This is a genomic window from Mycobacterium persicum (assembly GCF_002086675.1).
GTDB classification, from domain to species: domain Bacteria; phylum Actinomycetota; class Actinomycetes; order Mycobacteriales; family Mycobacteriaceae; genus Mycobacterium; species Mycobacterium persicum.
This window is the reverse complement of record NZ_MVIF01000001.1, coordinates 115343-173013: the sequence shown is the minus strand read 5'-3', so window position 1 is coordinate 173013 and position 57671 is coordinate 115343. Positions and strand designations below refer to the sequence as shown.

Sequence of the window (57671 nt, the reverse complement as noted above, 5' to 3'; positions counted from 1 at the left end):
TCGGCCCGGACAGCGATATCGCCGACAAACCCGACCACCCCGTCGTGCAGGTGGCCTATCCCGACGCGGCCGCCTACGCGGGGTGGGCGGGGCGGCGGCTGCCGAGCGAGGCCGAATGGGAGTACGCGGCGCGTGGGGGAACCACGACCACCTATGCCTGGGGCGACGAGGCCAAGCCCGGCGGGCAGTTGATGGCCAATACCTGGCAGGGCACGTTCCCCTACCGCAACGACGGCGCACTGGGCTGGGTTGGGACCTCGCCGGTGGGCACCTTCCCGCCCAACGGCTTCGGTCTGATCGACATGATCGGCAACGTCTGGGAATGGACCGCAACCGAGTTCTCCGCGCACCACCGCACCGATCAGCCTCCGACGGCGTGCTGCGCGCCTGTCGGGCCGGCCGACCCCACCATCAGCCAGGCGCTCAAGGGCGGCTCCCATTTGTGTGCGCCGGAGTATTGCCACCGGTACCGGCCGGCGGCCCGGTCGCCGCAATCGCAAGACACCGCGACCACCCACATCGGCTTCCGTTGTGTGGCCGAACGCGGATCAGGCTAAGGAAATTCGCGGGTCTGTGGCCCGGCGCGTTGCCGCCTGATCGCCGGTGCGGCTCACTAGCATCTGCCGCGTGTTCACCACAAAGAGCCGCTCGCGATGACCCATCAGGCTCCGCCGGCCCCGGCACCGGCGGGTCCGGTCGCGGGCAAGCCGCGCGGCACGCGCCTCGTGATCGGCTTGGCCGTTGTTCTCGGCATCATCGTCGTTTACGCCTTATCGCTATTCGGTGTGCATTTGCTCGCCACGTCGGCGCCCCCGCTGCCCGAACCGGACCTGGGCACCACCGAAGACACCGTCGTACAGGTGCGGCTCGAGAAGCTGGAGACGGTGGCCAACCGCCTGACGGTGAATGTGCTTGTCATCCCAGAAGATTCGAAGTTCGACAAACGCCTCGACGTGTTGACCCAAGACCTTGCCGTGCGGCTGTACCCAGAGAACGATCTGGGCGACCTGCAGTACCCGGTGGGCAAGACACCGGCGCAGGTCAGCACCGCGATCGAGGCCGAAGGCGATCCCGCCAACTGGCCGTTTGACTCCTACACCACGGGAGTCATCTCTGCCGACGTGATCGTCGGAACCGGCGAGAGCCGGGTGAAAGAACCCGCCCGGGTCGAGGTGATCGGGTCATTGGACGGCTGGGACGTCAGCGTGCAGCGCGTCGGGGAATCCAGCCAGACCACCAGTCGCCCCGACAACGTCATCATCACCTTGCATCGGGCCAAGGGCTCGCTGATCTTCGACCTGGGCATCATTCTGGTCCTCATCAGCCTGCCGACGTTGGGGCTGTGGGTGTCCATCCCGATGGCGTTGGGCAGGAAGAAGTTCTTGCCGCCGTTCGTGTCGTGGTTTGCCGCCATGCTGTTCGCCGTGGTCCCGTTGCGCAATATCCTGCCCGGCAACCCCCCGCCCGGCTCCTGGATCGACCAGGCAGTCACGCTATGGGTGCTGATCGCATTGATTGTGGCGATGAGCCTGTTCATCTTCGCCTACCGCCGGCAATCGGACTGATCTAGAAACGTCACCGGCGGGAACGCCGGTTGCTACCATCTGACTCCGTGTTCGGGGGCAGGTATATGTCGGCGGTCTCTTCGGCGGTGACCGCAGATGACCGATAACCACGCGCCGGCGGCGCCGGAGCCGGGTCCGCCCGGCGGATCGGCGGCGTCTCCGCCCGGCGGATCGGCGGCGTCTCCGCTGGCCCGCCCGCACATGTCGCGGCGGAAACATCTGGTGCTCGACGTGTCGATCATCGTCGGTGTCGCTGTTGTCTACGTCCTCTCGCTGGTCGGCTATCACTGGCTGGCCAGCACGCCGGGGCCGTTGCCCAAGCCGGATGTGGGCACCACCGAGGACACGGTGGTGTTGGTGCGATTCGAGCAGCTACACACCGTGGCGAATCGCCTCGATGTGAAAGTTCTTGTGATGCCGGATGATTCGATGGTCGACAAGCGGCTCGACGTGCTGACCACCGACACCTCGGTGCGCCTTTATCCGACCAACGACCTGGGTGACCTGCAGTATCCGGTGGGGAAATCGCCGGCGCAGGTCGCCACCACCATCGAGGCGCACGGCGATCCCGGTAACTGGCCTTTCGACACCTACACCACCGACACCATCCAGGCCGATGTGCTGGTCGGGGCCGGCGACACTCGCCAGTACAAGCCGGCCCGCGTCGAGGTGACCGGATCGCTGGAGGGCTGGGACATCAGCGCCCAGCGCGTCGGGGACGCGAGTCAGACCTCGGATCGCCCGGACAACGTGATCATCACGCTGAAGAGGGCCAAGGGTCCGCTGGTCTTCGACCTGGGAATCTGCCTGGTCCTCGTCACGCTGCCGACGCTGGCCCTATTCGTGGCGATCCAGATGGTCACCGGCCGGCGAAAATTCCTGCCACCGTTCTCCACGTGGTATGCGGCAATGCTGTTCGCCGTGGTGCCGCTGCGCAATATCCTTCCCGGCTCGCCGCCGGCGGGGTCGTGGATCGACCAAGCCGTGGTGATCTGGGTGCTGATAGCGCTCGCCACGGCCATGGTGGTCTACGTCATTGCGTGGTACCGGGAATCGGAGTAGCAGCGGGGCCGGACGTGGCGACCTCGGTGCCCGGGAATCCGGTTAGCCCGCGGTGATCACAGCGCATCGCTGAAGGCCGCGCAGCGCGTCACCGCCCGAAAACCGGTTCCGCAAACCGGTCCTGAAAACCGGTATGGCCAAACCGATCTGAATCCCGGAACAATCTCGATTTACGTGATCGATAATTTTTGGTATTCCGCGTACGTCCCCGCATTTCGAAGCTAATCTGTCCGAGGCTGATCTGGGCGAGGTCTATCCAACTGAGACAGACGGAGGCGACGATTACCTATGGCTGGTGAACCTTCTCTGACCGAACTCCTGCAGGAAATCGCCAACCAGCACCCCGACCGCGACGCATACACTTTTATCGACTACGAGACCGACCCGAACGGCGTTTCCGAAACCCTTACCTGGGGACAAGTTCATCAACAAGCACAGGTTCTTGCCAAAGAGCTCTTGATATGCGGCTCGAGCGGTGATCGGGCCGCCATCCTGGCCCCCCAAGGACTTGAATACATTGTTGCTTTCTGGGGTGCACTCCACGCCGGATACATAGCGGTTCCGTTGCCGCTGCCGCAGTTCGGCGTCTACGAGGAGCGGGTTTCTTCGGCGCTGCGAGATTGCGCTCCTTCGGTAATTCTCACGACCAGCGGCGCCGCTGCAGATGCCGTGAAATACGCGGGTGGTTGCAACGACGGTTCCGCCGCTTCAGTCATCGAGATCGATTCGCTGGACACCGAAGCTCTATGCCAGACGGACCCCAGGCATTGCCCACCTTCCCAGCCCGCGTATCTCCAATACACGTCGGGATCGACCGGGAGGCCAACCGGGGTCATGATCTCGCATCCGAACGTGGTGGCCAATTTTCAGCAGTGGACGCGCGACTTGGCTCGTGGCCACCGCGGTGAGATCACTGCGGTCTCGTGGCTGCCGTTCTACCACGACCTGGGTTTGATGATGGGCATTTGCCAGCCGATGCTGTCCGGAGGACACGCTGTGCTCATGAGTCCGGTGTCGTTCGTACAACGGCCGGCTCGTTGGATGCAATTGGCAGCGACCAGTGGGACCGTGTTCACGTCGGCGCCGAACTTTGCCTTTGAATTGGCGGCACGAAAAACCGCCGACGAGGACATGGCCGGGCTGGACCTTGGCGGCTTGCTGATTCTCTGCAGCGGTGGAGAGCGGGTACAGCCGGCAACCTTGGAGCGCTTCACGAGGCGGTTTGCGCCATTCAATCTGCCCGACACGGTGATACGACCAACCTATGGGCTCGCCGAGACAGTGGTGTACGTGTCGACCCGAACACCGGCTCAGCCGCCGGACATCGTTCGTTTCGACTCGGAGGAACTGTCCGCCGGTCGGGCTGAGCGGTGCCGGGATGGCGGTGCGGCGCTAGTCGGTTACGGGTTGGCGCAATCACCACTGGTGCGGATCGTCGACCCCGAGACGCGGACCGAGTGTCCGGCGGGAAGGACCGGCGAAATTTGGGTGCATGGCGACAACGTCGCCATGGGGTACTGGCGCAATCCTGACAAGACGGAGCAAACATTCCGCGCCCGCCTGGTTAATCCGTCAACCGGCACGCCGGTCGGACCGTGGCTGCGAACCGGCGATTTAGGGGTCATTTCCGACGACGAGTTGTTCATCATCGGCCGAATCAAGGATCTGCTGATCGTGGACGGGTCCAATCACTATCCGGACGACATCGAGGCGACCATTCATGAAATAACCCGGGGGCGAGCTGCGGCGGTGTCTGTTCCGAATGACGGGACAGAACAGCTGGTCGCCATTGCCGAGGTCAAGACAACCGGCAAGTGCGATGAAGAGCAACAGGAAAAGCTCCGATCGCTGAAGGGTGAGGTCACCTCGGCGATTTCGCACTCGCATGGCCTGCGCATCGCGGACCTCGTTTTTGTGACGCTTGGTTCGATTCCTACCACGACCAGCGGCAAGGTTCGACGTTCGGCCTGCGCCGAGCGATACCAGCGGGATGAATTGGAGCGTGTCGAGGTCACGCCGTGACGGCGGGCCTTCCTGGCGATGTGGAACTTCGAAAGTGGCTGATCGATTACCTGGTAACCAACGTTGACTGCAACGCGGATGGGATCGACCCAGACCTGTCGCTGAAGGACTTAGGGCTGGGCTCTCGGGATGTCATCGATATGTCAGGCGAGCTGGCCAAGCTGCTCGGTCGGCCGGTGTCGCCGGTGGACTGTTGGCAGCACCCGACGATCAACGCTCTGGTCGCCTTTCTCACCACCACGGGGCCGGAATCTGTTGACCAGGGTCATCCGGCCAGTCGTTGGGTGGACGAACCGATCGCGGTCATCGGCCTGGGCTGCCGGTTTCCGGGGGGGATATCTGGGCCCGAAGCATTGTGGGAGTTTCTGTGGAAAGGTCGCTGTTCCATAGCTGAGGTTCCGGCTGATCGCTGGTTGCCGTTCGATGACGGTTCGCCCGCGGTAGCGCAAACCCTCGCCCGGACGACTCGATGGGGCTCGTTCCTGGGCGACATCGACGCGTTTGATGCCGAGTTCTTCGAGATCTCGCCGAGCGAAGCCGCCAAGATGGATCCTCAGCAACGACTGCTCCTGGAGGTGGCCTGGGAAGCCTTGGAGCACGCTGGGATTCCCGCGACTTCATTGCGCCGCTCGCAGACCGCAGTGTTCGCCGGCGCTTGTGTCAGCGAATATGGGCACCTGGCAGCCACCGATTTGCCCGGGGTTGATGCGTGGAATAACACCGGCGGTGCGCTGAGCATCATCGCCAATCGGTTGTCGTATTTCCTTGATCTGCACGGCCCCTCCGTTGCGGTGGATACCGCATGTTCGTCGTCGTTGGTGGCGATCCATCTGGCATGCCAAAGCCTGCGGATGGGCGACTCGGACCTGGCCATTGCCGCGGGGGTCAATCTGCTGTTGTCGCCGGCGATTTTCCACGGCTTCGATCAAGCCGGTGTGTTGTCGCCAACCGGTCGCTGTCATGCGTTTTCCGCGGATGCCGACGGCTTTGTGCGTGGCGAGGGCGCTGGCGTGGTGGTGCTCAAACGGCTCAATGACGCGCTGCGTGCCGGGGACCGGGTGCTCGCGGTGGTGCGCGGTTCGGCAGTCAATCAAGATGGCCGGTCCAACGGGCTGATGGCTCCGAATCCGGCCGCTCAGATGGCGGTGCTGCGGGCCGCTTATGCCAATGCAGACGTGCCGCCACACGAGGTGGACTATGTGGAGGCGCACGGGACCGGGACCTTGTTGGGTGATCCCATCGAGGCGCGTGCCCTGGGCAAGGTGTTGGGTCGCGGGCGCGCGGCGACCTCCCCGCTGTTGATCGGCTCCATCAAGACGAATCTGGGTCATATCGAGGCAGCGGCGGGGATCGCGGGTTTCATCAAGGCGGTGCTGGCGTTGCAGCGGGGCCGGCTGCCGGCGAGCCTGCACTTCGACGCCCCCAACCCCCATATTTCTTTTGACCAGTTGCGGCTGAAAGTCGTTGCAGAACACCAGGAGTGGCCGGCAGTAGGCCGCGCCCGACGGGCGGGAGTGTCGTCGTTTGGATTCGGCGGCACGAATGCACATGTGGTGTTGGAGCAAGCCCCCGAGCACGTTGCGGTGGTGCCTGAGCCGGACCCGGCCGTCGGCACGTTGGTGGTCTCGGGTAGGACGCCGCAGCGGATTGCGGCGGCGGCGGGGGTGTTGGCGGACTGGATGACCGGTGCGGGTTCTGGGGTGGCGTTGGCGGAGGTGGCTCACACACTCGCGCATCACCGAGTTCACCATTCCCGGTTTGCCACGGTGTGTGCCCGGGAACGGGCTCAGGCGGTCGCCGGGCTACGGGCGTTGGCGGCCGGCCGGGCGGAAACCGGGGTAGTCGGCCCGCATGAAGGGGCCTGCCGGACGGGCACGGTGTTCGTGTACTCGGGTCAGGGCTCGCAGTGGGCGGGAATGGGTCGACAGTTGTTGGCCGACGAACCGGTTTTCGCGGCGGCGGTGGCCGAACTCGAGCCGGCATTCGTTGAGCAGGTGGGGTTTTCGCTGCATCAGGTGCTGGCCGAGGCGCAGCCGGTGACCGGTGATGCGCGGGTTCAGCCGGTGATCATGGGACTGCAGCTGGCGCTGACGCAGTTGTGGCGTTCTTACGGGGTCCATCCGGATGCGGTGATCGGTCATTCGATGGGCGAGGTCACCGCGGCGGTGGCGGCCGAGGCGTTGACACCTGCCGAGGGATTGCGGGTGATCGCGGTTCGATCGCGATTGATGGCGCGGCTGGCCGGCCAGGGCGCGGTGGCCCTGATAGAACTCGACGCCGAGGCCACGGCCGCGTTGCTCGACACCCATCCCGGGGTCAGCGCGGCGGGTTTCTTATCGCCGCGGCAAACGGTGATCGCCGGACCCCCAACCGAGGTGGCCGCGGTGATCACCGAGGTGCAGCGGCAAAACCGGTTTGCCCGGCGGGTCAACATGGAGGTCGCCTCGCATACCGCTTTGATGGATCCGATCCTGCCTGAGTTGCGCTCCGCACTAGCCGATTTGGCCCTCAAGACGCCGATGATTCCGTTGCTCTCCACCGTCACCGGTACCGCCAATCCGCCGCTGGATGCCGACTATTGGGTGGCCAATCTCCGGCAACCGGTACTGCTGAGCGGGGCCATCACCGCCGCCGGGCAAGACCATGCGATCTTCATCGAAATCAGCCCGCACCCGATGCTGACGTACGCCGTCACCGAAACGTTGGGATCGCAGATCCACCATCACAGCATCGGCACGCTGAGGCGCGACGGCGACGACACACTCAGCTTCCACACCAACCTCAACGCCGCCAGCACCAGTCACCCGCCACGCCTGCCGCATCCGCCCGGACCGCATCCGGTGCTGCCGGCCAGTCCTTGGCAGCACGAGCGGCACTGGCTTTCCGCCGGGTCGGCCACCGCCGCGGCGGTGGTAGGCCATCCGCTATTGGGGGTCGGTGTTACCGATCCCACCAATGGAATTCGGGTGTGGGAACGCATGCTCACTCCCGATTACCTGTGGCTTGGCGATCACCGTATTGACGGCATGTGTGTTTTGCCCGGCGCGGCGTATATCGAGTTGGCACTAGCGGCGGCGGCCGAAGCGCATGGGACCGACCGCGATATGCCGTGGCAGGTTGTTGAGTTATGCCTGCGCGAGTTGATGCCGATTAGGGAACCTACCGTTGTCGTCACGACATTGAGTGGCACTGCGTCCCGGCCGTGCGTGGAAATCCGTTCCGGAATCCGGGATTCGGGGTGGACGCTGCATGCCAGCGCGGTGTTGGAGCGGGGTGTGCCGCGGGTCGTGGAACCGATCGATGTTGATGACTCATCGGTGACGAAGTTGGATGCCGACAGTCTCTATCGCCGGTTGCGCGGCGCCGCCCAACACCATGGTCCTGCTTTCCAGGGGGTTACCGGGCTCAGCGTATTCGGTTGCGGCGCGGCTCGGGCCGAGGTGCGGTTGCCATCGAGTGCCCGGCAGGGAGCGCGACGGCTACTGGCGCATCCGGTGATGGTCGATGTTGCGTTGCAGACACTTGGCGCGACCAAGCCGGCTACCGACCTTGCCGGTGCGCAGGGCACCGGGTCGGTGGTGCTTCCGGTGCGGTTTCGCGGTGTGCGGGTCTATGGAGATCTCACCGAAGGTGTTGCCGCGCTGGCGGTGCTGAGACCAACGGCGGACCCGGATCGGTACGTAGGCCGAGTGGTGCTCACAGGTAGCCAGGGACAGGTCTTGCTGGTTATCGATGAGATCGAGATGGCGGTGGTGCCGGCAGGGGCCAGCAGCGAGGTGGCCAGTCACACATTCACCTTGGCCTGGGAGCCGATGGCTACGGATAAGCCGGCCGCTGCGGTGGGTGCGGTGTTGCTGGTTGCTGAACATGGTGCGGCTGACGGGTTGCTGGACGCGGTGCGCGCGGGGCTTTCACGACGGACGCCGCACTGTCAGGTGGTGATGGCGGGGGATCGGGCCGAGCTCCAGGACGCGTTGACTCAGAGCGATGTGTGCTGGAACGCGGTGGTACTGGTGTGTCCACCGCGTTCGGTCGATGAGGCCTTGTCTGATTCTGCGCAGTTGGAATTGGCGCAGTCGCGGACGTTGTTCGTTGCCGACATCGTCAAGAGTTTGTCGCAGAGCGGTATTCGCGGCCGACCGAGGCTGTGGATGGTGACCCGCGGGGCTCAGCACGTAGCTGCTGGTGAGCGGGTGACATTGGCGCAGACAACGCTTCGTGGTATGGCGCGGGTGCTGACGTTTGAGCATCCGGAGCTGAATGCCACCGTCGTGGACGTCGATGCCGAAGGTGATATGTCGGCTGGCGCGCTGGTTGATGAGTTGTGCGCCAATTGCGGCCACGATGAGGTGGCTTTGCGCAATGGGCAGCGGTGCGTGAATCGCCTTGTCCGGGTCCCGGTTTCGGCTCCCAACGTCGTGGCTGCCGAGCGGCGTCCGGTGTTGGTCGATCTCGATGGTGGCGGCGCGGTGCGCTTGCAGACCGATCAGCCGGGGCGGTTGGGCGCGTTGGCGGTGCATGCGGTGCGGCGTATGCCGCTGGCAGCGGATGAGGTCGAGGTCCGGGTGGTGGCCGCGGGGCTCAATGGCAGCGACGTCCTCAAGGCGATGGGTTTGTATTCCGCGTTGGACGACACGGTGGGCGACGGCGTGCCGGCGCTTGGCAGCGAATGCGTGGGATATGTGGCCGGCCTCGGCGCTGCGGTGGATTCGCTGCAGCTGGGACAGCGGGTAATCGCGTTGGGGCCTGGTTCGCTTGCTTCGTATCTGACGACGTCGGCCGATTGGGTCGTGCCGGCGCCGCAGGCGCTGTCGGATCATGAGGCGGCCGGCCTGGGTATTGCCTACCTGACGGCGTGGCACGGGTTGTGTGAGGCGGGGCGGCTTACGGCCGGGGACCGGGTGTTGATCCATTCGGCCGCCAGTAGTGTCGGGTTGGCGGCGGTGTCGATCGCCAAGGTCATCGGGGCACGCATTTATGTGACGGCGGACTCGGCGGCCCAGCATGAGGTGTTGGCGCAGTTGGGTGTTGATTATGTTGGCAACTCGGGCAACCCGGAGTTCGTCGAGGAGATAGAGGCGTCCACCGGGGGACAAGGTGTCGACGTCATCTTCAATTCGACTGCCGGAGCAGAGATTCGGCGTAGTGGCATGGAGATCCTTGCTCCCGGTGGGCGATTCGTCGAGCTGAGTAGGCGCGACGGCTACGCCGGTGCGCAGCTGGAGCTGGCTTCGCTGGCCAAGAGTGCGTCTTTCGCAGTGGTCGATCTGGAATTGAATCTGCGGCTGCGACCGCGACGCTACCGTGAGCTGTTGCAAGACATTTTGCAACAAGTGGTGGCCGGCGAGCTGCAGCCGCTCCCGGTCAGCGAGTTCAGCCTCGACCGCGCCGTTGACGCGTTCGAGATGATGGCTTCGGACGCTCACATCGGCACGATCGTGATCTCGATACCGACCGCGGGAAGCATTGTGGCGCTTGCCTGCCCGCCCGCCCAACCGTTGGTCCGGGCCGATGGCGGCTACATCGTGGTGGGCGGCATGGGCGGGCTGGGCTTTGTCGTGGCGCACTGGCTGGTCGCCGAGGGCGCGGGTCTGGTGGTGCTTAACGGGCGTTCGGCGCCCGGCGCCGAGGTTGCGGCGGCGATCGCGGAAATGAACGCTGCGGGACGTCGGGTGCAGGTCATCACCGGCGATATCGCCCAACCTGGTACCGCGGAGCGGTTGGTGGCCGCTGTCGAGGAAGCCGGTCTGCGGCCGGCAGGTGTGTTGCACAGCGCGATGGTGCTGGCCGATGAGATCGTTTCGAACATGTCGGCGTCGGCGGTGGCGCGAGTGTTCGCGCCAAAGGTGGCCGGCCACTGGTGGTTACACAAAGCGACCGCTCACCTCGACCTGGACTGGTGGTTGACATTTTCGTCGGCTGCTTCGCTGTTGGGCTCACCGGGACAGGGGGCCTATGCGGCAGCCAACTCTTGGGTGGATGGGCTGGTGGCCTACCGACGCTCTCAGGGTCTGCCGGCGATCGGAATCAACTGGGGGCCGTGGGCGCGGGTGGGTCGTGGACAATTCCTGGCTGATCAGGGCTTTTCGATGCTCACCCCGGAGCTGGGATTGGCTGCCATGCAACAACTTCTGGTTGCCGACCGTGCCCGCACCGGAGTGTTCAGATTCGACGCCCACCAATGGTTCCGATCTTTCCCGGGCGCCAAAGAGTCCTCGCTGCTGGCTGGTCTGGCCGACCCGCGCGGCCACGAAGCGAGCCTGGGCGACTCGCTACGCCACGCGGACCGGCAGGAGCGTCAACGTCTGTTCGAGGGCTACCTGTGTGATCTGGCTGCCAGCAAACTCGGTGTGACACCGTCTCGGCTGGACCCCCAGTCGGCCCTCGACCGCCTGGGGCTCGACTCGCTGAGCGCGTTGGCGCTGCGCAATCAGATCGACCGCGATTTCGGTATCGCTGTCCCGGCCGTTCAGCTACTGGACGGCGGCAGCATCGCAGCCCTTGCCGAGTGGCTCGCCGACCAGCTTCCCGGCGCGGCTACGGCGCGGCCCGCTCCGACCGTGTCCGCCGATAGCACTGCGGCGCAACCTAACCGGACGCCGGAGACCACCGATACCGACGGCGCACCGTGGATCGACCTGCTGACCCAGGTGCAGCAAGTTTCAGACGACGACGTCGACGAACTGCTTCGTCAGGTCATTGCCGCCAAGGGAGATTGAGGATGACGGATAGGTCCAGCGAGAAGTCGATCGACATCACCACGCTCTCCGCCGAGGAAAAGCGCGCGTTGTTGTCGCGGCTACTGATGGAGAAGGCGCAGGCGTCGGCGTCGGCGCATCCGTTGTCGTACGGGCAGCGGTCGCTGTGGTTTCTTTACCAGCTTGCGCCCGGAAACCCCGCCTATACCCTCAGCTATGCCGGACGGATCAGGGGAGAACTGGATGTGCCGGCGCTGGAGCGCGCCGCACAGGCACTTGTCGAACGGAATGCGGTCCTGCGCACCACGTTCGCCGTGCGCGACGGGCAGCCGGTTCAACTCGTCCACCCACACTGGCCGGCGCGCATTGTCCGCCACGACGTGGATGCTGATGAAGTTGACGAGTGGATACATCGGGAATCCCACCGTGCGTTCGACCTGAAAACCGGGCCGGTTTTCCGCCTGACGTTGCTCCGGCAATCACCACGCGAGCACGTCCTGGTGCTCGCCGTGCATCACATCGCCGCCGACTTCTGGTCCGTGGACGTCATTCTCGACGAGCTCTGCAAACTCTATGCCGCACAACACGGCGCCGACGCACCGGCGATCTGCCCAGAGCATTATGTCGGCTACGCGGATCGGCAGATGCAGATGCTGTCGAATGTCGAGGGGGATCGCCTTTGGCGCTATTGGCGCACACAGCTGGCCGGTGACCTGCCGAAGTTGAGCCTACCCACCGACCGGCCGCGACCCGCGGTTCCGTCGTACCGCAGTGCCGTACGACGTTTCAGCGTTGACGGCCGCCTGGCGTCCGATCTTCGGGAGGTGGCCCGGGGCGCCGGAGCGACGCCGTATATGACGTTTCTGGCCGCATTCGCCACGTTGCTGCACCGGTACACCGGCCAGGACGACCTGCTCATCGGCTCACCATTTGCCTGCCGCGATCGGGTCGGGATGGAGGGGCTGGTCGGCTATGTGGCCAATACCGTCGTGCTGCGCGCCGAGTTGCATGGTGACCCGACGTTCTCGTCGTTGCTGGGACGGGTCAAGCAGATGGTTCTGGGCGCGCTCGCGCACCAGGATTACCCCTTTCCCTTGCTTGTCGAACGGCTACGTCCGTCCCGGGATTTGAGCTATACCCCGATCGTCCAGGTCTCGTTCGCGTGGGAACAGTCCCGCCGATTCCAGCGCGCAGCCAGCGGGGATCTGGGCCCTGAAGCACTTGAACTCGAGACCCTACATGTCGGCCAGGGGGGTGCGGCCTTCGACTTGATGATCCAGGTGGCCGATGCGGACGGGGAGTTCACCTGCGACCTGCATTACAACCGCGACCTTTTCGACGACGCGACGATAGAGCGGCTGGTCGGGCACTTCACGACGCTGCTCAATGGCATCGTCACCCATCCCGCCAGCCGCGTGTCGGAGTTGCCGCTGCTGACCGAGCCGGAGCGCCGCCAACAGGCTGCGTGGAACGACACCCACGTCTGCTATGACGCCCCCGATTGCCTGCACGCGATGGTTGCGCAAACCGCCCGGCGCAGCCCGCACACCGTCGCCGTGTCGTTCGCCGATCAGGAGATGACGTACCGGGAGCTCGACGACCAAGCGAATGCCCTGGCCCATCGGCTGCGCGGCCTGGGAGTAGGCCCCGACGGCATCGTTCCGGTGCTGTTGGACCGCTCAGCAGACCTGGTGGTGGCTTTGCTGGGGGTGCTCAAGGCGGGTGGCGCGTTCATGCCGCTCGACCCGGCGCAACCGGCCAACCGCGTCGCGGCGATGATCGGCAACGTGCCGGACGCGCCGGTGTGCGTCACGCACCGCCGACATCTGCAAAGCCTGTCCGGGTTCACCGGTCATCGCCTCTGCCTCGACCTGCCGACGACTCCGGCGGACGGCGTCGCCGTGGCCGCCGGTACCCACGACAGCGGTCGGGCGGCGAGCCTTGCCTACGTGGTCCACACGTCCGGCTCGACCGGCACGCCCAAGGGAGCGCTCAACACCCACGGCGGAATCCGAAATCGGCTGTTGTGGATGCAGGCCACCTACCAACTCACTCCGGCGGATCGGGTCCTGCACAAGACTCCGATAAGTTTCGACCCCTCGATCTGGGAGATCTTCTGGCCATTGATCGTCGGCGCACGGCTTGTCATCGCCGAACCCGAGGTGCATAAGGACCCAGCTGCCCTGGTTCGCACCATCGTCGAACAGGACGTCACCACAGTGCATTTCGTGCCGTCAATGCTGCGCTCCTTGCTGGCTCAGCCGGGGGTGACCGACTGCGTCGGGTTGCGCCGGGTGTTCTGCAGCGGCGAAGTGCTGCCGGATGACCTTCAGGACCGCTTCCTAGCCACCTTGGACGCCGAGCTTTACAACCTCTACGGTCCCACCGAGGCCGCGATCGATGTCACCCACTACCACTGCAAGCGCGGTGAGCCGCGCTCGCCGGTCCCGATTGGGCGACCGATCGCCAACATTCGCATTCATCTCTTGGACGCTCATCAGCAACCGGTGCCGGTCGGCGTGCCGGGGGAGTTGTGCATCGGCGGGATTGGGGTGGCACGTGGCTATCTCAATCAGCCCGATGCGACAGCAGCCAGTTTCCGCACCGATCCGTTCGCGGAGGTTCCGGGCGGGCTGCTGTATCGGACCGGAGACCGGGCGCGGTACCTGCCGGACGGCAACATCGAGTACTTGGGGCGCCTCGATAACCAGGTGAAGATCAGCGGCGTCCGGATCGAGCCGGGTGAGGTGGAGGCCGCACTGCTTAAGCACCCCGGGGTCAGCGACAGCGTGGTCGTGGCCGACACCGACAGCCGCGGCAACCTGCGGCTGGTCGCCCATATTGTGGCGACCCAGGACGCCGCGCCGAGTGTCGGCGAGCTTCGCCGCTTCCTCCTCGATCAGCTTCCCGCGGCGATGGTGCCGGCGATCTTCTCGGTGGTTGCGTCGCTGCCACATACGTCGAGCGGAAAGGTCGACCGCCGCGCGCTGAAGGCGGCCGGCGATCAGGCGCCGATAACGGGGCCGGAGTTCGTCGCTGCGCGGACGCCTGCTGAGAAGGTCCTCACCGCAATCTGGTGTGACGTGCTCGATCTGGACACCGTTGGCGTGCACGACGATTTCTTCGCCCTCGGCGGCTCCTCGAGCCACAGCCTGGAAGTCGCGGCGAAAGCGAATGCAGCCAACCTACCGCTGCGGCCGGAGTCGCTGTTCGTCTTCGGTACCGTCGCCGAGCTGGCCGCCGAATACGGCAAGGCCGCGCAGGACGCGCCAGACCCCGAAGTGGCTGAGACATCCGAGACATCCGAGACATCCGAGATATCCGAAACTTCCGAGGGCGGCAGCCGGGTCGCCGCAGCCGCCACTGCTCCGCCGGTGCCCGCTACCAGCCGGCAGACGCGTAACACCGTGATGGAAAGCATCGGTGTGTATCTGCCGGCGGGGGTGCTGTCGACCGAGAGCGTCCTGGCAGGCTGCGTCAACGAGATCGGTATTCCGTTGGAACGTCTGACCGGAATCCGCAGCAGGCGAGTGGTCGGACCGGGCGAATTCTCGATCGACCTGGCCCGAAATGCGGTGGCCGACTGTCTGAAACGGTCGAAGTATGCGGCCGACGAGATTGATCTGGTCATCTGCTGCAACATTTCCCGCTGCGACGGACCCGGGCACAAGGTCGTGTTCGAGCCCAGCACCGCGGCGCGGCTGCGGGACCAATGCGGCCTTACCAATGCGATTGCCTTCGACGTCTCCAACGCCTGCGCCGGGATGTTCACCGGTGTCGCCGTCGCCGATGCATTCCTGCGGGCCGGACTGGTCGAGTGCGCCATGGTCGTCAGTGGTGAATACATCAGCCACATCACCGAGACGGCGCAGCAGGAAATCGAGGGACCGATGGATCCGCGACTCGCGTGCTTGACGGTTGGTGACGCCGGTGCCGCGGTGATCCTCGAGCGCGGCACCACTGACCGGGTCGGCTTCCACGACATCGACATGGCCACCCTGAGCCGGTACAGCAGCCTGTGCATGGCCAAGGCAAGCAATGGTCCACATGGCGGCGCGATTATGACCACCGACTCGATCAACATTACCGCCACGGTGGTCAAGCGTTTACTGCCATACACCGCCGCCGTGATGAATCGGCACGGCTGGCGGCCCGAACACTGCGACCACATCGTCATTCACCAGACATCCAAGGCATCGCTCAACGACGCGGTGGTCGCGATGAATGGAATGTTCGGCCCGGGTAGCGCCCAACCGGCCAGCGTCGTCAATAATCTCGGTGAACGGGGAAACACCGCCAGCACCACACATTTCGTGGCCCTCGGCGATCAGATCCGGGCCAATCGGATCAACCCCGGGGACAAAGTGCTGTTCAGTATCAGCGGCACCGGACAGACGATCGGCGCCGCGCTCTACACCTTCGACGACCTGCCGGCCCGAATGCGCAGGGCGCCCGAGGGTCAACACACCCACGGCTTCTCGGCCCGTCGACGACGCCCGGAGCCACCGCCGGGGCCCCGGGTGCGGATCGAAGGGGTCGGCACCGCCGCCGAGCAATCCCGGCCTCGGCGTGCAGTCGAACTCGCGACGCAAGCCGCCAGACAGTGCCTGAGCCGGCGCGGAATGGATCCGGCACAGCTCGAATTGATCGTCTACGCCGGGGTGTACCGGGAGGACTTCATCGCCGAACCGGCCATCGCGGCGTTGGTGGCCGGTGAAATCGGCGCTAATGTCGACATCGATTCGCCCGATGCGCCAACGACTTTCGCCTTCGACGTGCTCAATGGAGCGGTCGGATTCCTCAACGCATGCCAGGTGGGTGTGCAGATGATCGGCGCTGAAAAAGCCGAACACGCGATGGTGGTGGCTGCCGAGATCGAAAACAACGGCGGTGACAGCGGGCACCCGTTGTATGGTCTCGGCGAGACGGGCTCCGCGGTGATCCTGGGCAGGTCCGACGGCGACTCAGGCTTCGGTCGGTTTGTGTTCCATCACCATCCGGAGTACGTCTCCGCATTGGAAACGTACTTGCAGCAAGGAGATGGGCGCAGCTGGCTGCAGATCGACCGCGACCCGAATCTGTCGGCCCGCTACCTGGACTGCATCCCGGCCGCCGTCGAGGAACTGCTCAAGCTCGAAGAGCTTGACTGCTCCCAGATCGCGGCCGTGTTCCCTCCGCACCTGTCCCAGGCGGATCGCGCCGAACTCGCTGTGCGCCTGAACATTCCGGATTCACAATTCATTGACCTGGCGACCGAATCCGATTTGTTCTCCTCATGTCTGCCCTACGAACTGGAACACGCCTGGCGGCATCAGCTGGTCCGTCCGGGCGACATCGGGCTGGTCATCAGCGTCGGCTCCGGCATCGAGGTCGGTTGTGCCACCTACCGCTTCTGATGCCGATGTCGACCGCCGTCACGGGAAGAACGGCAACCCTCGAACGATCCACGCAGTTTCCGGCCGCACCGGCGATGTGCTGGTTCTCGACAATGTTGTTGTGTTGTGCTGCAACATGAAAGGTTGCAATCCGTCATGAGGTTTGCGCTGGTCTCCTATGGAACGCGTGGCGATGTCGAGCCGTGCGCGTCGGTCGCGCTGGAGCTGCTGCGACGGGGCCACAACGTGCGTATTGCAGTGCCGCCCAACTTGCTTGGCTTTGTCGACTCGGTCGGGCTTACCGCGGTCCCCTACGGGCCGGACTCGCGAGAGCAACAGAAGGACGATTTCGCCAAGGACTTCTGGAAGATGATCCGGACTCCGACCACGTTTCTGAACAAGGGCGCCGACTTCATCACCAGGGGTTGGGCCGAGATGAGCGCAACACTGGCAACTCTGGCGCGCGATGCCGATCTCATAATGTCAAGTTGGATGTACCCCGGGATCGCCGCCAATGTTGGCGAGCATTATGGTATTCCCGTTGCCATGCTGAATTTTGTTCCACTGCAAGTCAATAGCCGACTATTGCCGAGCCTTCCGGCTCCGTTGGGCCGCGGCGCGCTTTCGGCAGCCTGGTGGATGTACTGGAAGATGACGAAGGAAGCCGAGGCGGCGCAACGCCGTGAATTGGGTTTGCCAATGGCGACAGCCTCGGCAGCGAGACGAAACGGCGAGCGGGGATCGCTTGAGATCCAAGCTTACGACGAGCTGCTATTTCCCGGGCTGGCGACCGAATGGGCTGGGCGATGGCCCTTTGTTGGCGCGCTAACGATGGAATTGGCAACAGATGTCGACAACGAGGTCGCATCGTGGATTGCCGCCGGCGCGCCGCCGATCTACTTCGGATTCGGTAGTAGGCCGGTGAAATCGATGGCAGACCTGATCGACATGATCAGTGCATCCTGCGAGCAGCTGGGTGAGCGGGCGTTGATTTGCACCGGCGAGAACGATTTCCCCGCGACTCCGGATCGCGACCATGTCAAAGTTGTTCGCGCGGTGAGCCACGCGGCCACTTTTCCCGCGTGCCGCGCGGTTGTCCACCACGGTGGTGCGGGCACCACGTCAGCGGGTTTGCGGGCCGGGGTCCCGACGTTGATCCTGTGGTTCACTTCCGACCAGCCCATGTTTGCGGCCGCGGTCAAGCGGCTCAACGTTGGCACTGGCCGGCGTTTCTCGAGTGTCACGCCGCAATCGCTGGTCGCCGACTTGAGTTCGATTCTCACACCAGAATGCAGCACCCGCGCCCGCGAAATCGCCACCCGGATGAGCAAACCCGCCGACAGTATCGCCGCCACCGCCGACGCATTGGAAAAGGCGGTTCGTCTGAGGGGGCTTGGCTGATGGACATGCCCGCTTCGCCGGGGTGGGTTCGCGACGACGGACCCGGTGGGGTCAGGGAGCCGGTCGTGGTGGGGTGGCGCCCGCTCGCACGAACACGGACCAACCGGGATTGACATCGGAGCAAGGAGTAGTAGATGCCGATAGATAGCGGGTTTCCGGTGCCACCAACCTTGTCAGATATCGTGCGTGGTAGCGCCGAACGCTATTCAGACAAGGTTGCATTCGACTATTGCCGGTATTCCCCCGACGGGGAAGAACATAGCCAGCTAACCTATCGCGAACTCGACATCAAGGCGCGAGCGATCGCGTCGATTTTGCAACAACAGGGAGCGGCGGGCGAACGGGTACTGGTCCTCTGTCCCTCGGGCCTGGATTTTATCGCCGCCTTCTTCGGGTGTATCCACGCCGGGGCCGTCGCTGTACCGGTGCATCCGCCGGTTCGCGACAAGGTAATGGGGCGCGTGGCGTCGATTATCGCGGATGTGCAGGCGCGCTTGGTGCTTACCACCACGGAAGTGCAGGCGAAAGTCAGGGATGTGGTGGACGGCTTGGCCGACGGGAGTTCCCTGCAGTGGTGTGCCGTAGACGCCGTCAACCCGCAATCCGCCGCGGAGTGGATCACACCGGACATCGACCCAAGCGCAATCGCTTTCGTGCAATACACCTCGGGTTCTACCAGCGCACCAAAAGGCGTGATGGTGACCCACCACAACCTACTGTCCAACCTGGAGACCATCCGTAGGGCCACGGGTTGGGTCGACTCGTACATCGCGGTGTCCTGGTTGCCGCCCCATCACGACATGGGCCTTATCAGCATGATTCTCGGCACGATGTGCTTTGGCGGCAGTTGCTTCTTGATGCCGCCCGAAGCTTTCATCGAGCGCCCAATGCGTTGGCTCGAAGCGCTTTCCCGTTATGGCGGCACGATCACCGCTGCACCGAATTTCGCCTATGACCTGTGTGTCGAACGCAGCAGCGAGCCGGAACGTGCGGCGCTCGACCTCTCCAAGTGGTTGTTAGCCGTGTGTGCTGCCGAGCCGGTGCGCGCCGCAACCTTGGACCGGTTCGCCAATGCCTTTGGTCCCAGCGGCTTCCAGCCCGAGGCGTTCAAACCGGCGTACGGTTTGGCGGAGGCGACACTGCTGGCATCCGGTCAGGCCGATTGGATCGTCCCGCTGGTGCGACACCTGGATCCTGTTGCGTTGCGTGAGCACCACGTGGTGGGCGTCTCGCCGGCGCACCCGGCCGCCGTCACGCTCGTAGGCTGCGGCCCCGCGCTGTACGACGTGGAAGTGGTTATCGTCGATCCGGACACCCGACGGTCCTGTGCGGACGGGGAAGTCGGGGAGATCTGGCTCGCCGGCGGCGGCATCGCGCTGGGGTATTGGGGCGAGCCGATCAAGACGGAAGAGACATTCTCGGCGTTCCTCGCCGACACCGGGCGCGGACCTTTCCTGCGTACCGGGGACCTGGGGTTCTTCCTGGACGGCGAGCTGTTCGTCACGGGGCGGCTCAAGGACCTCGTCATCATCCGCGGCCGCAACTACTACGCCGAAGACATCGAGGCCACGGTGCAGGACAGTCATGCGGCGCTGCTGCGCGGGCGGGGTGCGGCGTTCTCGGTAACGCGGTCATCCAATGACGCCGAACAGCTCGTCGTCGTACAGGAGGTGGACCGGGAGCGGATCCGCGAAGCCGACGTCGGCGCGGTTATCGCCGCGATTCGTGCCGCGGTCACCGAGGACCATGAGATACAGGCGCACGCCGTCTTATTGGTGGAGCCGCTGCGGATCCCGACGACCTCGAGCGGAAAGATCCGGCGCAATGCCTGCCGACAACGGTTCCTCGACGGCGGCCTCGAGGTTTTCGCACAGTGGCACGCGCCAGCTCCGCGCGATCCGCAGCCGGCCGTATCGCCAACCGAGCCGACTCCACTGCACGCCGGGCGCGCCGAGATCGCAGAGTGGTTCGTGTCCAGGCTTTCGCTGGAGCTGGGCCTGTCACGGGCAGAGATCGACACATCGTTGCCGCTGTCGCACTACGGTCTTGACTCCATCCGTGCCATCCGGCTGACCGCAGCAATGGAAACCTGGCTCGGACGTGAGCTCTCGCCCACGCTTACCCAGGAGTACCCGACGATCGACCTGCTGTCCGGACATTTGGCCGAGCCTGCCGCCGCGGTGGAGACAGTCGGTGGCTCCGCAAGCCCGGCCGAACCGGTCGCCTCCATCGGTGTCGGCTGCCGGCCGGACCCCGCCGTCGGGTCGTCGGAGGCCACCGATGTCGCCGGCTCAGGGTGGATGGACCTGCTTGACCGGATGCCGAAGATCTCCGACGAGGACGTCGACGAACTGCTGCGTCAGGTGATGGCCGCCAACGACAATCGGGACGAACCGGCCTGATTAGCAGCTATAGCGGCGGCGCTGGCCGCGGTTGCCGCAAACGACGACGCGACACCCGAAACCACATCGGAGGGAATGAGACAAGCACGCATGCGCAGGACTGGGTCAACGTATGACGCCATCGTCGTCGGCTCCGGAGCAGCTGGCTCGTGGGCTGTCAAAGAGCTGACGGAAGGCGGCCTGAGGGTGGTTCTGCTCGAGGCCGGCCGGAATCTGGATATCGCGCGCGACTTTCCCGCCGGCGCGGAGGCGAAATTTAGTGGGATTGCGCCACGCGTCAAGTCGGCGATCAACGGCCAATATGTTCAGGCGCGATCCCCAGCTTTTTCCGAGACGACAAAGCAGTTCTATGTCAACGACCGGGAGAACCCGTATACAACGACATCAGGAAACACGTTCCTCTGGTTCAGGGGCCGACAACTCGGTGGCCGCCTGCACACGTGGTATCGACATGCGCCGCGGATGTCGAATTACGAATTCAAAGCCGGAAGTGTCCGCGGAGACGGCGTCGACTGGCCATTGTCATACGAAGATCTGGCACCGTACTACGATATCGTCGAACGGACGCTCGGCGTCCACGGAGAAGCCGCAGGAATTCCGAATTGCCCCGATGGCCAGTTCATCGGTCCCGCGAAAACAACAACGATCGAAGAAACGTTTCTGACCCGAGTCGAGAAGCGTCTCCCGGGCCTCCGCGCGACGTACGCCAGGAAGGTCAAATACGACAACAAGCGGATTCCGCTTCCCGTCAGAGTCGCGCTGGCGACCGGCCGCCTCGACATACGGACGGACGCCGTCGCGAGCCGGTTGCTCATCGATGCGCAGACGGGAAAGGCGACCGGCGTCGAATACAGCGAGCGATTGACGGGGAATCCGCAGGTGGTTTACGGCAAAGTCGTCGTCCTCTGCGCGTCAGCGATCGAAAGCGTGCGGATCCTTCTGAACTCGGCTTGTGCCAAGCATCCGGCCGGTGTCGGCGGATCGTCGGGCTATCTCGGTCGCTATCTGTGCGACCACGTGGTGTATACGCTTGTCGGCAAAGTGCACAAAAGCGATGTCGAGCCAGGTACGAACGAGGATGGCTTCGATTTCGGAAACGTTGGGCTATACATCCCGAGCTTCTGCGAAAAGGAATCAAAAAACTTTCCCGGCGGCTACGGTATCCAGATGTCGATCGGCCGCGGGAGATCGTGGTGGGCCATGACCGCGTTCGGCGAAATGCGGCCTCGGTACCAAAATCATGTGTCGCTCGACCCGACCGTCAAAGACGCGTGGGGGATTCCAGTAGCTCAAATCTCGTGTAGCTATTCTCGGCCTGAGTTCAATATGATTTCCCATATGAGACAGCGGCTCCCAGAAATTGCGGCCGCGGGCGGTCTGCGGGTCGACAAGATCTTTAATAGCCTGCTTCGCCCCAGTTTCCTCTACCGCCCTGGACTGGCTATTCATGAGACCGGTGGCGCGCGCATGGGCGACAAGCCAGAAAATTCGGTGTTGAATTCGTATTGCCAGTGCTGGGACGCGGACAATGTATTCGTGACCGACGGCGCCTGCTTTGTCCACTCCGGATTCCAGAATCCCACACTCACCATAATGGCTCTCACGGTTCGAGCGTGTCGGTTCATCGTTCGCGACTATGCGAAGTATGTGAACTGAATGGAATACGGAAAGGTTGCCGGGATCGATAAACCCGTCTCCCGAATCGTCTTCGGCACCGATCGATTACGGGGCCGGGTACTGACCTGGGTGCCCAATCGGCACCGTGAGCAACGGGTGTTCTCGCTTTTAGATCGGACCTTCGAACTCGGGTGCAACTCATTCGACACGGCACGCTTGTATTGGGACAGCGAACGGACGCTGGGGGCATGGATTCGGGAACGCCGGAATCGCGACGACATTGTGGTCATCAGCAAGGGATGTCATCCCAACCTGTTGTCAAGACGCCCGCGGCTATCTCCGTCTGACGTCACCCGCGACCTGCACGCATCCCTCAAAGCACTCGACACCGATTTCATTGATCTGTATCTGCTCCACTACGATCATCCCCGAGCGCAAATTGAACCGCTCATAGAACGGCTCAACCGTCACCTGGACGAAGGTAAAATCACCGCTATAGGTGCGTCGAACTGGTCGCACGAGCGAATTGCTGACGCCAATGCGCTCGCCGCGAGCAAGGGGCTGAAGCCGTTCACCGCGTCGAGCGCTCAATTCAGCCTTGCCGATTGGACGCGACCTCTGTGGCCTGGAGCGGTCACCCTTGGGGGGAACGGCCAGCGTGCGGCGCGGGAATGGTATTCGAGGCACGGGCTATCGGTGTTCGCGTGGTCCAGCCTTGGCCGCGGATTCTTTTCAGATCACTTCGACCCGAAGCATCCGGCCGCCAATCGCGTGAGCCGGCGGTGTATGACCCAATTCGGCGCCGATGAGAACATCAAAAAGCTGGAACGCACAAGGATATTCGCGCGCGAGCATCGGGCCACCGTCGCACAGGTCGCGCTCGCGTACGTGCTGCGCCACCCGCTCGAGGTGTTTGCCGTGGTCGGCTGCACGACGTTCGAGAAATTTGCCGAGAACGTGGCGGCATTGTCGCTGAAGCTGGATGAGGAGACGCTCCACTGGCTCGCGACCGGAATGAGTGTATGAGGTGTCGTCCCTGCTGAACGTCACCTCGTTGCCGTCCCGCAATCAACTACATGACGCGCCGCGCAGATTCACAGGCAGCTCTCGGTCGAAAATCGGGTCACCCGGTGGCGCCCCCGCTAACCTCGCCCTCGAATTTGGCTCTGAGCTGGCCGTCCCCTAGACTCTAGGGGTTGCCTTGGGCAGACCTCGGCTGGTGCGCGTCAGTGTTATCGGCCCCGCGTGCCCTTGGGCAGCAAAGACCGCGCACGTCTGGTGTTTGGTGAACCCTGCCGTGCACACGTCAACCAGGTCAGGAGATCTAGTGATTCAGCAGGAATCGCGGCTCAAGGTCGCCGATAACACCGGCGCCAAGGAGATCTTGTGCATCCGCGTGCTCGGTGGATCGTCGCGACGCTATGCCGGCATCGGTGACGTCATCGTCGCCACGGTCAAGGACGCGATTCCCGGCGGCAACGTCAAGCGCGGAGACGTCGTCAAGGCCGTCGTGGTGCGCACCGCCAAGGAACGCCGGCGTCCCGACGGCAGCTACATCAAGTTCGACGAGAACGCCGCAGTGATCATCAAGCCCGACAACGACCCGCGCGGAACCCGCATCTTCGGGCCGGTGGGGCGCGAACTGCGGGAGAAGCGATTCATGAAGATCATCTCGCTGGCCCCGGAGGTGTTGTAGATGAAGGTCCATAAGGGCGACACCGTGTTGGTGATTGCCGGTAAAGACAAAGGGGCCAAGGGCAAGGTCTTGCAGGCCTACCCGGACCGTAACCGGGTACTGGTCGAGGGCGTCAACCGGATCAAGAAGCACACCGCGGTTTCCACCAATCAACGGGGTGCCAGGTCGGGCGGGATCGTCACCCAGGAGGCCCCGATACACGTCTCCAACGTGATGGTCGTCGACTCCGACGGCAATCCCACCCGAATCGGCTACCGGGTTGACGAGGAAACCGGCAAACGGGTCCGTATCTCGAAGCGCAACGGCAAGGACATCTGATGACTACTGCAGAGAAGACCCTGCCGCGCCTAAAAGAGCGCTACCGCAGTGAAATCCGTGATTCGCTCCATAAACAGTTCGGCTACCGCAACGTCATGCAGATCCCGACTGTGACCAAGGTCGTGGTCAACATGGGCGTCGGTGAGGCCGCTCGGGACGCCAAGTTGATCAATGGCGCGGTCAACGACCTGGCACTGATCACCGGGCAGCGGCCGGAAATTCGCCGGGCACGTAAGTCCATCGCGCAGTTCAAATTGCGTGAGGGCATGCCGGTCGGCGTACGCGTCACGCTGCGCGGCGACCGGATGTGGGAGTTCCTCGACCGGCTCACCTCGATTGCGCTGCCGCGTATCCGCGACTTCCGCGGGTTGTCGCCCAAGCAATTCGACGGTGTGGGCAACTACACCTTCGGACTTGCCGAGCAGTCGGTGTTCCACGAGATCGACGTGGACAAGATCGACCGGGTCCGCGGCATGGACATCAACGTCGTCACCTCGGCGACAACCGACGAGGAAGGACGAGTCCTGTTGCGGGCCCTCGGCTTTCCCTTCAAGGAGAACTGACGCAGATGGCGAAGAAGGCACTGGTCAACAAGGCCGCACGCAAACCCAAGTTCGCGGTGCGCGGATACACCCGATGCAGCAAGTGCGGCCGCCCGCGCGCGGTGTTCCGCAAGTTCGGGTTGTGCAGAATCTGCTTGCGCGAGATGGCGCATGCGGGTGAGCTGCCCGGCGTGCAGAAGAGCAGCTGGTAACGGCGAGGAAGGGCAGACGCTGTTATGACGATGACGGACCCGATCGCAGACTTCTTGACCCGTCTGCGCAACGCCAATTCGGCCTATCACGATGAAGTGGCTTTGCCGCACTCCAAGATCAAGGCCAACATCGCCCAGATCCTCAAGAACGAGGGCTACATCAGTGACTTCCGCACCGAGGATGCTCGGGTCGGCAAATCGCTGATCGTGCAGCTCAAGTACGGGCCCAGCCGGGAGCGCAGCATCGCCGGTTTGCGCCGGGTGTCCAAGCCGGGGTTGCGGGTCTACGCGAAATCCACCAATCTGCCGCGGGTACTTGGCGGCCTGGGTGTGGCGATCATTTCGACCTCCTCCGGCCTGCTCACCGACCGTCAGGCAGCCAGACAGGGCGTGGGCGGCGAAGTCCTCGCATATGTCTGGTGAGAGTGTGGTGAGAGGAAGCAACCATGTCGCGCATTGGTAAGCAACCCATTCCGGTACCCCCCGGAGTCGACGTCACGATCGACGGCCAAAACATCGCCGTCAAGGGGCCGAAAGGCGCCCTGGACATGACGGTCGCCGAACCAATCACGGTGTCCCGCAACGAGGACGGCGCCATCGTCGTCGCGCGTCCCAATGATGAGCGGCGCAGCCGCTCGTTGCACGGACTGTCACGCACCCTGGTGTCCAATCTGGTCATCGGCGTGACCCAGGGATACACCACCAAAATGGAGATCTACGGTGTCGGTTACCGCGTCCAACTCAAGGGCGCCAATCTCGAGTTCGCGCTCGGATACAGCCATCCGGTGGTGATCGAAGCGCCCGAAGGCATCACGTTCGCGGTTCAGGCGCCGACGAAGTTCACGGTGTCCGGGATCGACAAGCAGAAGGTCGGCCAGATTTCGGCGAATATCCGCCGGCTGCGTCGTCCCGACCCTTACAAGGGCAAGGGCGTGCGCTACGAAGGCGAGCAGATCCGCCGCAAAGTCGGGAAGACAGGTAAGTAGTCATGGCGCAATCACAGGCTGAAACCGCTGCACGAAAGCCGGTGGGGCAGAGCGTATCCGCGACTCGGCGAGTCTCCCGGCTGCGCAGGCACGCACGGCTGCGCAAGAAGATCGCCGGCACCCCGCAGCGTCCCCGGCTGGTGGTACACCGGTCGGCGCGGCACATTCACGTACAACTGGTGAACGATCTCAACGGCACCACCCTGGCCGCCGCGTCCTCGATCGAAGCCGATGTGCGTGGTCTGGACGGGGACAAGAAAGCCCGTAGCGTGCGGGTCGGCCAGTTGATCGCCGAACGTGCCAAGGCGGCCGGCATTGACACCGTGGTATTCGACCGCGGCGGCTACAGCTACGGCGGGCGGATCGCGGCGCTGGCCGATGCCGCACGCGAGAACGGATTGAACTTCTGATGAACGGGAGGACCGCATAATGGCGGAACAGTCGGCTGGCGGGCAAGGCGCCCCAGACAGCCGCGACTCGCGTGACGGCCGGGGCCGGCGCGACAGCGGCCGCGGTGGCCGCGACGGCGACAAGAGCAATTACTTGGAGCGTGTCGTGGCCATCAACCGGGTTTCCAAGGTGGTCAAGGGTGGTCGGCGTTTCAGCTTCACCGCACTGGTCATCGTTGGCGACGGCAGCGGGATGGTCGGTGTCGGCTACGGCAAGGCCAAGGAGGTTCCGGCCGCCATCGCCAAGGGTGTCGAGGAGGCTCGCAAGGGCTTTTTCCGGGTCCCGTTGATCCGCGGCACGATTACCCACCCGGTGCAGGGTGAGGCGGCCGCCGGCGTGGTGCTGTTGCGCCCGGCCAGCCCCGGTACCGGTGTGATCGCCGGCGGCGCCGCCCGTGCGGTGCTGGAATGTGCTGGCGTGCATGACATCCTGGCGAAATCGCTGGGCAGCGACAACGCGATCAACGTGGTGCACGCCACCGTTGCCGCGCTGAAGATGCTGCAGCGTCCCGAGGAGGTGGCCGCCCGGCGCGGTCTGCCGATCGAGGACGTCGCTCCGGCCGGCATGCTAAAGGCGCGGCGCGAAAGTGACGCGCTTGCCGCCGCCGCGGTGCGCGAGGCGGCACAGCCATGAGCACTCAGCTGAAGATCACCCAGGTGCGCAGCACCATCGGGGCCCGTTGGAAGCAGCGCGAAAGCCTGCGCACCTTGGGCTTACGCCGGATTCGTCATTCGGTGGTTCGCGAAGACAACCCACAGACCCGCGGGCTGATCGCGGTGGTGCGACACCTCGTCGAGGTGGAGTCCACCAGCGTAGCGGCGACCGGAGGTAAGACGAAGTGACCATCAAGCTGCACGATCTGCGGCCCGCACCCGGATCCAAGACCGCACGCACCCGCGTCGGTCGCGGTGAGGGCTCCAAGGGCAAGTCGGCGGGGCGCGGCACCAAGGGCACCAAGGCCCGCAAGCAGGTACCGGTGACCTTTGAGGGTGGGCAGATGCCCATCCACATGCGGCTGCCCAAGCTCAAGGGATTCCGTAACCGGTTCCGCACCGAGTACGAGATCGTCAACGTCGGCGACATCAACCGGCTGTTCCCGCAGGGCGGCGCCATCGGCGTCGACGACCTGGTCGCCAAGGGGGCGGTCCGCAAGAACGCCCTGGTCAAGGTGCTCGGTGATGGCAAGCTGACCGTCAAGGTCGACCTGACCGCCCACAAGTTCAGCGGGAGCGCCCGCGACAAGATCACCGCCGCGGGCGGGTCCGCCACCGAGCTCTCATAGTCCCGCGAGCAGACACACAATCGCACCGATCCGCATTCGGGAGTGCGATTCTGTGTCTGCTGGCGCGACTAATCCAGGCGCGGAATCACCTCGGCGGCAAGGCGTTCCATCTGGTCGCGGTTCTGCGCCACATCGGCGCCCACCGGATTGAGCAGCAGCATTCCGGCCCCGGCGTCGATCACCTCGCTCAGCCCCCGGACAACGTCATCGGGCGTGCCCGCCACTGCCACCGAATCGATGCCGGACATCCTGCCGCCGTAGATGGCGCGTAACCCGTCGAGCGCCCGCTCGCGGGCCCGGTCGGCGTCGTCGTCCACCATCAGATAGACCCGTTTGCCGATGGTGAAGGTTGCCGGATCCTGGTGTTGTTCGGCGAGCTGACGGCGCACGACGGCAATGGCTTGGGCAAAGTCGGCCGTTGTCGACGAACCCGCCCCCAGGAACGCGTCACCGTGGCGCACCGCTCTGGCCAGCGCCGTGGGCGCCCGGCCGCCGAACCAGATCGGCGGGTGTGGTCGCTGCACCGGTTTGGGCGCGATGGGCAGGTCGTCGACGTTGCGGAACCGGCCGTGGAATGTCACCCGCGGCTCGTCGGACCACGCCGCTTTCATCAACGCCAGGCCCTCGGTGAAATATCGGACGTGGGTGGCCTTGTCGACGCCAAAAGCCGCGAACCTACGGGAACCGCCGCCGGCCGCAATACCGAGATCGAGGCGGCCGTGGCTGAGCCGGTCGACGGCGGTCACCGCCGAGGCCAACTGCAACGGATCATGCAGCGAGGTCACCAGAACGCCGACCCCCAGCCGTAGCCGCTCGGTGCAGGCAGCCGAATATGCCAGCAGCTCCAACGGTGCCAGCAGCGGTGACTCGCCGACAATCTGCTCGAGCACCCATCCGCCTTCGAACCCCAACTCCTCGGCGCGACCCAGATACGAGCGCAGCCCCGCGGTGTCGAAGTCGTCGTAGTCCAGTTGGGGGATCGCGATGCCAAACCGCACACCTTCACCGTACGGTCGCTACCCGCCGGCTATCGGTAGGCTGGGTAAACATGTTCGCCTTACTGTCATTTCTGCCCGGCGTCGACGACGTGCGCGCCCTGGCTGACCGGGTCGACACCGCGCGCCACCACGGCGTGCCCAACGGCTGCGTGCTCGAATTCAATCTGCGCCACATGCCGGTGGAGACGACGGGTTTCGACCCACTGACAATCCTGTCCGGAGGCGGCCGTCCGATGGCCTTGCGCGCCGCCGTCGCGGCGATCCACCGGGCCGCCGAGGATCCGCGGATCGCCGGAATGATTGCGCGCGTCCAGCTTCCGCCGTCGCCCGCCGGTGCCGTTCAGGAACTTCGGGAGGCCATCGCGGCCTTCAGTGCCGTCAAGCCGTCGGTGGCCTGGGCGGAAACCTATCCGGGCACGCTGTCCTACTACCTGGCTTCGGCATTCCGCGAGATCTGGCTGCAGCCCTCGGGAAGCGTCGGGCTGATCGGCTTTGCCAGCAACGCGATGTTCTTGCGCGACGCGCTGGGCAAGGCCGGCATCGAAGCCGAGATCGTCACGCGAGGCGAATACAAGTCGGCGGCAAACCTTTTCACCGAAGACGGCTACACCGACGCTCATCGCGAGGCTGTCACCCGGATGTTGGAAAGCATGCAGAGCCAGGTGTGGCATGCGGTCGCCCAATCTCGCGGCATCGACGTGGACGTGCTCAACGAGCTGGCCGACCGGGCGCCGCTGCTGCGTGACGAGGCGGTGGCCTCCGGGCTGATCGACCGGATCGGATTCCGGGACGAGGTCTACGCTCGCATGGCGGAACTGGTTGGGATAGAAGGTGTTTCGCCGGAGTCGGTCGACACCGACGAGAGGCCGCCGCGAATGCACCTGACGCGCTACGCGGGCACCGCACGCTCGCGACTGGCGCCGCCGGTACCGTCGATACCCGGACGCCGGCCCAAGCCGACGATAGCGGTGGTCACCGTGGAAGGGCCGATCGTCACCGGACGCGGTGGCCCGCAGGGTCTTCCGTTCGGCCCGTCCAGCGCCGGGGGCGACACCATCGCGGCGGCGCTGCGCGAGGTGGCCGCCGACGACTCGATCTCGGCGATCGTGCTGCGGGTGGACAGTCCCGGGGGATCGGTGACCGCGTCGGAGACCATCTGGCGTGAGGTGAAGCGGGCCCGTCGCCGCGGCAAGCCTGTCGTCGCATCGATGGGTGCGGTCGCCGCCTCCGGCGGCTACTACGTGTCGATGGCGGCAGATGCGATCGTCGCCAATCCCGGCACTATCACTGGTTCCATTGGGGTGATCACCGGGAAACTGGTGGTCCGCGATCTGAAGGAGCGGCTGGGAGTCGGGTCGGAAACATTGCGCACCAACGCCAACGCCGACGCCTGGTCGATAGACGAGCCGTTCACCCCGGAACAGCGGGCCCGGCGGGAGGCCGAGGCCGATCTGTTCTACGGCGACTTCGTGGCGCGCGTTGCCGAGGGCCGCAACCTCAGCACCGAAGCCGTCGATGTGGTGGCCCGGGGCCGCGTCTGGACCGGTGCCGATGCGCTCGAGCGCGGCCTGGTCGACGAACTCGGCGGCTTCCGCACGGCGGTGCGCCGCGCGAAGATCCTGGCGGGCCTGGACGAGAACACCGAGGTCCGCCTGGTCAGCTATCCCGGCTCGTCGCTGTTGGACCTGCTACTACCGCGCATGTCATCGCGACCGGCGGCGGCTTCGGTACCCGATGCCGTCGGGACGCTGCTGATTCGTTCCATCGCCGGTGTCGTCGGGGGAATCGAGGAGACGCTCAGCGGTGCCAACGCGTTATGGCTGGGGCAGTCGCGCCTCTAGGCGGACAAGACGGCGCTGATGAAGATGATCTCGCCGAGTGGGTCGTCGTCATCGGGATCGGGCACCGGAACGCCGGCGCGCCGGAACAGTTCGGCTCGGGTCACACCCTCGACGTCCCAGCCCTTGGCGCTCAGGTAGTCGACGACGTGGTTGCGTTCACCGGGGTACACCAGCGACGCCATGTCGATGTCGATGCCGTGCTCCCGGAAGGCCGCCGACCTCTCCCGGATCCGGTCGCCATCGAAATCCACTATGCCCGGCACGAATTCGGTGGCGATGGTGCTGCCCCGGGCGCTGAGCACGGCGATGTTGTCGAACAGCCGGTCCTGGGCTTCCGGCGGCAAGTAGATCAGCAGGCCTTCGGCTAACCACGCCGTCGGTGCGGCCACATCCAGGCCCGCCGCCCGCAGTGCCGTCGGCCAATCGCCGCGCAGATCGATCGGGATCACCCGCCGAGAAGCGGTCGGCTCGGCGCCCAGCCGGGCCAACGTGGTTGTCTTGAACTCGGTCACCCGGGGCTGGTCGAGTTCATAGACAACGGTCCCGGCCGGCCAAGGCAGCCGGTAGGCGCGCGCGTCCAGGCCGGATGCCAGGATCACCGCCTGCCGGATGCCGTCGCCGGTGGCGTTGCTGAAGTAGTCGTCGAAGTACTTGGTGCGCACTGCCATTCCGTCGACCATTGCCTGTGCCCGCGCCGGCGACACGTCTGGGAAGGCCGTCATATCGAGGTCGCCGTCCATCATTTTGATGAAGAAGTCGACGCCGACGGCACGCACCAGCGGTTCGGCGAAGGGATCGTTGATTAACCCGCGGGGATCCTTGGTCGCGATCGCGCGGCCCGCGGCAACCATGGTCGCGGTGACACCGACGCTGGAGGCCAGATCCCAGCTGTCATTGTCACTCCGTTGTGACTCGCTACGTGTCATCGGTTCCGCTCCTCAGTGGGTGTCGGGGTACGGGTGGCGCGGTAGTAGGTCAGCCGCCCGAAGACACGATGGCGCTGAGAATCGACCTCGGCGCAATTGAACCCGGCCGCCGTCAACAGCCGCGGAATCGCATCGCCGAGGTTGCCGGCGCCGTGGTGACCGCGCACGACGAGCCGCGCGGCCAGGCCGTTGCGATCGGTCAGGTCACCCCCCATGTCGACCAGGTGCAGCCGGCCGCCGGGCCGCAAGACCCGGAATGCCTCTGCCGCCGCGGCGGTTTTTGCCGCATCGTCTAGGTGGTGCAGCATCATCGACGACAGCACCCGGTCGAATTCGCCGTCGGGGTAGGGCAGCTGCTGGGCATAGCAACGTTCGAAACGAATACCTGCCAGCTGCGCTGCCTTTCGCTGGGCCCGGCGTAATGCGAGCGGGTCGGGATCACACCCGAGCAGCTGCGCCGCCGGGTGGGCACGTTTGACCCTGATCGCCAGATTCCCAGTGCCACAACCTATTTCCAGGACGCGATGGTCGTCGCCGATATCGGCCTGCGCGATGAGTTTCTGGTAGACCCGGGTGAAGCCGAGCAGCCGGGTCAGTAGGTCGTAGAACGGCAGCAGCGCGTCGTGGCCGGCGGCCGGGAAGTAGTCATGGCGCTTTCCGAGCTTGCTGACGAAGCGATGCAGATGATCGTGGGCCACGAAGGCCAGGATAAAACCCTGGCTTTGGGCAGCCCCGCACGGCAACCTTGAACTATGTCGTACGAGATGGCCGGGTCGTAGCGATGGCCGGCAAGCGGGTGCTGATCACGGGTGCATCCTCGGGGGTCGGAGCGGCCCTGGCCAGGCAGTTGGCCGCCCAGCAGGCGGTGGTCGGGTTGATCGCCCGGCGACGGGACCGGCTGGGTGAGGTGCTGGCCGACTGCCGCAGGACCTCGCCGGAGTCGGCGATGTGGGCCGCCGATCTGGGCGACACGCCCGCGGCCGCACGGCTGGCACTACAAGCCTGGCACGCCCTGGGCGGCATCGACGTGCTGGTGAACAACGCGGCAGTACCCAGACGCCGGGCCGTGACCGCGCTGAAGCCGGCTGACGTGGAGGAGGTGATGCGGGTCAACTTCTTCGCCCCGATGCGGATGACGCTGGCGCTGCTGCCGCGGATGCTGGCGAGGCGGTCCGGCGTCATCGTCAATGTATCGAGTGTCGGTGGACGACTCGGCATCATCCACGAAGCTGCCTATTGCGCAAGCAAATTCGCGCTGTGCGGCTGGAGCGAGGCGATGGCGGTCGACCTGGCGGGCACCGGAGTGTCGGTGAAGCTGATCCAGCCGGGTCCGGTGGACACCGAGATCTGGGACCGGCCGGACAACGACGAGCCTCTCTACCGGGGGCCCAAGGTTAGCGCCGACCTGGTGGCCGAGGGCATCATCGCTGCCGTCGGCAGCGACCGGTTCGAACACTATCTGCCTGAGCTGATGGCCCTCAAAGACGTCGTCGACGCCAAGAACGCTGACCTGGACGCGTTCATCGCCGGCGCGGCGGCGATGACCTGGCAATGAGGGCGCTGGTTTACGGCGTGCCACCCGAGCCGTTCGAGGTGCCCGATGGTGCCAACGCCCTCACCCAGAACCTGTCCCGCAGCCCGACAGCGCTGCGGCAGTTGCCCGATCCGCGGTTACTGCGCCCGGACTGGGTGATCACCCGACCGCGGCTGACGGGCATCTGCGGGTCTGATTCCAAGCAGATCCTGATGGACTTCGGCGAGCATGACGCCGACAACGCCATGGCCGCATTCTGTTCCTTCCCGCAGGTCATGGGTCACGAGGTGATCGCCGACGTGGTCGAGCCGGGACCGCAGGCCCGGGGCGTCGAGGTGGGCCAGCGAGTCGTGCTCAATCCGTGGCTTTCCTGCGGGCCGCGTGGCATCGAACCGCCATGTCCGGCGTGCGAGGCCGGCGACTACAGCCTTTGTTGGAGCTTCGCCGACGGCGACATCAAACCCGGAATCCACACCGGGGTGTCCGCCGACGTGACCGGCGGCTATGCCGAGCTGATGCCCGCCCATCACAGCATGCTGTTCGCCGTTCCCGACTCCGTTCCCGACGAGGCGGCCGTATTCGCCGACCCGTTCTCGGTGTCGCTGCATGCGATCACCCGCCATCCGCCGCCGCGCTGCGGCCGGGTGCTGGTGTACGGTGCGGGCTCGCTCGGATTGTGTGCACTGGCGATCCTGCGGGCGCTGTATCCGGATGTGGCGGTGGCCGTCGTTGCCCGATTCCCGGCACAGGCCGAGCTTGCCCGGCGATTCGGCGCCACCAGAGTCGTTGCGCACGAACCACGTCTGGCCGTCATCGAGGAACTGGTGGCCTGGGGCGGCGGCCGGCTGCGCCAGCCGTTGCTGGGCCTGCCGATGGCCCACCCCGGCGCGGTCGATGTGGTCTACGACACCGTCGGCAAGCCGGAGACGTTCGAGGTGGGGGTGCGAGTGCTGACCTCGCGCGGGACGCTGGTCAAAGCCGGTGTCCACACACCCGGCCGTTGGGAGTGGAGTCCGCTCTACTTCAAAGAGATCAGCTGGGTCGGGTCCAACGCCTTCGGCGTCGAGGAGGTCGACGGTGTCCGCCGGCACGCCATTGCCCACTACCTCGACCTGGTAGTCGCCGGGCGGGTGGATCTGCGTCCGATGCTGACCCACACCTTCAGGTTGGAGCGATGGCGGGATGCCTTCCTGGCGATCGCCGATCAGGGTGCGAGCGGTGCCGTCAAGGTGGCGATAGATCAGCGGTAAGGCGTCGTTATGGCGCGGGAGGCGGACCAGGATCTCGATGCCGTACGAACCGGCGAGTTCGGCAAGAGCAGCCGGATCCGGCGGCACCTCGCCAGGCGGCGGTGCGACCGCGGTAGCGCCGGCCGGAGTTCCGGCGGCCAGCGTGAACTTGTCGAAGCCCGCGGGCGTGTGCACGGTGAGGAACCGGGCCTGCGAACTGGTCACCACGAAGGCGTGCGGTAACTGCGGAGGCAGGTCCGACCCCGGCTACTTCAGCAGACTGTTCAGCCGCGCCCATGGCGCCTCGCCGCGGCAGTGGCGCGAGCGGGGCCGATTGTGAATCTCACGACGCCTTCGCGGCGTGTCGCGTCGTACCGCTCACAGTCGGCTACAGCGGATTGGCGCGCAGGTAGCTGTAGACGCCGGCGAAATTGCGGTTCACGTCCTCGGGAATGGGCACCGGGCCGCCGAGAGCACTTGCGCCCCAGACGATTTGGGCGGTCCGTTCGACCAGGGCGGTGACGTGCAAGACCTTGTCCGGCCGGGGCCCGACGGCCACCAGGCCATGGTTGGCGATCAGGGCTGCGGCGCGGTCCCGCAGAGCCCGTACCGCGTTGTGTCCCACCTCGGGAGTGCCGGACGCGGCGTATTCGGTGCAGTGCACGTCCCCGCCGCAGTAAACCGCGAACTCGTCGATGCAGGCCGGAATCGGCTGATGGGCGACGGCGAACATGGTCGCCCACACCGGATGGCTGTGGATGACGCTGCCGATGTCGTCGAACGCCTGGTAGCACGCCAGATGCAGCTTCATCTCCGTCGACGGCGAGCGGCCCGGCCCGGCTTGCAGCACAGCTCCTTCCGGGTCGACGAGTACCAGGTCATCGAGGACCATGTCGCTGTAGTCGACCGAGGATGGCGTGATGACGATGTTGCCGTCGTGGCGCCGGGCGGAAATATTGCCCGCCGTTCCTTCGACCAGTCCGCGGCGCAGCATGTCCTTGGCAGCCGCCAGCACGGCGGCCTCGGGGTTGTCCACGGACCTAGCGGTTTTCACCGATGTCATGAGCCGAGCACCTCCGGGTTGACGATATGAGTGGGCCGGTTGCCGGACAACAGCGCCTCCAGGTCGTCGGCCACCAGCTGCGCCTGCCGGGCCTCAGTGTTCCAGGTGGCCCCGCCGATGTGCGGGGTGAGCACGACGTTGGGTAGGCCCGTCAGTGGATGATCGGGCGGCAGCCATTCGCCGGCGAAGTGGTCTAGGCCGGCTGCGGCCACCTTGCCGCCGCGCAGGGCGTCCACCAGCGCGTCGGTGTCGTGCAGCTGCGCCCGGGCGGTGTTGAGGAAGACGACGCCGTCGCGCATGGCTGCGAACTGCTCGGCGCCGATCATGCCCACGGTGTCGTCGGTGACCGGCGCATGCAGGGAGATGACGTCGGATTCGGCGAGCAACTCGTCGAGGCGGTGGCGGGCTTCCTCGTTGTACGGGTCATGGGCGATCACCCGCAAACCCAGCCCGGACAGCCGCCACCGCAGGGCTCTGCCCACCGCGCCCAGACCCACCAGGCCCGCGGTGAGCCCGGCGATCTCCCGGCCGCGGAACCGCTGATAGGGAATCAACCCGTCGCGAAAAATGTTGCCGGAGCGCACATCTGCATCGGCAGCGAGCACATGACGGGTGGCGGCCAGCAGTAGCGCCACTGTCATTTCGGCAACCGCATCGGCGTTACGCGCCGGGGTGTTCAGCACCGGGATGCCGGCCGCGGTGGCGCCAGCGATGTCGACGTTGTTGGGATCCCCACGGGTGGCGGCTATGGCAATCAGGGCGCGCGACCGCTGGTCGAACACCGGTGGGCTGACCGAATCCGATTCCACCACAACGATATCGGCGGCCTCGACGGTGATCCGTTGGGCCAGCTGCTCGGCGTTGTAGATGCGCAGCGGGGTCTGGTCGATCCAGGGGTCGTATACGACATCGGCCAGGTGCCGTAGTTTCGCCAACCCCGGTCCCCGCAGCGGGGCCGTCACCAGGGCGCGCGGTCGAGACGTCACGTCTGCTAATGCTGGCGTACCGTGGCGCCCGTGTCACGCGAAGCCGTCACAATGGGCATCGACATCGGCAGCACGGCGGTCAAGGCGGTGGTCGCCGACGAGAACGGCAACGTCAAAGCGCGAGTGCGGATCCCGCATCAGCTGCGGGTGCCCGCCCCCGACCGGCTCGAGCACGATGCTGACGAGGCATGGCGGCGGGGTCCGTTGGCGGCCCTGGACCAGCTGGCCCCGGCCGCCGCGAAAGCGGTGGCCGTTTCGGCGATGGTGCCGTCGCTGACCGCCGTCGACTCCGACGGCCGGCCCATCACCCCCGGACTGCTCTACGGCGACAGCAGGGGCCGAGTACCCGGGGCCGCCCAACAGCCGCTGCCGTCGGTGGGTGAAGCCGCCGAGTTCCTGCGCTGGACGGCCGCCGAAGCGCCCGACGCGACCGGCTACTGGCCGGCGCCGGCGGTGGCCAACTACGCGTTGGCGGGTGAGCCGGTGATCGACTTCGCCACGGCCGTAACGGGTTTGCCGTTGTTCGACGGGTCGCGCTGGAACCCTGCGGCGTGCGCAGACTGCGGGGCCAGCGTCGCGCAGCTGCCTCGGGTCCAAACGTTCGGTTCGGCGATCGGTCAGGTCCACGGCACCGACGCGGTGCTGGGGACCGGTGCCATCGACGCCCTGTGTGAGCAGATCGTGGCGGGCGCCGACCACGACGGCGATGTGCTGGTGCTGTGTGGCACCACGCTGATCGTATGGACGGCCATCGCCGAGCCTCGGCTGGTGCCGGGCTTGTGGACCATACCGCACACGGCCGCCGGCAAGAGCCAGATCGGCGGGGCCAGCAACGCGGGAGGCTTGTTCCTCGGCTGGGTGGATCGCGTTGTGGCACCGGGTGATCCGGCTGCCGCCGACCCGCGGCGGGTACCGGTCTGGCTGCCTTATATTCGTGGCGAACGCACGCCGTTCCATGATCCCGACCGCCGGGCACTGCTCGACGGCCTGGACCTCACCCAGGACCCCGCGTCGGTTCGGCGGGCGGCCTTCGAAGCATCGGGCTTCGTGGTGCGCCAGCTGATCGAGTTGAGCGGGGCGCCGGCCTTGCGGCTCGTCGCATCCGGTGGTGGCACCCGCGTCCAGCCCTGGCTGCAGGCCATCGCGGAGGCGACCGGCAGGCCGGTGCAGGTGTCCCGCGTGGCCGAGGGAGCTGCCCTGGGCGCGGCTTTCCTCGGGCGCATGGCGGCCGGTCTGGAGTCGTCGATCACCGACGCCGCCCGCTGGACCTCGATCGAGCGGGTCGTGGAACCCCGTCCGGAGTGGATCGGTCCAACCAAAGAGCGCTATCGGCGGTTCCTGGAGCTCAGTGGATCAAAGTTGGTCTAGCGGGTGGCGCGATACCGGGTAGGTCGTTCTACGCTTATGCAATGACAGACCACGACCAGACTGCCGTCCGCCGCGAGATCGCAGATGCCTTGTACGCCGCACTTGAACGTCGGCATGAGGTCGCCGACGCCATCGTCGAGGCCGAGAACAAAGCGGCAGCGGTCGAGGCGATCGTGACGCTGCTGGGCACCTCGCATGTGGCCGCCGAAGCGGTGATGAGCATGTCCTTCGAGCAGCTCACCCAGGATGCTCGCAAGCAGATCCTGGCCGAACTCGAAGACCTGAACCAACAGCTGACTTTCGCCGCGAAAGATCGTCCCGCGAGCTTCGGCGAGACCCTGGAGCTGCGGCCCTTTTCCGCCAAGGAGGACCGCGACATCTTCGCCGTGCGCACCGAGGAAATGGGTGCGGCCGGCGACGGGTCCGGCGGGCCCGCCGGCAACCTCGACGACGAGATCAAGGCGGCGATCAGCCGAGTCGACGACGAGGAGGCGGCCTGGTTCGTCGCTGTCGATTCCGGGGAGAAGGTGGGCATGGTGTTCGGCGAGCTTCTCCACGGCGAGGTGAACGTCCGGATCTGGATACGCCCCGAGCACCGTAAGAAGGGTTACGGCACAGCGGCTCTGCGCAAGTCGCGCTCGGAGATGGCGTGGGCGTTCCCGGCCGTTCCGATGGTCGTCCGCGCGCCGGCGGCCCATCCGGCCTAGTGGTTAAGCGTTGCGGTGACGGCAACGATGTCGCCGAGCTGCGACATGTCGTCATCGGGTAAGGCGCGACCGTAGTCGGTAAACAACTCCCGGCGTGGCCGGGCGCCCACCTGCCAGCCATGGCCGGTCAGGTACTCCACGACGTTGCTGCGCTCGCCGTCGTAGAACAATCCCAACAAGTCGATATCGCAACCCAAGGTGGCCCACCGCTGGTTGAACTCCTGGGCACGCTGGGCCATCGTCGCTCCGGTGTCAGGATGGTACTCGGTGGCCAGCCTGCTTCCGGGCGCGCTCAGCTCGGTGATGTTGTCGAACAGGCGGTCCTGGGCGTCGGGCGGCAGATACATCAGCAAGCCCTCGGCGCTCCACGCCGTCGGTTTCGTTTGGTCGAATCCGTTGTGGCGCAAGGCATTCGGCCAGTCGTCGCGTAGGTCGATGCTGACCGTTCGGCGCCGTGCCGCGGGGACGGCGCCCAGTGCCGACATGGTGCTGCTCTTGAACTCGACAACCGCGGGCTGATCGACCTCGTAGACCACGCTGTCACCCGGCCAGGACAACCGGTAGGCCCGGGCGTCGAGGCCGGCGGCCAAGATGACGTATTGGCGAAGCCCGTCGCGGCCGGCATCGCGGAAGTATTCGTCGAAGAACCGGGTGCGCACCGCGATCGACTCCGTGATGACCTGCAATTCGCGGTCGGCTTCCTCGTCACGGGGTATGTCGTCGTCGACCAGGCGCGCGAAGAAGCCGAGGCCGACCGCGCGCACCAGCGGGGCGGCGAACGGGTCGTCGACGATCGGGTCGGCCGCCGTGGACGCCAGCGCGCGGGCGGCGGCGACCATCGTCGCCGTGGCGCCGACGCTGGATGCCAAATCCCAGCTGTCGCCGGGGGATCGGGATGAGTCGATAGCCATGTTTTTCAGTTTCAGCTCGCGTCGATGTGGAGGACTTCCAATACAGTGTGGCCTAGCCCCCGAATTCGGCCGAGAGGTAGACCACCTCGCCGAAGGGCGCGTCGTCACCGTCGACGGGCGGTAGACCGTGTCGGGCGAACAGCTCGGTGTTGCTCACCCCGGCGATCCGCCAACCATGGGCGGCCAGATATGTGCCCGCGTCGGTGCGGTCGTCGAAATACAGCAGAGCCGCCATGTCGAGATCGAAGCCGTGGCGATTCCACCGTTCGTTCTGGCGCCGCATGCGCCGTCGCAGCTCTTCTCGGTTGAGATCGTTGACGTCGAGCAGACCCTCGGTGGCGAACCGGCTTCCCGGCGCGCTGTGGGCGGTCACCTGGTCCAGCAGCCGGTCCTGGGCCTGCGCCGGCAGGTAACCCAGCAGCCCTTCTGCGGACCAGGCGGTTGGCTGGGCCGGGTCGAAGCCGGCTTCGCGCAATGCCGCCGGCCAGTCGTCCCGCAAGTCGACCGCTACCGGGCGCCGATCGGCCGTCGGCTGGGCGCCCAGGCCGGCCAGGGTCGCGGTCTTGAACTCGATCACCCGCGGCTGGTCGACTTCGAACACGGTGGTACCGGCCGGCCAGGGCAGCCGGTAGGCACGGGAATCCAGACCGGATGCCAGGATGACGGCCTGGCGGATACCGGCCCGGGTTGCGTCGGTGAAGTAGTCGTCGAAGAATCTGGTGCGCACGGCCATACTGTTGGCGAAGTGCCGGATGCCGTCGGCCGTGTCGTCATCGAGGCCGGCGGTATTCAGCTCGCCACTGGCGACGCGGCTGAAGAAGTCCACGCCCACCGCTTCGACCAGCGGCTCGGCGAAGTGGTCGCTGGCAATGGCTCCGGCGCCGTTGGCGTCCCGGCAGGCCGCCGCGCGTGCGGCCGCCACCATGGTGGCCGTCAAACCCACGCTGGAAGCCAGATCCCAGGTGTCCCCCTCGAAGCGCGCGCTACCCAATTGCGTCATCCGTTTGCCCTCCGCCGGCCAACTCATTGATACTTAGCAAATATAACGAACTACCATGACTGTACCCCTCACCCGGGGCCGCCACGGCACCCTGGCAAGTTCCACCCACATCAGCTGTTAATCTCGTAACGGTTTGACGCGCTGTAGATAATGCGGCCGTACGTCCTGGCCTGCGAGTGTTGGGCGCGTAATGCAGGATGACCCCCGCTGCGCAGGAGGAAGTAGTGCTTTCGGCTTTCATCTCATCGCTGCGTACGGTCGACCTGAGACGGAAGATCCTCTTCACGCTGGGCATCGTGGTGCTGTACCGGGTCGGCGCCTCGCTGCCGTCTCCGGGCGTCGACTTCCCACACGTCCAGCAGTGCATCAAACAGGCCAGCAGCGGCGAAGCCGGCCAGATCTACTCGCTGATCAACCTGTTCTCCGGCGGTGCGCTGCTCAAGCTCACGGTGTTCGCGGTCGGGGTGATGCCGTACATCACCGCCAGCATCATCGTGCAGCTGCTGACCGTCGTCATTCCCCGATTTGAGGAACTGCGTAAGGAGGGCCAGTCCGGCCAGGCCAAGATGACGCAGTACACCCGTTATCTGGCGATCGCGCTGGCGATTCTGCAGGCCACCAGCATCGTGGCGCTGGCGGCCAACGACCAGCTGCTGCAAGGCTGCCGCGAGAAAATCATCGCCGATGACAGCATTTTCACCCTGGTCGTCATCGTGCTGGTGATGACCAGTGGCGCGGCGCTGGTGATGTGGATGGGCGAGTTGATCACCGAACGCGGCATCGGCAACGGCATGTCGCTACTGATCTTCGTCGGTATTGCCGCCCGCATCTATCCCGAAGGACATGACATCCTGGAAAGCCGCGGCGGCGCGGTCTTCGCCGCGGTCTGCGTGGCCACGCTGATCATCATCGTCGGCGTGGTCTTCGTCGAGCAGGGCCAGCGCCGCATCCCGGTGCAATACGCCAAACGGATGGTGGGCCGGCGGATGTATGGCGGGACGTCGACATATCTGCCGCTCAAGGTCAACCAGGCCGGCGTCATCCCGGTGATCTTTGCTTCGTCGCTGATCTACATTCCGCACCTGATCACTCAGCTGGTCCGCAGCGGCACCGGGGGTCTCGGTCGTGGCTGGTGGGACAAGTTCGTCGCCACCTACCTGTCCGACCCCAGCAACATCGGCTATATCGCCATCTACTTCGGCCTGATCATCTTCTTCACCTACTTCTATGTGTCGATCACGTTCAATCCCGACGAGCGTGCCGACGAGATGAAAAAGTTCGGCGGCTTTATTCCAGGCATTCGTCCGGGCCGCCCGACCGCTGATTACCTGCGTTATGTGCTGAGCCGGATTACCCTGCCGGGTTCGATCTACCTCGGCGTGATTGCCGTGTTGCCCAATCTGTTCCTGCAGATCGGCGCCAGTGGCGGAGTTCAGAACCTACCCTTCGGGGGTACCGCGGTTCTGATCATGATCGGTGTCGGTTTGGATACGGTCAAACAGATCGAGAGTCAGCTCATGCAGCGCAACTACGAAGGGTTCCTCAAGTGAGAGTCGTTTTGCTGGGACCGCCCGGGGCGGGCAAGGGGACGCAAGCCCAAAAGCTGGCCGAAAAGCTGGGGATCCCGCAGATCTCCACCGGCGAGCTGTTCCGGCAAAACATTGAAGACGGCACCAAGCTGGGCATCGAGGCCAAGCGGTACCTGAGCGCCGGTAACCTGGTGCCGTCCGATCTGACAAACCAACTCGTCGACGATCGATTGAACAACCCGGACGCGGCCAACGGATTCATCCTCGACGGATACCCACGCTCGGTGGAACAGGCCAAGGCGCTGCACGAGATGCTCGAACGCCGGGGGACCGACATCGACGCCGTGCTGGAGTTCCGGGTGTCCGAGGAGGTGTTGCTGGAGCGGCTCAAGAGCCGTGGCCGCGCCGACGACACCGACGACGTGATCCTCAACCGGATGAAGGTTTACCGCGATGAGACCGCGCCGCTGCTGGAGTATTACAGCAGCCAACTGAAAACCGTCGACGCGGTTGGCACCATGGATGAAGTGTTCGCTCGCGCGTTGCAGGCCCTGGGGAAGTAGCCATGCGTGCCCTGGCACGGTTGCGGGGCCGCAAAGTCGTGCCACAACGCACTGCCGGCGAGCTTGACGCAATGGCCGCGGCGGGCTCCGTCGTGGCCGCGGCCCTGCGGGCCGCCCGGGCGGCGGCGGTCGCCGGGGTGTCCAGCCTGAGCCTCGACGACATCGCCGAGACCGTGATCCGCGAAGCCGGCGCGACCCCGTCGTTCCTGGGCTATCACGGCTACCCGGCGTCGATCTGCGTCTCGGTCAATGACCGCGTGGTCCACGGCATTCCGTCCGCCGCCGAAATCCTGGCCGCCGGCGACCTGGTTTCGATCGATTGCGGGGCGGTCCTGGACGGCTGGCACGGCGACGCGGCCATCACCTTCGGGGTCGGACGGCTCAGTCCGGCCGACGAAGCCCTGTCGGAAGCGACCCGGGCCTCATTGGAGGCCGGAATCAAGGCGATGGTGGTCGGTAATCGGCTGACCGACGTCTCGCATGCCATCGAGCAGGGCACCCGCACCGCCGAGACCCGCTACGGCCGTTCGTTCGGAATCGTCGACGGGTACGGCGGCCACGGGATCGGCCGGCAGATGCATCTGGATCCGTTCTTGCCCAACGAGGGCGCTCCCGGGCGCGGGCCGGTGCTGGCCGCGGGCTCGGTGCTGGCCATCGAACCGATGCTGACCCTGGGCACCGGCCGGACCGTGGTGCTCGACGACAACTGGACAGTCACTACTGCCGACGGATCGCGTGCGGCACACTGGGAGCACACAGTTGCGGTAACCGAGGACGGGCCCCGAGTCTTGACCTTTGGTTAGACGGCTGAACCAAACACCTACTCGACTCGTGTCAGAAGCGGGAGGTGATCGAGTGGGTCGGGTGGCCGGCACTCGGGCGGCGTCCGGGGCTACCGAGGCCGCGCTGATGAAGGCGCTCTACGACGAGCATGCCGCGGTGTTGTGGCGTTATGCCTTGCGGTTGACCGGCGACGCGAGCCAGGCCGAGGACGTTGTCCAGGAGACGTTGTTGCGGGCATGGCAACACCCCGAAGTGATAGGTGATACCGAGCGGTCGGCGCGCGCGTGGTTGTTCACCGTCGCGCGCAACATGATCATCGACGATCGGCGCAGCGCGCGGTTCCGCAATGTCGTCGGCTCCAGCGACGAATCGGGCGCGCCCGAGCAGTCCGTGCCCGACGAGGTGAACGCGGCGCTGGACCGGTTGCTGATCGCCGAGGCGATGGCTCACCTGTCCGACGAGCACCGGGCCGTGATCGAGCGGTCCTACTATCGTGGTTGGACCACCGCGCAGATTGCCGGCGACCTCGGAATCGCCGAAGGCACCGTCAAGTCGCGACTGCACTACGCGGTGCGGGCGCTGCGCCTCGGCCTGCAGGAACTTGGGGTGACGCGATGACGACCGTTCACGGACCCATCCGGGCGGCCGTCCGTTCCGAATACTTGGGGGTGACAGGAGATGGATGACATGGTCACGTCGCTTAGGGGGCTTGGCCCGCCCGGTGACAACGAGGGCTATGACCTGACGACCGGTCGCAACCACCCCTACGGGATGTGGGACGCCGCTTACGTATTGGGGTCGCTGTCGGCGACCGATCGCCGCGAATACGAAGAGCACATGAACGGGTGTCCCGGCTGCCGCCAGGCCGTCGTCGAACTCTCCGGTGTGCCCGCATTGCTTTCGCAGCTCGACCGTGACGAGGTGGCGGCGATGAACGAGTCCGGTCCCGCCGCGGGTGGTCCGCCGGCTGCGCCGCAGCTCTCGCCGCAATTGTTGCCGTCATTGTTGGCAACGGTGCGCTGGCGCCGTCGCCGCGCCCGGCTGGCGACGTGGGTGGCCTCGGCCGCCGCGGCCGTGCTGTTGGGCATCGCTGTGCTGGTAGGCGTCCAGGGGCATACCGGATCACCGCAGTCGCCGGCCGTGTCGGCACAGCCGATGGCTCAGGTCGGGACCAAACTGCTGGTTTCGACGGTGTCGGTGCACCCCGAGCACTGGGGGACGTTCATCAACCTGCGGTGTGTTTGCCTGGCTCCGCCGGATGCGCCCCACGACACGCTGGCGATGGTCGTGGTGGGTCGCGACGGCAGCCAAACCCGGCTGGCGACGTGGGTGGCCGAACCCGGCCACACCGCGACACCGGCCGGCAGCATCTCGATACCGGTCGATCGAATCGCCGCCGTGCAAGTGGTTTACGCCGATACCGGCCAAGTGCTGCTGCAGCGTTCGCTCTGAATTCGCTCGGCCCGCGGTGAACTGAAGTTCGCCGCGGGTCGTGTTACCGACATGCCGAGGAAACACCGGGTGGTCGACCACATCGTGGACCACCTCGCGGCAATCGGGGTAGACCACGTCTTCGGTGTGGACGGAGCCAACATCGAAGACCTCTACGACGCCGCGCATTTCCACCCGTCGCTGTGCGCCGTCCTGGCCAAGCACGAATTCTCCGCTGCCGCAATGGCCGACGGCTACAGTCGCAGCGGAGCCGGGCTGGGATCTGGGTTAGGAGTGGTGATAGCGACCTCCGGCGGCGGCGCCCTCAATCTCGTCGCGGGATTGGGGGAGGCGCTGGCAAGCCGGGTGCCGGTGCTTGCCCTGGTCGGTCAATCCGCCACCGCCCTGGACGGCCGGGGCGCCTTTCAGGACACCAGCGGGCGCAACGGATCGCTGGATGCAGAAGCGGTGTTCTCCGCGGTGTCGCTATCGTGTCAGCGGGTGCTGGCGCCGGCAGACATTGCCTCGGCCCTGCCGCGCGCCATCGCCGCGGCACGCACCGGCGGTCCGGCTGTGTTGTTGCTGCCCAAGGACATTCAGCAGGGATACGTGGCGGTCGACGACCACAGCCGGCCGCCGGGAGACATGCGGCCCATCGGCAACCCGTATCCCATAGCTCAGCTACTGCGCCGCGCGAACGGCCCGGTCACGATCATCGTCGGCGAGCAGGTCGCGCGCGACAACGCCCGAATGGAGCTCGAACAGCTGCGAGCGGTGTTGCTGGCAAGGGTGGCGACCGTGCCGGAGGCCAAGGATGTCGCCGGGATACCGGGCCTCGGATCGTCGTCGGCGCTGGGCGTGACCGGAGTCATGGGGCACCCGAACGTGGCCGAAGCGGTGGCCGGCAGCGCGGTGTGCCTCGTCGTCGGCACCCGGTTGCCCGTGACCGCCCGCGCCGGCCTGGAAGACGCACTGGCCGCGGTGCGGACGGTGTCGATCGGTTCAGCGCCGCCCTACCTTGCGTGCACCCATGTGCACACCGACGACCTGCGTGGGTCACTGCGCATCCTCACCCAGGCGCTCTCGGGATCCGGGCGGCCCACCGGGCTGCGGGTACCGGACCTGGTGCGGCGCGCCGAGCTACGGCCGCCGTCCTGGACGGGCGCGGGCGTGTGCTACCGCGATGCCATGGCGGTGCTCAACGACGAGCTGCCCGACGGCACCGACATCGTGGTCGACGCCGGCAACACCGGCGCCGCCGCGATCCACTACCTGTCGGCCCGCCGGGGCGGCAGGTACGCTGTCGCGCTCGGGATGGGTGGCATGGGCTACAGCTTCGGTGCCGGCATCGGAATGGCCTTGGGGCGCAGAAACACTGGACGGTCCCCCGGACGCACCGTGGTAATCGCCGGGGACGGCGCGTTTTTCATGCACGGCATGGAGGTGCATACCGCCGTTCAGTATCGGCTTCCGGTGACGTTCGTCTTGTTCAACAACAATGCCCACGCCATGTGCGTGACCCGCGAGCAACTTTTCTACGGAGACCTCTACAGCTACAACAGATTTCGTCGCAGCCGGCTGGGATCTGGCCTGGCGGAGATGTTTCCGGGCCTGTCGTCTGTCGACGTCACCGACGTCGGTCGGTTAACCATCGCATTGCGTACCGCATTGGATGCCGACGGGCCGGCGGTGGTCAGTGTCGAATGCGCTGCCGACGAAATTCCGCCGTTTGCACCGTTTCTCATTGGAACCACCGCGAAGGAGAACCATACCGATGTCGCTGCCAGCGCTTGACGATATCTTCACCCACACCGGCACCGTGGCACCCATTGACGGGCTGATCCGTATCGAAACCAGCCCGCGGGAGCAGGCCACCCCGATCATCATGGAGATGATGCGGTCGGTGTATCCGCATGATCAGGTTTTCGGGGAGTACTGTACCGTCAACGATTTCATCGATTGTCCCCCCGACGAGCTGTTCGCCTACATGGCCGACACCCGCAGCCTCGAGGAGTGGACCTACAGCCTGCGCGGCTTCACACCGACCGACGAGCCGGGTCTGTGGCTGGCCCACGATCGGCTCGGTTCGCAGACCAGGATCTACACCCGCACCATAGCCAATATGCAGGCCCGGACGGTGGATTACCACTGCGCCTGGGATCAGGGCAAGCACCTGTGGATGGTCTACCTGATGCGGGTGGTCGACGCGCAGGTGGTGCTGGACCGCCCGGGTTCGGTTGTGCTGTGGACGAATTGCCACCACCCGTTCTACGACCACAACCCCTACCCGGAGACCGCGCCGGCCGACCGATCGGTCTGGGTGGGGGATTTCTGGGACATGTTCGGTGCCGGCCACCTGCTGGAACTGAAGAACCTCAAGGCCATCGCGGAATACCGGCACCGCAACGGCTTACCCGTCGTACCCGTCTGGATGAGGTGACATACATGGTGAGCCAATCCGTCAGTCTCATTGACGTTTCCAGCTATCTGCCCGGCGAGCCGATCGGTGCGGATTACTACGCACAATTCGCCGAATCCGACGATCTGCGTGACAGTCTGATGTTCCGTGCGCCGGCGTTTCGCCATCACGTCGACCCGGACGAGACCGCCGTCGACATGGTGGAGCGTGCCACACGAGGGTTGATCGAACGCCACGGTGAGGAGGCGATCGACGCCGTCGACGTGCTGATCACCCATACTCAGGCACCGGATGTGCCGTTCTACGGCGCCGGTGGCGGGATCGCTCACCGCCTGGGCATGCGGCCCTCGTGGGTGCTGGACTTGCACAACGGCGGGTGCGCGGTATTCGTGTTGGCGCTCAACGTGGCTCGCCAACTGCTGGCCTCGGGCGCGGGGCGCACGGCGTTGATCGCCGTCGCGCAGAATTCGGCCGGCCAGGTGTTCGATCAACCCGGAGTCCGTCGCAAGGCGCAAGCGGCAGTGCCCGGCGACGGGGCCGCGGTGGGCCTGGTCACGCTGTCTGACCGGTCGCCCGTTCTCGGCATCGATTGCCGCACCTATGGCGAATACGCCGGCGAGATGACGCTTGCCCCGGACCCGCCGCGCAAGTGGTGGCAGCCCGGTACCGGCGAGCTGTGCATCGGTTTCACCGAAAGCAAGATCACCAAGGTGCTGGCCCGCGGCAACCGGCAGGTCCCGGAAGTGGCGCTGGCGGTCTGTGATCGGATTGGACTGCCGTCCAAGGACATTGACCTGCTGGTCACCAACCAGCCCAACCGGGTGTTTCTGCGCAACTGGCGAGAAGCACTCGAACTGCCCGCCGAACGGCACCTGGACACCTTTGACGCATGCGGAAACCTGTTCGGCGCGGGGATTCCGGTCAATCTGGATCGGGCCATCTCGACCGGGCGGGTGGCGACCGGCGACACGGTCATGATGGCAGGGTTTGCGCACGCCGGCGACTTCGCCGGGGCCGCGGCGGTGCGCTGGGGCGGGCGGCCCTGATGCTCAACGTCATCAGCCCCAACGCCATCGACCCTGGTGCGTTGGCGCTCAATGAGAACCCGTTCCCACCGCTGCCTGCGGTGCGCTCGGCGCTGATTCGCTCGATCGACGCGGTGAACCGGTATCCGGAGTTCATGCCGGAACGGCTGCGCGACGTGATCGCCGGCCATATCGGCATGCGCGCCGACCGGGTGGTGCTGGGAGCGGGCGCGACCGGCGTGGTGATGCAGGCCCTACGGGCGGTGACAGTTCCCGGGGATGCGATTGTGATGGCGGCGCCGACCTTCGACGGATATCCGATCGTCGCACAGCTGGCGGGATTGACGGTGGTGACCGTCCCTCTCGACGACTACGGCCATCACGATCTGGGGGCGCTGGCCGCCGCCGCCGCCCAGGCCCGAGTGGTGGTGCTGTGCCGGCCGCACAATCCGACCGGCACGCTGGAGCCGGTGCCGGCGGTGGTGCGGTTCCTGAGCCGGGTGCCCCCGGACACCGTGGTGCTGCTCGACGAGGCGTACATCGAATTCGCCGCGCCCGAGCATCGAATCGACGCTTCGGCGTTGCTTGCTCGTTTCCCCAATGTGCTGGTGGTGCGGACCTTTTCCAAGGCCTATGGGCTGGCGGGGCTGCGGATCGGCTACGGCCTGGCCGCAGCGGAATTGGCCGCGGCGTTGTGGGCCCAGCAGCTTCCGTTCGGCATAGCCGGCACCGGCATACTTGCGGTGGCGGCCTCCTACGAAGCCGAAGACCAGTTGCTGCACCGGGTTCGGCTGATTACGGCCGAACGGCGTTACCTACGGCGGCAATTGAGCGCCATGGGAATAGCCACCACCGATGCGCACGCGAACTTCATGTACCTGCCGTCGAGGGGTCGATTGTGGCATGACGTGTTCGTCCGGGCGGGCCTGCAGGTGCGGCTGTACCCGGACGGCGGTGCCCGAATAACCGTGGGCAGTCGGGCGTCGACTCTGGCGGTGTTGGCCGCGGTGGGAAAATCTGCGGCATGAATCCCGGGTGTTGACCCGATGGCCCCGCCGGTGCGGTAAGAAAAGGCGTGGCTGCATCACGACCGGACAGACCTGACCCCATCGCGGTGGCCCGGGCCAACTGGGAGAAAGCCGGGTGGAGCGACGTGGCGCAGGGCATGGTCGCGGTGACATCGGTGATGCGTGCGCACCAGATCCTGCTGGCCCGCGTCGAGACCGCACTGCGCCCCTACGATCTGAGTTTCTCGCGTTTCGAGCTGCTGCGGTTATTGGCGTTCAGCCGTACCGGAGCGTTGCCGATCACCAAGGCCTCCGACCGCCTTCAGGTTCATGTCACCAGCGTCACGCACGCGATCCGTCGGCTGGAAGCCGACGGGCTGGTGCAACGGGCGCCGCACCCTACCGACGGGCGGACCACGCTGGTGCAGATCACCGACTTGGGGCGGGCCACTGTCGAGGACGCCACCTTGACCCTCAACGAGCAGGTATTCGCCGACATCGGAATGGATGCCGGCGAGTCGGAGGCGCTGGTGTCCGCCATTGAAACGTTGCGGCGCAACGCCGGAGACTTCAGCGTCTGACACCGTTTGGCAACGAGAGAAAGGCAGCCCAGTGGACCCATTAGTTGCTCACCAGCGCGCTCAGGAGGCGTTCGCCGGCGTCCTCGCCAACGTCAGTGCCGATCAGCACAGCGCTCCAACGCCGTGCTCGGAGTGGACAGTTCGGGATCTCATCGAGCACGTCATCAGCGGCAACGAGCACGTCGGGCAATGGGCGCAACACCCGGTTGAGCCGCCCGCACGGCCCGACGACATCCTGGCGGCCCATCGGACCGCGGCCGCCGCCGCCCACGAGGTCTTCGCCGCGCCGGACGGGATGTCCACCACCTTCAAACTGCCGTTCGGTGAGCTGCCCGGCCAGGTCTTCGTCGGGATCCGCACCAGCGATGTGCTGACCCACGCGTGGGATCTGGCGGCCGCCACCGGCCAACCCACCGATCTTGACCCTGAATTGGCGACCGAACAGCTCGCCGCCGTACGGGTGTTCGTGGGGCCGCAGTTCCGGGGACCGGGCAAGCCCTTCGCCGAGGAGCAGCCATGTTCAGTGGAGCGCGCGCCCGCTGATCAGCTGGCCGCATTCCTGGGCCGAAACGTCCGGTGAGCTACCCGTTGCGCAGCATCTCGATGACCGCGCTGAAGTCCAAGCCAGCGTGGTCGGCGGCGAACTCGGCATAGATTTCGGCGGCGTGGCGGCCCAGCGGTGCCGCGGATCCGGTGGCGGTCACCGCGTCCATCGCCAAGCCCAAGTCCTTGTTCATCAACGCCGTCGCGAAGCCCGGCTTGAAGTCATTGTTGGCCGGCGACGTCGGAACCGGGCCCGGCACCGGGCAATTGGTGTGCACCGCCCAGCAGTTGCCGGTCGCGCCGGTGATGACGTCGAACAGCGACTGGGCCGACAGGCCGAGCTTCTCGGCCAGCACGAACGCCTCGCCGATCGCGACCTGCTGCACGGCCAGCACCATGTTGTTGCACAGCTTGGCGGCCTGGCCCGCCCCGGCCGCACCGCAGTGAATGATCTTGCCCGCCATGGGTTCCAGCACCGGACGGGCCCGCTCCAAGACGTCCGCGTCGCCGCCGACCATGAACGCCAGCGTCCCGGCCGCGGCACCCTTGACACCGCCGGAAACCGGCGCGTCGAGTTGGGCCAGGCCGTGCGATGCGGCCAGCGCATGCACCTCGCGGGCGTCGTCGACCGAGATCGTTGAGCTGTCGATGAACAGGGCACCCGGTTGCGCGGCGGGCAGCACCTCGGCATAGCAGCGCTTGACCACGTCACCGTTGGGCAGCATGGTGATGACCACGCTGGCATCGGCCACTGCATCGGCGGCGCTGTCGCATACCGCGCAGCCGGCTGCGGTCGCGGTCGCCACGGCCGCGGGCACGGGGTCGTAGGCGCGCACGATGTGCCCGGCGGCAACCAGATTCGCCGACATCGGCGCGCCCATGTTCCCCAGTCCGAGGAACGCGATCGTCTCTGTCACGTGGTGCAGCCCTCCTAAACGGTAGCGCGAAACCGCGCGGCCTCGGCCCGGCCGATGACAACCCGCATGATTTCGTTGGTCCCTTCCAGAATTCGATGCACCCGCAGGTCGCGGACGATCTTCTCCAGACCATACTCGCGCAGGTAGCCGTACCCGCCGTGTAGTTGCAGCGCCTTGTCGGCCACCTCGAAGCAGGCGTCGGTGACATAGCGCTTGGCCATCGCGCACAGCTCGACCTTATCCGCGGCGTCGCCGTCGAGTGCACTCGCGGCTCGCCACAACAACATTCGCGAGGTTTCCAGCCCGGTGGCCATGTCGGCCAGGGTGAACCGGACGGTGGGTTCGTCCAGCAAGCTGGCCCCGAACGCGTGCCGCTCGCGCACATAGGCGCCGGCCTTGTCGAAAGCGGCCTGCGCGCCGCCGAGTGAACACGCCGCGATGTTGAGCCGGCCGCCGTTGAGACCGTTCATCGCGATGCCGAAGCCCGCACCCTCCCCGTCGGCGCCACCCAGCATGGCATCGGCGGGCACCCGAACCCCGTCGAGGATCACCTGGGCTGTCGGTTGCGCATGCCAGCCCATCTTCTCTTCGAGCGCACCGAAACTCATTCCAGCAGTGCCCTTTTCGATCACGAAGGCCGATATGCCGCGGGGGCCGTCCGCGCCGGTGCGGGCCATCACCACGTACACATCCGAGGCCCCGGCGCCGGAAATGAACTGCTTCACGCCGTCGAGCACATAGTCGCCACCCTGTTTGACGGCGCGGGTGCTGAGCGCGCTGGCATCGGAGCCGGCGCCGGGCTCGGTCAGGCAGTAGCTGGCGATGACGTCCATTGTGGCCAGCCGCGGTATCCAGTCCTTGCGTTGTTCGTCGGTGCCGAAGCTGTCGATCATCCAGGCGCACATGTTGTGGATGGACAGGAAGGCGGCGGTGACCGGGTCGGCGATGGCCAACTGTTCGAAGATGCGCACCCCGTCGAGCCGGCGCAGTCCGCTGCCGCCCACGTCGTCGCGGCAATAGATGGCGGCCATCCCGAGTTCGGCGGCCTCGCGCAGCACGTCGACCGGGAAGTGGTTGCTGGCATCCCATTCCAGAGCGTGTGGTGCAAGCCGCTTTGCGGCGAACGCAGCCGCCGTCTCGGTGATCACCCGCTCGTCGTCGTTGAGGGTAAACATGGCTGCTTACTGCATTGTCGGGATGACGAACTCGGCACCGTCCTTGATGCCGGACGGCCAGCGCGAGGTGACGGTCTTGACCTTGGTGTAGAACTGGATCGAGGTCGGGCCGTGCTGGTTGAGGTCGCCGAACCCGGAGCGTTTCCAGCCGCCAAAAGTGTGATAGGCCACCGGGACCGGGATCGGAACATTGACACCGACCATGCCCACCTGAACCCGCGAGACGAAGTCGCGAGCGGTATCGCCGTCGCGGGTGAAGATTGCCACCCCGTTTCCGTACTCGTGCTCCGACGGCAGGCGCAGCGCTTCCTCGTAGTTGTGGGCGCGCACCATGCACAGCACCGGCCCGAAGATCTCGTCGGTGTAGATCGACATGTCCCGGGTGACGTGGTCGAACAGCGTCGGTCCGATGAAGAAGCCGCCCTCCAAGTTCGCGTCGCCGAAAGTCAGGTCGTCACTGGCCCGTTCGCGGCCATCGATGACGATCTCGGCGCCGGCCTGGACGCCCTGATTGATGTAGTCGCGCACCCGGGTCAGCGCCGCCTCGGTGACCAGCGGGCCGTAGTCGGCCTTAGGGTCCAGGCTGTGGCCGACCCGCAGGTTGTTGATTCGCTCGATCAGCCTGGCGCGCAACCGCTCCGCGGTCTGCTCACCGACCGGGACCGCGACGCTGATCGCCATGCAGCGCTCGCCGGCGCTGCCGTAGCCCGCGCCGATCAGCGCGTCGACCGCCTGGTCGAGGTCCGCGTCGGGCATCACGATCATGTGGTTCTTGGCGCCGCCGAAGCATTGCGAGCGCTTGCCGGTCGCGGCGGCCCCGGCGTAGATGTACTGGGCGATGTCGGAGCTGCCGACGAACCCGACCGCCTTGATGTCGGGGTGATTCAGGATAGCGTCGACGGCTTCCTTGTCACCGTGCACGACCTGGAAGACGCCGGGGGGCAGGCCGGCTTCGGCGAACAGTTCGGCCAGCCGTAGCGGGACCGACGGGTCACGTTCACTCGGCTTGAGCAGGAATGCATTTCCGCATGCCAGGGCCGGGCCGGCCTTCCACAGCGGGATCATCGCCGGGAAGTTGAACGGGGTGATCCCGGCGACGACGCCGAGCGGCTGCCGTAGCGAGTAGACGTCGATACCCGGCCCGGCGCCCTCGGTGTACTCGCCCTTGAGCAGATGCGGGATCCCGAGGCAGAACTCGATCACCTCGATGCCGCGCTGGATGTCGCCCGCGGCGTCGGCCAGCGTCTTGCCGTGCTCGAGTGACAGTAGTTCGGCCAGTTCGTCGTTGTTGTCGTTGACCAACTCGATGAACCGCATCAGCACCCGGGCGCGGCGTTGCGGATTCCATGCGGCCCAGCCCTTTTGGGCCTCGAGGGCCGCTGCCACCGCGGCGTCGACGTCGGCCCGGCCCGCCATCGGCACTTTCGCCTGGACCTGGCCGGTGTTGGGGTCGAAGACGTCGGCGGTGCGGGTGGACTGGCCGGTGGTGCGCTGGCCGTCGATGAAGTGCGGAATATGTGTGGTCATGGCTTGTCCCTGGTTGTGAGCGGCGGAGTAGCGGTGCGGCGTCCGATACTTGCATATCCTAGTAACTACCTGTCGAGGGGCGCAAGCGGGGTGACTTGCCGCTCCCATCCGGCCTACATACCGTTCCGGCTTGTCCGACGAAGCCCGTCCGGGCGCTGATGCGGGCGCGAGCGCGCCGAGCGGTGCTTGGCCAGGAACGTTCGGGTAGCCGCGCAGGTTGGCCGCGTGGTGAATGCGGTGCTGCGCGCGGCACGTAAGAGTGCACTGCGTGGCCGCCGGCATTCGAGAAGGCTCGTCACCGGCCGTCGGGACCTGTTGGCGGACTCGGTGCGGGCGATCGATGGCACATGCGGCCACGTCGCGCCTGGCCATGGTGAACCGAACCGAGTGCGGATTCGTCATTCGGGGTGAGGGCATTCCACCGGTTGAACGGACGCGTGCTGATGACTCTTGGGCGCCGCCGACGAGCCCAGGCAAGGGCGCTTCGAATCTTTGTCGTCGGAGCCGGTGTCGGCGGTCTATCTATTGCGCGGGGGCTCCTGCGCGACGGGCACGACGTCACCGTGTTCGAACGGCGCCCCGATGCGCAGGCAGGTGGCGGCGCCGTCACCATCTGGTCCAACGGCGCGACCGTGCTGGGGCAGCTGGGCGTCGACATGGACGGTGCCGGCCAATTGCTTTCTGCCGTACGGGTCCTGACGTCTACGGGTCGTCCGCTGGCCACGCTGGACGTGGCCGCGATGGTGCGTCGGCTGGGCGCGCCGGTCCGGATGGTGCCACGCCAGATCCTGGTGGAACGGCTACTGAAAGGCTTTCCGGCCGAACGCATCTGCTATGACGCCTGTGTGGTCGGGGTGGCCGGCGGGGACGACGGCGTGCGGGTCGAATTTCGCGACGGCAAGCCGGCCGCAACGGATCTGGTGATCGGCGCCGACGGCCTGCACTCGACGATTAGAGATATCGTCGGCGCGCAGCACGCACAGCCGACCGGTTGGTGTAGCTGGCAGGGACTGGTCACCCTGCCGGATCTCGCCGACAAGCATGTCGCGCAGGTCATCATCGGCGACCGCGGGAACACCGGCCTGTGGCCTGCCGGAGGCTGCGATGTGCAGTGGTGGTTCGATCTGCCGTGGTCGTACGACTTCGTGAGGCCGCAACGTCCGATCGAGATGATCCGTACCACGTTCGCCGGATGGTCCGGCACGGTCGATCGAGTATTGGCGGCGCTGACCGATGACGACGTGGTCCATTCGCCCTACCCGCATTTTCGCCATCCCATTCCGCCTCCGGGTCGCGGCGCGGTGACGTTGCTCGGCGACGCCGCACACACCATGCCGCCCACCCTCGCGCAGGGGACCAATCAGGCGCTGCTCGACACGATGGTGTTGCGCAAAGCGCTTCGCGACTTCGGCACCAGCGACGTGTCAGCCGCGCTGCGGTGGTACGAGAAGACCAGGCGCCGCAAGGTCATGGCGGTTTCGCGGGTGGCGTCGCTACCGGTGTCGCACCGTGAGTCCGTGCTCAAGCCGGCAGCAATGATCTCCGACAGGCTCCACACCTGGGCGCTGACCACGTTCTTGAGTGGAACCAGTCACCGCCGGATTGCTGCTGAAATCAGCCGAGACGCCGTGCGGGCCACTGCGTCGGGTGCGGTGCGATGAACGCGGCCGACCCGGTACGGGTACGAGGCGCGATCGATACGCCCTCGCGCTGGCTGTGGCTGTTCAAGTGGTGTGTGCTCGCCGTCCCGCACTACCCGGTTTTGATACTGCTCTATGCGGTGTATCCGCTGCTGACCGTCGCGGCCGGTGTCGCGATCGTATTCACCGGACGCTATCCGCGCCGCGTCTTCGACTTCAACGTCGGAGTGCTGCGCTGGTCCTGGCGAGTCATGAACTACCGGTTCCCGATGAACAGCACCGACAAATACCCACCTTTCACGCTCGCGTCTCGGCCCGACTACCCGGGTGATCTCCAGGTGGATTTTCCGCAGCGGCTGGGGAAATGGCGTGTGCTGGTGAAGTCGTGGCTGCTGGGACTCCCGCAGATACTGCTGTGCTGGGCGATGGAACCGCTGCTGCAGGTGCTGTGCGTGATCTCCGCGGTGTGGTTGCTGTGCACCGGAACAATCCATCAGGGCATGTTCGACCTCCTGATGGGCATCGTTCGGTGGCGATACCGGGTGGCGGTCTACGTTTCGTTGATGCGAGACGAGTATCCCCCGTTCCGACTCGACCAAGGTGGTAGCTGACGCACGCTAATTCGTTGTTTCCGTACGTGTATCGATTCGGGATGCCGCTCTTCAACCGGACGTTCTACCACCGGTATCGACGAGAGGCGATGAGCCACGCGGTCGGCCGGTTGCTGATGGTCGGTGTCGGTCCCGGAACCGATTTGCGGTTTATTCCGCCCGCGGTGACGTCGGTCGCCGCCGTGGAGCCGGTGGCGGCGTTTCGGCGGATGGCTGCCGCACTGGCGCGCCGCAACGGCATCGCGGTCGACGTAGTCGACGGGGTGGGCGAGTCGATTCCCTTCCCGGACAACAGCTTCGACTCGGTGCACATCGGCCTGGTGCTGTGCTCGGTCGACGACGTGGCCGCCACGCTCGCTGAGATCCGGCGGGTGTTGGTGTCCGGGGGCAGGTTGGTCGTCCTCGAGCACGTTCGCGGTGCGGGCGCGATGGGCCGGTTCCAGGACCTGATCGCAAGGCCCTGGTCTCGGCTGGCGTGCGGCTGCGAGCCGAACCGCCGAACGATCGACGCGATTGCCAAGGCCGGATTCGACACCAGCGGACTGCGCAGTATTCCCCGGACCCTGGTGCCGCCGCCCTGCACACCCCATCTGCAAGGAGTCGCCGTCGTAGTCGACGAATAATGGGCACAAATTTGTTGCCGGCATCTTGAACATATCGCTTGCGAGGGTATAAAATCAAGGTTTAACTTTTCGGCGCGGGGGCGGTCGCCAAAATATACATCGACAAAAAGGGGGCCGGTGATCGTGAATTTCTCGGTGTTACCGCCGGAGGTCAATTCGGCGCGGCTGTTTTCGGGTGCCGGTTCGGCCCCAATGGTGGCTGCCACCGCGGCCTGGAATGGATTGGCAGAGGAATTGGCCGGTGCGGCGGCGTCCTTTTCGTCGGTGACGTCGGGGTTGTTGGGCCAGGCGTGGCAGGGTCCGGCGTCCGTCGCGATGGCGGCCGCGGCGGCCCCCTATACCGCGATGCTGAGCGCGGCGGCGGATCGGGCGACGGCGGCGGGCGCGCAGGCGCAGGCGGTGGCCGACGCGTTCGAGGCTGCGCGGGCGGCAACGATCCATCCGCTGGCCGTGGCGGCCAACCGGGACGGGTTGGTGCAGTTGATTTTGTCGAATTTCTTTGGGCAGAACGCTCCATCGATCGCGGCCGTCGAGGCCGAGTACGAACAGATGTGGGCTCAGGATGTGGCCGCGATGGCGGGCTACCATGCCGGTGCATCGGCGGCAGCGGCGCAGCTGGAGCCATGGCTGCAGGCGCTGCACGACCTAGCAAGCCGGCTCGCCGGAATATTGGGCCTCAGCCCGGTCACCAACCCGGTAGCGAGCGACCCCGATTTGATGAGTCAAACCACCAATTTCGGCTTGTTCACCAGCACGGCTCTTGCTGACCCTGACGACAATAATTTCGTCGGACTGGTTATTTCGAGTCCACTCTTCACTAATACATTGACTTCCGGGTTTGAGCCCACCTTGGGCCTGGGCGCGCCCGGGCAGACGATAAACACCTTCCGAAGCCCGGTCTTGCCGTTCTTGAACAGTTCGCTCGCACTTCCTGTCACCGATCCCTTAGCGCCGTTGTTTACCGCACTTCTTCCCCTTGGTTTCTGACCATTCGAGACTATTCGAAACTGTAGGAAACTATTCGAGCCCGATGGCTTCGATGATGTTCAGTCGCGAGGCGCGCGCTGCGGGTGGCAACGAGCCGAGCAGGCTGACCGCCACGGCGC

The 57671-nt window shown here is 65.6% G+C and carries 50 protein-coding genes and 1 pseudogene (2 of these 51 running past the window's edge); 40 read left to right on the top strand and 11 right to left on the bottom strand.

What is annotated here, in order from left to right; genetic code table 11:
• The 20 genes from BST40_RS00765 to rplO all read left to right on the top strand — a co-directional run.
• Positions 1–557 carry the 3' portion of a formylglycine-generating enzyme family protein gene (locus tag BST40_RS00765; protein ID WP_075547043.1) on the top strand. It extends 334 nt beyond the left edge of the window, so the window shows 557 of its 891 coding nt (coding positions 335–891); its start codon lies off the left edge, out of view; the stop codon is at positions 555–557.
• 96 nt (positions 558–653) lie between these two features.
• A complete protein-coding gene (locus BST40_RS00760; RefSeq protein WP_075547044.1) occupies positions 654–1565 on the top strand; it encodes a DUF4436 domain-containing protein in 912 nt (303 codons plus the stop codon).
• Positions 1566–1661: 96 nt separating this feature from the next.
• Positions 1662–2627 carry a DUF4436 domain-containing protein gene (locus BST40_RS00755; protein WP_075547045.1) on the top strand — a complete coding sequence of 322 codons (966 nt, stop codon included), beginning with the start codon at positions 1662–1664 and terminating at the stop codon, positions 2625–2627.
• Between the two features lie 288 nt (positions 2628–2915).
• The gene (locus BST40_RS00750; protein ID WP_075547046.1) at positions 2916–4649 is read left to right on the top strand and encodes an AMP-binding protein; all 1734 of its coding nucleotides are present in this window, start codon (positions 2916–2918) and stop codon (positions 4647–4649) included.
• On the top strand, positions 4646–11368 hold the full coding sequence (locus tag BST40_RS00745) for a type I polyketide synthase (RefSeq protein ID WP_083153123.1): 6723 nt from the start codon (positions 4646–4648) through the stop codon (positions 11366–11368). The genes BST40_RS00750 and BST40_RS00745 overlap by 4 nt, the downstream gene beginning before the upstream one ends.
• A gap of 2 nt (positions 11369–11370) precedes the next feature.
• A complete protein-coding gene (locus BST40_RS00740; protein WP_075547048.1) occupies positions 11371–16743 on the top strand; it encodes a non-ribosomal peptide synthetase in 5373 nt (1790 codons plus the stop codon).
• Between the two features lie 135 nt (positions 16744–16878).
• A complete protein-coding gene (locus tag BST40_RS00735; protein WP_075547161.1) occupies positions 16879–18123 on the top strand; it encodes a glycosyltransferase in 1245 nt (414 codons plus the stop codon).
• Positions 18124–18257: 134 nt separating this feature from the next.
• Positions 18258–20525, top strand: coding sequence for an AMP-binding protein (locus BST40_RS00730; RefSeq protein ID WP_075547049.1), 2268 nt, complete (start codon positions 18258–18260; stop codon positions 20523–20525).
• 75 nt (positions 20526–20600) lie between these two features.
• Positions 20601–22181, top strand: a complete 1581-nt coding sequence (locus BST40_RS00725; RefSeq protein WP_341865481.1) for a GMC oxidoreductase — start codon at positions 20601–20603, stop codon at positions 22179–22181.
• The gene (locus BST40_RS00720; RefSeq protein ID WP_075547051.1) at positions 22182–23168 is read left to right on the top strand and encodes an aldo/keto reductase; all 987 of its coding nucleotides are present in this window, start codon (positions 22182–22184) and stop codon (positions 23166–23168) included.
• Between the two features lie 301 nt (positions 23169–23469).
• On the top strand, positions 23470–23838 hold the full coding sequence (gene rplN / locus BST40_RS00715) for a 50S ribosomal protein L14 (protein WP_023370951.1): 369 nt from the start codon (positions 23470–23472) through the stop codon (positions 23836–23838).
• The gene (gene rplX / locus BST40_RS00710) at positions 23839–24156 is read left to right on the top strand and encodes a 50S ribosomal protein L24 (protein ID WP_036398370.1); all 318 of its coding nucleotides are present in this window, start codon (positions 23839–23841) and stop codon (positions 24154–24156) included. It begins immediately after the preceding gene.
• Entirely contained in the window at positions 24156–24719 is a 564-nt protein-coding gene (rplE, locus tag BST40_RS00705; protein WP_075547052.1) for a 50S ribosomal protein L5, read from the top strand. The genes rplX and rplE overlap by 1 nt, the downstream gene beginning before the upstream one ends.
• Before the next feature lie 5 nt (positions 24720–24724).
• Positions 24725–24910 carry a type Z 30S ribosomal protein S14 gene (locus tag BST40_RS00700; protein ID WP_011739072.1) on the top strand — a complete coding sequence of 62 codons (186 nt, stop codon included), beginning with the start codon at positions 24725–24727 and terminating at the stop codon, positions 24908–24910.
• 24 nt (positions 24911–24934) lie between these two features.
• Positions 24935–25333, top strand: a complete 399-nt coding sequence (rpsH, locus tag BST40_RS00695) for a 30S ribosomal protein S8 (protein WP_036398368.1) — start codon at positions 24935–24937, stop codon at positions 25331–25333.
• A 23-nt stretch (positions 25334–25356) separates the two neighbouring features.
• Entirely contained in the window at positions 25357–25896 is a 540-nt protein-coding gene (gene rplF / locus BST40_RS00690; protein ID WP_075547053.1) for a 50S ribosomal protein L6, read from the top strand.
• A gap of 41 nt (positions 25897–25937) precedes the next feature.
• Positions 25938–26306, top strand: coding sequence for a 50S ribosomal protein L18 (gene rplR / locus BST40_RS00685; RefSeq protein ID WP_036391499.1), 369 nt, complete (start codon positions 25938–25940; stop codon positions 26304–26306).
• Between the two features lie 19 nt (positions 26307–26325).
• Positions 26326–26979 (top strand): 30S ribosomal protein S5, encoded by a 654-nt coding sequence (rpsE, locus tag BST40_RS00680; RefSeq protein WP_075547054.1) that lies wholly within the window; start codon positions 26326–26328, stop codon positions 26977–26979.
• Entirely contained in the window at positions 26976–27188 is a 213-nt protein-coding gene (gene rpmD / locus BST40_RS00675; protein ID WP_075547055.1) for a 50S ribosomal protein L30, read from the top strand. Before rpsE ends, rpmD begins: the two co-directional genes overlap by 4 nt.
• A complete protein-coding gene (gene rplO, locus BST40_RS00670) occupies positions 27185–27628 on the top strand; it encodes a 50S ribosomal protein L15 (protein ID WP_075547056.1) in 444 nt (147 codons plus the stop codon). Before rpmD ends, rplO begins: the two co-directional genes overlap by 4 nt.
• Before the next feature lie 68 nt (positions 27629–27696).
• Here rplO and BST40_RS00665 read toward each other — a convergent pair whose 3' ends face one another.
• On the bottom strand, positions 27697–28626 hold the full coding sequence (locus BST40_RS00665) for an LLM class flavin-dependent oxidoreductase (protein WP_083153120.1): 930 nt from the start codon (positions 28624–28626) through the stop codon (positions 27697–27699).
• A 50-nt stretch (positions 28627–28676) separates the two neighbouring features.
• Between BST40_RS00665 and sppA the strand changes: the two genes are divergently transcribed.
• Complete coding sequence (gene sppA, locus BST40_RS00660) at positions 28677–30467, top strand: signal peptide peptidase SppA (RefSeq protein WP_083153118.1); 1791 nt, start codon at positions 28677–28679, stop codon at positions 30465–30467.
• On the opposite strand, the gene BST40_RS00655 is transcribed toward sppA, so the two are convergent.
• Both BST40_RS00655 and BST40_RS00650 read right to left on the bottom strand, forming a co-directional pair.
• Positions 30464–31393 (bottom strand): class I SAM-dependent methyltransferase, encoded by a 930-nt coding sequence (locus BST40_RS00655; RefSeq protein ID WP_075547059.1) that lies wholly within the window; start codon positions 31391–31393, stop codon positions 30464–30466. The two genes, sppA and BST40_RS00655, sit on opposite strands and share 4 nt — an antisense overlap.
• The gene (locus BST40_RS00650; protein ID WP_083153117.1) at positions 31390–32091 is read right to left on the bottom strand and encodes a class I SAM-dependent methyltransferase; all 702 of its coding nucleotides are present in this window, start codon (positions 32089–32091) and stop codon (positions 31390–31392) included. The genes BST40_RS00655 and BST40_RS00650 overlap by 4 nt, the downstream gene beginning before the upstream one ends.
• Positions 32092–32174: 83 nt before the next feature.
• Here BST40_RS00650 and BST40_RS00645 point away from each other — a divergent pair, with 83 nt between their 5' ends.
• Both BST40_RS00645 and BST40_RS00640 read left to right on the top strand, forming a co-directional pair.
• Complete coding sequence (locus BST40_RS00645; protein ID WP_075547162.1) at positions 32175–32948, top strand: SDR family NAD(P)-dependent oxidoreductase; 774 nt, start codon at positions 32175–32177, stop codon at positions 32946–32948.
• Positions 32945–34177, top strand: a complete 1233-nt coding sequence (locus BST40_RS00640; protein ID WP_075547061.1) for a zinc-dependent alcohol dehydrogenase — start codon at positions 32945–32947, stop codon at positions 34175–34177. The genes BST40_RS00645 and BST40_RS00640 overlap by 4 nt, the downstream gene beginning before the upstream one ends.
• A 367-nt stretch (positions 34178–34544) precedes the next feature.
• On the opposite strand, the gene BST40_RS00630 is transcribed toward BST40_RS00640, so the two are convergent.
• Both BST40_RS00630 and BST40_RS00625 read right to left on the bottom strand, forming a co-directional pair.
• Positions 34545–35219 (bottom strand): L-fuculose-phosphate aldolase, encoded by a 675-nt coding sequence (locus BST40_RS00630; protein WP_075547063.1) that lies wholly within the window; start codon positions 35217–35219, stop codon positions 34545–34547.
• Entirely contained in the window at positions 35216–36205 is a 990-nt protein-coding gene (locus BST40_RS00625) for an NAD(P)-dependent oxidoreductase (protein WP_075547064.1), read from the bottom strand. Before BST40_RS00625 ends, BST40_RS00630 begins: the two co-directional genes overlap by 4 nt.
• 30 nt (positions 36206–36235) lie before the next feature.
• On the opposite strand from BST40_RS00625, the gene BST40_RS00620 reads away from it, so the two are divergent.
• The gene (locus BST40_RS00620) at positions 36236–37573 is read left to right on the top strand and encodes a xylulokinase (RefSeq protein ID WP_083153175.1); all 1338 of its coding nucleotides are present in this window, start codon (positions 36236–36238) and stop codon (positions 37571–37573) included.
• A 41-nt stretch (positions 37574–37614) separates the two neighbouring features.
• Positions 37615–38280 carry a GNAT family N-acetyltransferase gene (locus BST40_RS00615; RefSeq protein WP_075547065.1) on the top strand — a complete coding sequence of 222 codons (666 nt, stop codon included), beginning with the start codon at positions 37615–37617 and terminating at the stop codon, positions 38278–38280.
• On the opposite strand, the gene BST40_RS00610 is transcribed toward BST40_RS00615, so the two are convergent.
• Together BST40_RS00610 and BST40_RS00605 are read right to left on the bottom strand one after the other, a co-directional pair.
• Positions 38277–39191: an SAM-dependent methyltransferase gene (locus tag BST40_RS00610; protein WP_075547066.1), complete on the bottom strand. Its 915-nt coding sequence runs from the start codon at positions 39189–39191 to the stop codon at positions 38277–38279. The genes BST40_RS00615 and BST40_RS00610 overlap by 4 nt on opposite strands.
• Before the next feature lie 52 nt (positions 39192–39243).
• Positions 39244–40182: an SAM-dependent methyltransferase gene (locus tag BST40_RS00605; RefSeq protein WP_083153173.1), complete on the bottom strand. Its 939-nt coding sequence runs from the start codon at positions 40180–40182 to the stop codon at positions 39244–39246.
• 233 nt (positions 40183–40415) lie between these two features.
• Between BST40_RS00605 and secY the strand changes: the two genes are divergently transcribed.
• The 11 genes from secY to BST40_RS00550 all read left to right on the top strand — a co-directional run bounded on the left by secY (position 40416) and on the right by BST40_RS00550 (position 50109).
• Complete coding sequence (secY, locus tag BST40_RS00600; protein WP_075511013.1) at positions 40416–41741, top strand: preprotein translocase subunit SecY; 1326 nt, start codon at positions 40416–40418, stop codon at positions 41739–41741.
• On the top strand, positions 41738–42283 hold the full coding sequence (locus BST40_RS00595) for an adenylate kinase (protein ID WP_075547067.1): 546 nt from the start codon (positions 41738–41740) through the stop codon (positions 42281–42283). The genes secY and BST40_RS00595 overlap by 4 nt, the downstream gene beginning before the upstream one ends.
• Positions 42284–42285: 2 nt before the next feature.
• Positions 42286–43086 (top strand): type I methionyl aminopeptidase, encoded by an 801-nt coding sequence (gene map / locus BST40_RS00590; protein WP_075547068.1) that lies wholly within the window; start codon positions 42286–42288, stop codon positions 43084–43086.
• A 52-nt stretch (positions 43087–43138) separates the two neighbouring features.
• Complete coding sequence (locus tag BST40_RS00585; protein ID WP_082275396.1) at positions 43139–43684, top strand: sigma-70 family RNA polymerase sigma factor; 546 nt, start codon at positions 43139–43141, stop codon at positions 43682–43684.
• 69 nt (positions 43685–43753) lie between these two features.
• A complete protein-coding gene (locus BST40_RS00580; protein ID WP_089024962.1) occupies positions 43754–44518 on the top strand; it encodes an anti-sigma factor family protein in 765 nt (254 codons plus the stop codon).
• A gap of 51 nt (positions 44519–44569) precedes the next feature.
• Positions 44570–46291 carry a thiamine pyrophosphate-binding protein gene (locus BST40_RS00575; RefSeq protein WP_083153112.1) on the top strand — a complete coding sequence of 574 codons (1722 nt, stop codon included), beginning with the start codon at positions 44570–44572 and terminating at the stop codon, positions 46289–46291.
• Positions 46272–46937, top strand: a complete 666-nt coding sequence (locus tag BST40_RS00570; RefSeq protein WP_075547071.1) for a hypothetical protein — start codon at positions 46272–46274, stop codon at positions 46935–46937. Before BST40_RS00575 ends, BST40_RS00570 begins: the two co-directional genes overlap by 20 nt.
• Before the next feature lie 5 nt (positions 46938–46942).
• Positions 46943–47962, top strand: coding sequence for a 3-oxoacyl-ACP synthase III family protein (locus BST40_RS00565; protein WP_083153172.1), 1020 nt, complete (start codon positions 46943–46945; stop codon positions 47960–47962).
• Positions 47962–48969, top strand: coding sequence for a pyridoxal phosphate-dependent aminotransferase (locus tag BST40_RS00560; protein WP_075547072.1), 1008 nt, complete (start codon positions 47962–47964; stop codon positions 48967–48969). The genes BST40_RS00565 and BST40_RS00560 overlap by 1 nt, the downstream gene beginning before the upstream one ends.
• A gap of 47 nt (positions 48970–49016) precedes the next feature.
• Positions 49017–49529: a MarR family winged helix-turn-helix transcriptional regulator gene (locus tag BST40_RS00555; protein ID WP_075547073.1), complete on the top strand. Its 513-nt coding sequence runs from the start codon at positions 49017–49019 to the stop codon at positions 49527–49529.
• 31 nt (positions 49530–49560) lie between these two features.
• On the top strand, positions 49561–50109 hold the full coding sequence (locus BST40_RS00550; RefSeq protein WP_075547074.1) for a TIGR03086 family metal-binding protein: 549 nt from the start codon (positions 49561–49563) through the stop codon (positions 50107–50109).
• A 1-nt stretch (position 50110) separates the two neighbouring features.
• Here BST40_RS00550 and mmsB read toward each other — a convergent pair whose 3' ends face one another.
• From mmsB to BST40_RS00535, 3 genes are read right to left on the bottom strand one after another with little or no spacing between them, the layout of a single operon-like run.
• Entirely contained in the window at positions 50111–50989 is an 879-nt protein-coding gene (mmsB, locus tag BST40_RS00545; RefSeq protein ID WP_083153111.1) for a 3-hydroxyisobutyrate dehydrogenase, read from the bottom strand.
• Between the two features lie 14 nt (positions 50990–51003).
• Positions 51004–52164, bottom strand: coding sequence for an acyl-CoA dehydrogenase family protein (locus tag BST40_RS00540; RefSeq protein WP_075547076.1), 1161 nt, complete (start codon positions 52162–52164; stop codon positions 51004–51006).
• A gap of 6 nt (positions 52165–52170) precedes the next feature.
• Positions 52171–53691: a CoA-acylating methylmalonate-semialdehyde dehydrogenase gene (locus BST40_RS00535; protein WP_083153109.1), complete on the bottom strand. Its 1521-nt coding sequence runs from the start codon at positions 53689–53691 to the stop codon at positions 52171–52173.
• A 443-nt stretch (positions 53692–54134) separates the two neighbouring features.
• On the opposite strand from BST40_RS00535, the gene BST40_RS00530 reads away from it, so the two are divergent.
• The 4 genes and pseudogenes from BST40_RS00530 to BST40_RS31365 form a co-directional block, all read left to right on the top strand.
• Positions 54135–55352 (top strand): FAD-dependent oxidoreductase, encoded by a 1218-nt coding sequence (locus BST40_RS00530; protein WP_075547167.1) that lies wholly within the window; start codon positions 54135–54137, stop codon positions 55350–55352.
• Positions 55349–55942: a DUF4389 domain-containing protein gene (locus BST40_RS00525; protein WP_075547078.1), complete on the top strand. Its 594-nt coding sequence runs from the start codon at positions 55349–55351 to the stop codon at positions 55940–55942. Before BST40_RS00530 ends, BST40_RS00525 begins: the two co-directional genes overlap by 4 nt.
• A gap of 41 nt (positions 55943–55983) precedes the next feature.
• Entirely contained in the window at positions 55984–56565 is a 582-nt protein-coding gene (locus BST40_RS00520) for a class I SAM-dependent methyltransferase (RefSeq protein WP_083153107.1), read from the top strand.
• Between the two features lie 123 nt (positions 56566–56688).
• Positions 56689–57240: pseudogene (locus BST40_RS31365) on the top strand (PPE family protein); the annotation flags it as partial.
• Positions 57241–57582: 342 nt separating this feature from the next.
• Here BST40_RS31365 and BST40_RS00510 read toward each other — a convergent pair.
• Positions 57583–57671, bottom strand: the 3' end of a protein-coding gene (locus tag BST40_RS00510) for an ABC transporter permease (RefSeq protein ID WP_371686865.1). Its footprint extends 2431 nt past the window's final position; 89 of the gene's 2520 nt are visible here — the last part of the coding sequence; its start codon lies beyond the right edge, outside the window — the gene reads right to left on this strand; it ends in the stop codon at positions 57583–57585.

Bases quoted from the DNA above. Each gene is read 5' to 3' on its own strand.
- BST40_RS00760 (WP_075547044.1), top strand. From the start codon at position 654: ATGACCCATCAGGCTCCGCCGGCCCCGGCACCGGCGGGTCCGGTCGCG.
- BST40_RS00755 (WP_075547045.1), top strand. From the start codon at position 1,662: ATGACCGATAACCACGCGCCGGCGGCGCCGGAGCCGGGTCCGCCCGGC.
- BST40_RS00750 (WP_075547046.1), top strand. From the start codon at position 2,916: ATGGCTGGTGAACCTTCTCTGACCGAACTCCTGCAGGAAATCGCCAAC.
- BST40_RS00740 (WP_075547048.1), top strand. From the start codon at position 11,371: ATGACGGATAGGTCCAGCGAGAAGTCGATCGACATCACCACGCTCTCC.
- BST40_RS00735 (WP_075547161.1), top strand. From the start codon at position 16,879: ATGAGGTTTGCGCTGGTCTCCTATGGAACGCGTGGCGATGTCGAGCCG.
- BST40_RS00730 (WP_075547049.1), top strand. From the start codon at position 18,258: ATGCCGATAGATAGCGGGTTTCCGGTGCCACCAACCTTGTCAGATATC.
- BST40_RS00725 (WP_341865481.1), top strand. From the start codon at position 20,601: ATGAGACAAGCACGCATGCGCAGGACTGGGTCAACGTATGACGCCATC.
- BST40_RS00720 (WP_075547051.1), top strand. From the start codon at position 22,182: ATGGAATACGGAAAGGTTGCCGGGATCGATAAACCCGTCTCCCGAATC.
- rplX (WP_036398370.1), top strand. From the start codon at position 23,839: ATGAAGGTCCATAAGGGCGACACCGTGTTGGTGATTGCCGGTAAAGAC.
- rplE (WP_075547052.1), top strand. From the start codon at position 24,156: ATGACTACTGCAGAGAAGACCCTGCCGCGCCTAAAAGAGCGCTACCGC.
- BST40_RS00700 (WP_011739072.1), top strand. From the start codon at position 24,725: ATGGCGAAGAAGGCACTGGTCAACAAGGCCGCACGCAAACCCAAGTTC.
- rpsH (WP_036398368.1), top strand. From the start codon at position 24,935: ATGACGATGACGGACCCGATCGCAGACTTCTTGACCCGTCTGCGCAAC.
- rplF (WP_075547053.1), top strand. From the start codon at position 25,357: ATGTCGCGCATTGGTAAGCAACCCATTCCGGTACCCCCCGGAGTCGAC.
- rpsE (WP_075547054.1), top strand. From the start codon at position 26,326: ATGGCGGAACAGTCGGCTGGCGGGCAAGGCGCCCCAGACAGCCGCGAC.
- rpmD (WP_075547055.1), top strand. From the start codon at position 26,976: ATGAGCACTCAGCTGAAGATCACCCAGGTGCGCAGCACCATCGGGGCC.
- sppA (WP_083153118.1), top strand. From the start codon at position 28,677: ATGTTCGCCTTACTGTCATTTCTGCCCGGCGTCGACGACGTGCGCGCC.
- BST40_RS00655 (WP_075547059.1), bottom strand. From the start codon at position 31,393: ATGACACGTAGCGAGTCACAACGGAGTGACAATGACAGCTGGGATCTG.
- BST40_RS00645 (WP_075547162.1), top strand. From the start codon at position 32,175: ATGGCCGGCAAGCGGGTGCTGATCACGGGTGCATCCTCGGGGGTCGGA.
- BST40_RS00640 (WP_075547061.1), top strand. From the start codon at position 32,945: ATGAGGGCGCTGGTTTACGGCGTGCCACCCGAGCCGTTCGAGGTGCCC.
- BST40_RS00630 (WP_075547063.1), bottom strand. From the start codon at position 35,219: ATGACATCGGTGAAAACCGCTAGGTCCGTGGACAACCCCGAGGCCGCC.
- BST40_RS00615 (WP_075547065.1), top strand. From the start codon at position 37,615: ATGACAGACCACGACCAGACTGCCGTCCGCCGCGAGATCGCAGATGCC.
- BST40_RS00610 (WP_075547066.1), bottom strand. From the start codon at position 39,191: ATGGCTATCGACTCATCCCGATCCCCCGGCGACAGCTGGGATTTGGCA.
- map (WP_075547068.1), top strand. From the start codon at position 42,286: ATGCGTGCCCTGGCACGGTTGCGGGGCCGCAAAGTCGTGCCACAACGC.
- BST40_RS00580 (WP_089024962.1), top strand. From the start codon at position 43,754: ATGGTCACGTCGCTTAGGGGGCTTGGCCCGCCCGGTGACAACGAGGGC.
- BST40_RS00575 (WP_083153112.1), top strand. From the start codon at position 44,570: ATGCCGAGGAAACACCGGGTGGTCGACCACATCGTGGACCACCTCGCG.
- BST40_RS00570 (WP_075547071.1), top strand. From the start codon at position 46,272: ATGTCGCTGCCAGCGCTTGACGATATCTTCACCCACACCGGCACCGTG.
- BST40_RS00565 (WP_083153172.1), top strand. From the start codon at position 46,943: ATGGTGAGCCAATCCGTCAGTCTCATTGACGTTTCCAGCTATCTGCCC.
- BST40_RS00560 (WP_075547072.1), top strand. From the start codon at position 47,962: ATGCTCAACGTCATCAGCCCCAACGCCATCGACCCTGGTGCGTTGGCG.
- BST40_RS00540 (WP_075547076.1), bottom strand. From the start codon at position 52,164: ATGTTTACCCTCAACGACGACGAGCGGGTGATCACCGAGACGGCGGCT.
- BST40_RS00535 (WP_083153109.1), bottom strand. From the start codon at position 53,691: ATGACCACACATATTCCGCACTTCATCGACGGCCAGCGCACCACCGGC.
- BST40_RS00530 (WP_075547167.1), top strand. From the start codon at position 54,135: ATGACTCTTGGGCGCCGCCGACGAGCCCAGGCAAGGGCGCTTCGAATC.
- BST40_RS00525 (WP_075547078.1), top strand. From the start codon at position 55,349: ATGAACGCGGCCGACCCGGTACGGGTACGAGGCGCGATCGATACGCCC.
- BST40_RS00520 (WP_083153107.1), top strand. From the start codon at position 55,984: ATGCCGCTCTTCAACCGGACGTTCTACCACCGGTATCGACGAGAGGCG.